Annotated in this window: 56 protein-coding genes and 2 pseudogenes (2 of these 58 running past the window's edge); 26 read left to right on the plus strand and 32 right to left on the minus strand. The window is 71.4% G+C overall.

Translation table 11 applies throughout. The features are described 5' to 3' along the window. From ACFVT2_RS14800 to ACFVT2_RS14825, 6 genes are all read right to left on the minus strand, one after another. Window positions 1-1,250: the 5' portion of a PLP-dependent aminotransferase family protein gene (locus tag ACFVT2_RS14800; protein WP_390016914.1), read on the minus strand. The gene continues 70 nt to the left of window position 1, outside the view; only the first 1,250 of its 1,320 coding nucleotides appear in the window; it begins with the start codon at window positions 1,248-1,250; its stop codon lies off the left edge, out of view. Beyond that, window positions 1,247-2,164, minus strand: a complete 918-nt coding sequence (locus ACFVT2_RS14805; RefSeq protein ID WP_390016917.1) for a phytanoyl-CoA dioxygenase family protein — start codon at window positions 2,162-2,164, stop codon at window positions 1,247-1,249. Before ACFVT2_RS14805 ends, ACFVT2_RS14800 begins: the two co-directional genes overlap by 4 nt. Next, the gene (locus ACFVT2_RS14810; RefSeq protein ID WP_390016919.1) at window positions 2,161-3,363 is read right to left on the minus strand and encodes an alpha-hydroxy acid oxidase; all 1,203 of its coding nucleotides are present in this window, start codon (window positions 3,361-3,363) and stop codon (window positions 2,161-2,163) included. The genes ACFVT2_RS14805 and ACFVT2_RS14810 overlap by 4 nt, the downstream gene beginning before the upstream one ends. Next, window positions 3,360-4,457, minus strand: a complete 1,098-nt coding sequence (gene hppD, locus ACFVT2_RS14815; protein WP_390016922.1) for a 4-hydroxyphenylpyruvate dioxygenase — start codon at window positions 4,455-4,457, stop codon at window positions 3,360-3,362. Before hppD ends, ACFVT2_RS14810 begins: the two co-directional genes overlap by 4 nt. 98 nt (window positions 4,458-4,555) lie before the next feature. Next, window positions 4,556-5,245, minus strand: a complete 690-nt coding sequence (gene dhaL / locus ACFVT2_RS14820; protein WP_390016925.1) for a dihydroxyacetone kinase subunit DhaL — start codon at window positions 5,243-5,245, stop codon at window positions 4,556-4,558. A gap of 320 nt (window positions 5,246-5,565) precedes the next feature. After that, entirely contained in the window at window positions 5,566-6,342 is a 777-nt protein-coding gene (locus tag ACFVT2_RS14825; RefSeq protein ID WP_390016928.1) for an IclR family transcriptional regulator, read from the minus strand. Between the two features lie 57 nt (window positions 6,343-6,399). Between ACFVT2_RS14825 and ACFVT2_RS14830 the strand changes: the two genes are divergently transcribed. From ACFVT2_RS14830 to ACFVT2_RS14855, 6 genes are all read left to right on the plus strand, one after another. Next, a complete protein-coding gene (locus ACFVT2_RS14830) occupies window positions 6,400-6,609 on the plus strand; it encodes a hypothetical protein (protein ID WP_390016931.1) in 210 nt (69 codons plus the stop codon). A gap of 208 nt (window positions 6,610-6,817) precedes the next feature. After that, window positions 6,818-8,059, plus strand: coding sequence for an amidohydrolase (locus ACFVT2_RS14835; protein WP_390016934.1), 1,242 nt, complete (start codon window positions 6,818-6,820; stop codon window positions 8,057-8,059). Continuing rightward, the gene (locus ACFVT2_RS14840) at window positions 8,056-8,178 is read left to right on the plus strand and encodes a hypothetical protein (protein ID WP_390016936.1); all 123 of its coding nucleotides are present in this window, start codon (window positions 8,056-8,058) and stop codon (window positions 8,176-8,178) included. Before ACFVT2_RS14835 ends, ACFVT2_RS14840 begins: the two co-directional genes overlap by 4 nt. A 131-nt stretch (window positions 8,179-8,309) precedes the next feature. Further along, window positions 8,310-8,741 (plus strand): helix-turn-helix domain-containing protein, encoded by a 432-nt coding sequence (locus tag ACFVT2_RS14845; RefSeq protein ID WP_390016939.1) that lies wholly within the window; start codon window positions 8,310-8,312, stop codon window positions 8,739-8,741. Continuing rightward, a complete protein-coding gene (locus tag ACFVT2_RS14850) occupies window positions 8,738-9,619 on the plus strand; it encodes an alpha/beta fold hydrolase (RefSeq protein WP_390016941.1) in 882 nt (293 codons plus the stop codon). Before ACFVT2_RS14845 ends, ACFVT2_RS14850 begins: the two co-directional genes overlap by 4 nt. A gap of 200 nt (window positions 9,620-9,819) precedes the next feature. Next, window positions 9,820-11,043, plus strand: a complete 1,224-nt coding sequence (locus tag ACFVT2_RS14855) for a cytochrome P450 (protein WP_390016943.1) — start codon at window positions 9,820-9,822, stop codon at window positions 11,041-11,043. A gap of 52 nt (window positions 11,044-11,095) precedes the next feature. Here ACFVT2_RS14855 and ACFVT2_RS14860 read toward each other — a convergent pair whose 3' ends face one another. Both ACFVT2_RS14860 and secD read right to left on the minus strand, forming a co-directional pair. After that, window positions 11,096-11,419, minus strand: coding sequence for a hypothetical protein (locus ACFVT2_RS14860; RefSeq protein WP_390016946.1), 324 nt, complete (start codon window positions 11,417-11,419; stop codon window positions 11,096-11,098). A gap of 48 nt (window positions 11,420-11,467) precedes the next feature. Then, window positions 11,468-13,810, minus strand: a complete 2,343-nt coding sequence (secD, locus tag ACFVT2_RS14865) for a protein translocase subunit SecD (protein WP_390016948.1) — start codon at window positions 13,808-13,810, stop codon at window positions 11,468-11,470. Between the two features lie 605 nt (window positions 13,811-14,415). On the opposite strand from secD, the gene ACFVT2_RS14870 reads away from it, so the two are divergent. Then, window positions 14,416-15,258, plus strand: coding sequence for an SAM-dependent methyltransferase (locus ACFVT2_RS14870; protein WP_390016950.1), 843 nt, complete (start codon window positions 14,416-14,418; stop codon window positions 15,256-15,258). A gap of 32 nt (window positions 15,259-15,290) precedes the next feature. Here ACFVT2_RS14870 and ACFVT2_RS14875 read toward each other — a convergent pair whose 3' ends face one another. Next, window positions 15,291-15,818, minus strand: coding sequence for an ATP-binding protein (locus tag ACFVT2_RS14875; protein ID WP_390016953.1), 528 nt, complete (start codon window positions 15,816-15,818; stop codon window positions 15,291-15,293). 198 nt (window positions 15,819-16,016) lie between these two features. On the opposite strand from ACFVT2_RS14875, the gene ACFVT2_RS14880 reads away from it, so the two are divergent. Then, window positions 16,017-16,253, plus strand: a complete 237-nt coding sequence (locus ACFVT2_RS14880) for a DUF397 domain-containing protein (protein ID WP_390016955.1) — start codon at window positions 16,017-16,019, stop codon at window positions 16,251-16,253. Between the two features lie 126 nt (window positions 16,254-16,379). Continuing rightward, the gene (locus ACFVT2_RS14885) at window positions 16,380-17,291 is read left to right on the plus strand and encodes a helix-turn-helix domain-containing protein (RefSeq protein ID WP_390016957.1); all 912 of its coding nucleotides are present in this window, start codon (window positions 16,380-16,382) and stop codon (window positions 17,289-17,291) included. 13 nt (window positions 17,292-17,304) lie between these two features. Here the strand turns inward: ACFVT2_RS14885 and ACFVT2_RS14890 are convergent, their stop codons facing one another. Then, window positions 17,305-17,829, minus strand: a complete 525-nt coding sequence (locus tag ACFVT2_RS14890) for a hypothetical protein (RefSeq protein ID WP_390016960.1) — start codon at window positions 17,827-17,829, stop codon at window positions 17,305-17,307. A gap of 86 nt (window positions 17,830-17,915) precedes the next feature. Here ACFVT2_RS14890 and htpG point away from each other — a divergent pair, with 86 nt between their 5' ends. Next, on the plus strand, window positions 17,916-19,817 hold the full coding sequence (htpG, locus tag ACFVT2_RS14895; protein ID WP_390016962.1) for a molecular chaperone HtpG: 1,902 nt from the start codon (window positions 17,916-17,918) through the stop codon (window positions 19,815-19,817). Between the two features lie 250 nt (window positions 19,818-20,067). On the opposite strand, the gene ACFVT2_RS14900 is transcribed toward htpG, so the two are convergent. Next, the gene (locus ACFVT2_RS14900) at window positions 20,068-20,625 is read right to left on the minus strand and encodes a DinB family protein (protein WP_390016965.1); all 558 of its coding nucleotides are present in this window, start codon (window positions 20,623-20,625) and stop codon (window positions 20,068-20,070) included. A 304-nt stretch (window positions 20,626-20,929) separates the two neighbouring features. Between ACFVT2_RS14900 and ACFVT2_RS14905 the strand changes: the two genes are divergently transcribed. From ACFVT2_RS14905 to ACFVT2_RS14915, 3 genes and pseudogenes are all read left to right on the plus strand, one after another. Continuing rightward, entirely contained in the window at window positions 20,930-21,721 is a 792-nt protein-coding gene (locus ACFVT2_RS14905; RefSeq protein WP_390016967.1) for an SDR family oxidoreductase, read from the plus strand. Window positions 21,722-21,881: 160 nt separating this feature from the next. Beyond that, window positions 21,882-22,805, plus strand: a complete 924-nt coding sequence (locus tag ACFVT2_RS14910) for an LLM class F420-dependent oxidoreductase (protein WP_390016970.1) — start codon at window positions 21,882-21,884, stop codon at window positions 22,803-22,805. Between the two features lie 145 nt (window positions 22,806-22,950). Beyond that, a pseudogene (locus ACFVT2_RS14915) lies at window positions 22,951-23,160 on the plus strand (ATP-binding cassette domain-containing protein); the annotation flags it as partial. A 337-nt stretch (window positions 23,161-23,497) separates the two neighbouring features. Here ACFVT2_RS14915 and ACFVT2_RS14920 read toward each other — a convergent pair. The 4 genes from ACFVT2_RS14920 to ACFVT2_RS14935 form a co-directional block, all read right to left on the minus strand. Then, entirely contained in the window at window positions 23,498-24,343 is an 846-nt protein-coding gene (locus tag ACFVT2_RS14920) for a DsbA family protein (RefSeq protein WP_390016972.1), read from the minus strand. A 140-nt stretch (window positions 24,344-24,483) separates the two neighbouring features. Beyond that, window positions 24,484-24,768 carry a DUF3817 domain-containing protein gene (locus ACFVT2_RS14925; RefSeq protein ID WP_390016975.1) on the minus strand — a complete coding sequence of 95 codons (285 nt, stop codon included), beginning with the start codon at window positions 24,766-24,768 and terminating at the stop codon, window positions 24,484-24,486. A 1-nt stretch (window position 24,769) separates the two neighbouring features. Continuing rightward, the gene (locus ACFVT2_RS14930; RefSeq protein WP_390016977.1) at window positions 24,770-25,252 is read right to left on the minus strand and encodes a DUF2269 family protein; all 483 of its coding nucleotides are present in this window, start codon (window positions 25,250-25,252) and stop codon (window positions 24,770-24,772) included. 13 nt (window positions 25,253-25,265) lie between these two features. Further along, window positions 25,266-25,937 (minus strand): DJ-1/PfpI family protein, encoded by a 672-nt coding sequence (locus ACFVT2_RS14935; protein ID WP_390016980.1) that lies wholly within the window; start codon window positions 25,935-25,937, stop codon window positions 25,266-25,268. A gap of 191 nt (window positions 25,938-26,128) precedes the next feature. Here ACFVT2_RS14935 and ACFVT2_RS14940 point away from each other — a divergent pair, with 191 nt between their 5' ends. Next, window positions 26,129-27,109: a GlxA family transcriptional regulator gene (locus tag ACFVT2_RS14940; protein ID WP_390016983.1), complete on the plus strand. Its 981-nt coding sequence runs from the start codon at window positions 26,129-26,131 to the stop codon at window positions 27,107-27,109. On the opposite strand, the gene ACFVT2_RS14945 is transcribed toward ACFVT2_RS14940, so the two are convergent. Beyond that, window positions 27,082-27,873 carry a GNAT family N-acetyltransferase gene (locus tag ACFVT2_RS14945; RefSeq protein ID WP_390016986.1) on the minus strand — a complete coding sequence of 264 codons (792 nt, stop codon included), beginning with the start codon at window positions 27,871-27,873 and terminating at the stop codon, window positions 27,082-27,084. The two genes, ACFVT2_RS14940 and ACFVT2_RS14945, sit on opposite strands and share 28 nt — an antisense overlap. Before the next feature lie 124 nt (window positions 27,874-27,997). Here ACFVT2_RS14945 and ACFVT2_RS14950 point away from each other — a divergent pair, with 124 nt between their 5' ends. Beyond that, entirely contained in the window at window positions 27,998-28,801 is an 804-nt protein-coding gene (locus ACFVT2_RS14950; protein WP_390016988.1) for an alpha/beta fold hydrolase, read from the plus strand. Window positions 28,802-28,921: 120 nt separating this feature from the next. Here ACFVT2_RS14950 and ACFVT2_RS14955 read toward each other — a convergent pair whose 3' ends face one another. Next, entirely contained in the window at window positions 28,922-29,365 is a 444-nt protein-coding gene (locus ACFVT2_RS14955) for an SRPBCC family protein (RefSeq protein WP_390016990.1), read from the minus strand. A gap of 6 nt (window positions 29,366-29,371) precedes the next feature. On the opposite strand from ACFVT2_RS14955, the gene ACFVT2_RS14960 reads away from it, so the two are divergent. Together ACFVT2_RS14960 and ACFVT2_RS14965 are read left to right on the plus strand one after the other, a co-directional pair. Continuing rightward, window positions 29,372-29,527, plus strand: coding sequence for a hypothetical protein (locus tag ACFVT2_RS14960; RefSeq protein ID WP_390016992.1), 156 nt, complete (start codon window positions 29,372-29,374; stop codon window positions 29,525-29,527). Further along, window positions 29,524-30,603 carry an enoyl-CoA hydratase/isomerase family protein gene (locus tag ACFVT2_RS14965; RefSeq protein WP_390016995.1) on the plus strand — a complete coding sequence of 360 codons (1,080 nt, stop codon included), beginning with the start codon at window positions 29,524-29,526 and terminating at the stop codon, window positions 30,601-30,603. The genes ACFVT2_RS14960 and ACFVT2_RS14965 overlap by 4 nt, the downstream gene beginning before the upstream one ends. A 190-nt stretch (window positions 30,604-30,793) precedes the next feature. On the opposite strand, the gene cynR is transcribed toward ACFVT2_RS14965, so the two are convergent. After that, window positions 30,794-31,699 (minus strand): transcriptional regulator CynR, encoded by a 906-nt coding sequence (gene cynR, locus ACFVT2_RS14970; protein WP_390016997.1) that lies wholly within the window; start codon window positions 31,697-31,699, stop codon window positions 30,794-30,796. A 139-nt stretch (window positions 31,700-31,838) separates the two neighbouring features. On the opposite strand from cynR, the gene ACFVT2_RS14975 reads away from it, so the two are divergent. The 3 genes from ACFVT2_RS14975 to ACFVT2_RS14985 are packed head-to-tail and all read left to right on the plus strand — an operon-like array spanning window position 31,839 to window position 33,557. Continuing rightward, window positions 31,839-32,456: a carbonic anhydrase gene (locus ACFVT2_RS14975; RefSeq protein ID WP_390017000.1), complete on the plus strand. Its 618-nt coding sequence runs from the start codon at window positions 31,839-31,841 to the stop codon at window positions 32,454-32,456. A 60-nt stretch (window positions 32,457-32,516) separates the two neighbouring features. Further along, window positions 32,517-33,011, plus strand: coding sequence for a cyanase (cynS, locus tag ACFVT2_RS14980; protein WP_390017002.1), 495 nt, complete (start codon window positions 32,517-32,519; stop codon window positions 33,009-33,011). A 48-nt stretch (window positions 33,012-33,059) separates the two neighbouring features. Continuing rightward, on the plus strand, window positions 33,060-33,557 hold the full coding sequence (locus ACFVT2_RS14985) for a nucleoside deaminase (RefSeq protein ID WP_390017005.1): 498 nt from the start codon (window positions 33,060-33,062) through the stop codon (window positions 33,555-33,557). A gap of 133 nt (window positions 33,558-33,690) precedes the next feature. Here ACFVT2_RS14985 and ACFVT2_RS14990 read toward each other — a convergent pair whose 3' ends face one another. Beyond that, on the minus strand, window positions 33,691-34,524 hold the full coding sequence (locus ACFVT2_RS14990) for an oxidoreductase (RefSeq protein ID WP_390017008.1): 834 nt from the start codon (window positions 34,522-34,524) through the stop codon (window positions 33,691-33,693). Window positions 34,525-34,724: 200 nt separating this feature from the next. Next, a complete protein-coding gene (locus tag ACFVT2_RS14995; protein WP_390017010.1) occupies window positions 34,725-35,891 on the minus strand; it encodes a glutamate--cysteine ligase in 1,167 nt (388 codons plus the stop codon). 279 nt (window positions 35,892-36,170) lie between these two features. Between ACFVT2_RS14995 and argF the strand changes: the two genes are divergently transcribed. Next, window positions 36,171-37,163, plus strand: coding sequence for an ornithine carbamoyltransferase (gene argF, locus ACFVT2_RS15000; RefSeq protein ID WP_390017013.1), 993 nt, complete (start codon window positions 36,171-36,173; stop codon window positions 37,161-37,163). 152 nt (window positions 37,164-37,315) lie between these two features. On the opposite strand, the gene ACFVT2_RS15005 is transcribed toward argF, so the two are convergent. Both ACFVT2_RS15005 and ACFVT2_RS15010 read right to left on the minus strand, forming a co-directional pair. Then, window positions 37,316-37,756: a tautomerase family protein gene (locus ACFVT2_RS15005; protein WP_390017016.1), complete on the minus strand. Its 441-nt coding sequence runs from the start codon at window positions 37,754-37,756 to the stop codon at window positions 37,316-37,318. Between the two features lie 155 nt (window positions 37,757-37,911). Beyond that, on the minus strand, window positions 37,912-39,411 hold the full coding sequence (locus tag ACFVT2_RS15010; protein WP_390017019.1) for a carboxylesterase/lipase family protein: 1,500 nt from the start codon (window positions 39,409-39,411) through the stop codon (window positions 37,912-37,914). 241 nt (window positions 39,412-39,652) lie between these two features. On the opposite strand from ACFVT2_RS15010, the gene ACFVT2_RS15015 reads away from it, so the two are divergent. After that, window positions 39,653-40,336: a DUF6183 family protein gene (locus tag ACFVT2_RS15015; RefSeq protein WP_390017021.1), complete on the plus strand. Its 684-nt coding sequence runs from the start codon at window positions 39,653-39,655 to the stop codon at window positions 40,334-40,336. A 162-nt stretch (window positions 40,337-40,498) separates the two neighbouring features. Here the strand turns inward: ACFVT2_RS15015 and ACFVT2_RS15020 are convergent, their stop codons facing one another. Further along, window positions 40,499-41,074: a CGNR zinc finger domain-containing protein gene (locus ACFVT2_RS15020; RefSeq protein ID WP_390017023.1), complete on the minus strand. Its 576-nt coding sequence runs from the start codon at window positions 41,072-41,074 to the stop codon at window positions 40,499-40,501. 82 nt (window positions 41,075-41,156) lie between these two features. Here ACFVT2_RS15020 and ACFVT2_RS15025 point away from each other — a divergent pair, with 82 nt between their 5' ends. Further along, the gene (locus ACFVT2_RS15025) at window positions 41,157-42,329 is read left to right on the plus strand and encodes an epoxide hydrolase family protein (RefSeq protein ID WP_390017025.1); all 1,173 of its coding nucleotides are present in this window, start codon (window positions 41,157-41,159) and stop codon (window positions 42,327-42,329) included. Window positions 42,330-42,717: 388 nt separating this feature from the next. Here ACFVT2_RS15025 and ACFVT2_RS15030 read toward each other — a convergent pair whose 3' ends face one another. From ACFVT2_RS15030 to ACFVT2_RS15040, 3 genes are all read right to left on the minus strand, one after another. Continuing rightward, on the minus strand, window positions 42,718-43,092 hold the full coding sequence (locus tag ACFVT2_RS15030; protein ID WP_390017027.1) for a toxin-antitoxin system YwqK family antitoxin: 375 nt from the start codon (window positions 43,090-43,092) through the stop codon (window positions 42,718-42,720). Window positions 43,093-43,451: 359 nt separating this feature from the next. Next, a complete protein-coding gene (locus ACFVT2_RS15035; RefSeq protein WP_390017029.1) occupies window positions 43,452-44,123 on the minus strand; it encodes a response regulator in 672 nt (223 codons plus the stop codon). 5 nt (window positions 44,124-44,128) lie between these two features. After that, window positions 44,129-45,433 carry a sensor histidine kinase gene (locus tag ACFVT2_RS15040; RefSeq protein WP_390017032.1) on the minus strand — a complete coding sequence of 435 codons (1,305 nt, stop codon included), beginning with the start codon at window positions 45,431-45,433 and terminating at the stop codon, window positions 44,129-44,131. A 193-nt stretch (window positions 45,434-45,626) separates the two neighbouring features. Between ACFVT2_RS15040 and ACFVT2_RS15045 the strand changes: the two genes are divergently transcribed. The 3 genes and pseudogenes from ACFVT2_RS15045 (at window position 45,627) to ACFVT2_RS15055 (ending at window position 47,354) form a co-directional block, all read left to right on the plus strand. Beyond that, on the plus strand, window positions 45,627-46,184 hold the full coding sequence (locus ACFVT2_RS15045; RefSeq protein ID WP_390017035.1) for a heme-binding protein: 558 nt from the start codon (window positions 45,627-45,629) through the stop codon (window positions 46,182-46,184). 123 nt (window positions 46,185-46,307) lie between these two features. Continuing rightward, window positions 46,308-46,527: pseudogene (locus tag ACFVT2_RS15050) on the plus strand (hypothetical protein); the annotation flags it as partial. Between the two features lie 83 nt (window positions 46,528-46,610). Next, window positions 46,611-47,354: an SDR family NAD(P)-dependent oxidoreductase gene (locus ACFVT2_RS15055; RefSeq protein WP_390017038.1), complete on the plus strand. Its 744-nt coding sequence runs from the start codon at window positions 46,611-46,613 to the stop codon at window positions 47,352-47,354. A 62-nt stretch (window positions 47,355-47,416) separates the two neighbouring features. On the opposite strand, the gene ACFVT2_RS15060 is transcribed toward ACFVT2_RS15055, so the two are convergent. The 6 genes from ACFVT2_RS15060 to ACFVT2_RS15085 form a co-directional block, all read right to left on the minus strand. Next, window positions 47,417-49,417, minus strand: coding sequence for a bifunctional serine/threonine-protein kinase/transporter substrate-binding domain-containing protein (locus ACFVT2_RS15060; protein ID WP_390017041.1), 2,001 nt, complete (start codon window positions 49,415-49,417; stop codon window positions 47,417-47,419). Between the two features lie 242 nt (window positions 49,418-49,659). Continuing rightward, on the minus strand, window positions 49,660-50,733 hold the full coding sequence (locus ACFVT2_RS15065; RefSeq protein ID WP_390017043.1) for a bile acid:sodium symporter family protein: 1,074 nt from the start codon (window positions 50,731-50,733) through the stop codon (window positions 49,660-49,662). A 115-nt stretch (window positions 50,734-50,848) separates the two neighbouring features. Further along, entirely contained in the window at window positions 50,849-51,712 is an 864-nt protein-coding gene (locus ACFVT2_RS15070; RefSeq protein WP_390017046.1) for an oxaloacetate decarboxylase, read from the minus strand. 597 nt (window positions 51,713-52,309) lie between these two features. Then, window positions 52,310-53,107: an ABC transporter ATP-binding protein gene (locus ACFVT2_RS15075; RefSeq protein WP_390017049.1), complete on the minus strand. Its 798-nt coding sequence runs from the start codon at window positions 53,105-53,107 to the stop codon at window positions 52,310-52,312. Continuing rightward, window positions 53,100-54,095 (minus strand): ABC transporter ATP-binding protein, encoded by a 996-nt coding sequence (locus tag ACFVT2_RS15080; protein WP_390017052.1) that lies wholly within the window; start codon window positions 54,093-54,095, stop codon window positions 53,100-53,102. The genes ACFVT2_RS15075 and ACFVT2_RS15080 overlap by 8 nt, the downstream gene beginning before the upstream one ends. Continuing rightward, window positions 54,095-54,633 carry the 3' portion of an ABC transporter permease gene (locus tag ACFVT2_RS15085; RefSeq protein ID WP_390017054.1) on the minus strand. Its footprint extends 319 nt past the window's final position, so 539 of the gene's 858 nt are visible here — the last part of the coding sequence; the start codon falls outside the window, past its right edge; the stop codon is at window positions 54,095-54,097. The genes ACFVT2_RS15080 and ACFVT2_RS15085 overlap by 1 nt, the downstream gene beginning before the upstream one ends.

A 54,633-nucleotide genomic window follows, 5' to 3' on the forward strand; every position in this document is an offset into this window, starting at 1 on the left:
TAGCTGAGGGAGAGGCGCATTTGGTGACGTCCGCCGTCACCATCGGGATAGAAGTAGCTCATCGGTGTCCAGATCACTCCGTGTTCGCGGGCGGACTCTTCCAACAAGGCATTGTCCGCCGGAACCGGGAGGGTCAGGGTCAGGAAGAAGCCACCCGCCGGCACGTTCCAGCTGATTCCGGCCGCCTCGCGCCGCTCGCGGGGGAGCAGCCGGTCGAGGCTGTCGAGCAGGGTCCTCAGGTTGGACCGGTAGAAGTCCGCGGCGGGCTTGTTGGCCTCCCGCAGGCGGAAGTCGTGGGTGAGCAGCATGCCGCCGATGACCGCCTGGCTGAGCGCCGGGGTGTTCACCGTCACCATGCCCTTGATCTTCGACAGTTCGTCGGCCAGCAGCGTACGACTGCCGTCCGGGGCCTGCACGTGCTGGTCGGCGATCACGTAGCCGACCCGGGCGCCGGGGAAGCAGGTCTTGGCGAACGAGCCGAGGTAGATCACCCGCCGCCGCTCGTCCAGCGCCTTGAGCGTGGGCAGCCCACTGCCGGTCGGGGTGAAGAACCCGTACGGATTGTCCTCCAGGACGAGCAGGTCCTCGGCCGCCGCCGTCTCCAGCAGTCGGTGTCGCCCGGCGAGGGGCAGACAGGTGCCGGTCGGGTTGGAGAAGTCCGGCACCACGTAGAACGCCCGCGGCCGCTTCCCGGCGGCGCGCAGCTCGGCGACCGTCCGCCGCAGGACGTCCGGATCGCACCCCTCCGGGCCCTCGGGGACGTGGACCGTCTCGATGTCCAGCAGCCGGGCCGCGCCGGTGATGCCGACGTAGCACGGCGAGGAGACCAGCAGGACGTCCGACGGGTCGGCGAACAGGGCGCGCAGGACGAGGAACATGCCCTCCTGCGCGCCCACCGTGACCACCAGGGATGCCGGGTCGGCGGTGATGCCCTCGTCGTTGTGCAGGGCGCGGGCGACCAGGTCGTGGATCTGCCCGTTGGTGCGCCCGTACTGGAACAGCAGGGTGCGGACCTGGTCAGGGGAGCAGCCCCGCTCCTCAGTGAGGTACCGCTGGTAGGCGGTGAGGTAGTCGCCGATCTGCTCGACCTCGAAGAGCCCTTCGTAGGGGCGGCCGGGGCCGAAGGAGATCGCCTCCGGGTAGCGGGAGGTGACCTCGTTGAGGAAGTTCATCACTTCCATCAGCGGATCGGCGAGCGAGCCGTGCAGTGTGTGGGCCGGCAGCACGGTGGTGGGGGGATCCTGGCTCACCTGGCGTCCTCCCACAGGACCGGGCAGAAGTCGGGGTCGGTGTAGTCGGGGTTACCGGCCGCGTCCCGGCGGACCAGGACGTCGTTGTTGTAGACCACCAGGTCGCCGGTGGACAGCTCGTAGGGGCGCCACTGGTTGGTGCGGTCCTGGAGGTGGAGGGAGATGGCGCGGCGGGGTCGGTCGCTGACGTTGTGGCCGCTGCCGTGGTAGGTGCGGCAGTGGTGGAAGCTGATGTGTCCCTTGGGGATGGTGATGGGCACCTTGCGGACCTCCGCGTCGTTGAAGGCGGCGTTCTCCGCAAGCATCTCCTCCAGTTCGGACCGGTCGCGCTCGGCGAAGTGACGGCTGGTGGAGTCGTCGCCGGCGAGCTCCTTCCAGCGGTGGCTGCCGTCCACCATCGTGATGGTTCCCATCTCCTCACCGCAGTCGTGGAAGGGCACGAAGGCGGTGAGCATCTCGTCGGAGGAGCAGGTCTGCCAGTAGTGCCGGTCGAAGTGCCAGGGCACGATGTTGCGGGTGTCCTCCGCCCGCGGCGGCTTGTGGATCAGGGTGCTGTTCCACAGGCGTATCTGGCCGGTCTGCGCGATCCGTGCGGCGACCGCCGCGATGATCGGCTTGGCCAGGATGGAGCGGATGGTGTCGTCCTCGTAGAAGATGTAGTCGTTGTGCCGGTGCACATCGCCCTTCTCCGGCTCCCAGTACGCCAGTCGCGGCGGCCGAGCCGGCAGGGTGCGGTCCCGGTGGCCGGCGTAGAAGCGGTCGGCCGCGGAGTCCAGCAGGTCGACCTCTTCGTCGGTGAGCAGCTTCTTCGACAGGTACCAGCCGTGCTCCTGGAAGAACTGCACCTCCTCTGCGGTGGGCAGGAGCTCCTGCTCGGCGGCGGTCAGCGGGAAACGGGCGTCGTCGGTCGTCATGCCGGGTCCTCTGCGTCGGTGGGGTGGGGATGTACTTCGGTGGGGTGGGGAGGTGCCGTGGTGGTGAGGTGGTGCGTTCGGTCTGCGGCGGGATGCAGCAGATCGCGGGTGAGGGCGTCGAGGCGGGGCCGGCCGGTGAGCGCCATCGCCTCCTCCAGCTCCGCGCGGAGGGTGGACAGCACCCGCTCCACCCCGCTCTCGCCGTCGACGGCCAGGCCCCACAGGACGGGCCGGCCGACCAGGACCGCGCGGGCCCCGAGCGCCAGTGCCTTGATCACGTCCGTCCCGCGCCGGACGCCGCCGTCGACGAGTACGTCGCACCGGTCGCCGGCGGCCGCGACCACCTCCGGGAGGGCGTCCAACGCCGGTATGACACCGTCCAGTTGGCGCCCCCCGTGCGTGGAGACGAGCAGCCCGGCCACGCCCAGTCCGGCCGCCCGGTCGGCGTCCTCCGCGGTGAGCACGCCCTTGAGCACCAGCGGCAGATCGGTCAGTGACCGGAGCCACGCCAGGTCGTCCCAGGTGAACGCGGCGTCGTGGTGCTGGGCGGCGTGGCCGGCGAGTGTGGAGCTGCCGGAGCGGCCCTGGTGCAGCCCGGCGGCGTGGTCCTGGTCGAGATTGGCCGGGCGGATGTGGGGTGGAAGGCGGAAGCCGTTGCGAAGGTCGCGTTCCCGGCGGGCCATCCGTGGGGTGTCGACGGTGATCACCAGGGCCTGGTAGCCGGCGGCCTCGGCCCGGCGCACGAGGGACGCGGTGACCTCCCTGCGGCGCAGTACGTACAGCTGGAGCCACAGCGGTCCGGTGGCGGCCTCGGCGATCTCCTCCAGTGGCGTGCTGGCGAAGGTGCTGGCGATGGTGAGCGCACCCACCGTGCCGGCCGCGCGGACGGTGGCGATCTCGCCGTCCGGGTGGACCAACTGGTGGTAGGCCATGGGCGCGATGCCCACGGGGAAGGCCACCGGCCGGCCGAGCAGGGTGGTGGCCGGCTCGCAGTGGGACACGTCGACCAGGGTGCGGGGACGCAGCCGGTAGCGCCCGTAGGCCGCGCGGTCCTCGCGCAGGGTCACCTCGTCGCCGCTGCCGCCGGCGATGTAGTCCCACACCGACCGGTCCAGCCGGGCGCGCGCCGCGGTCTCGTAGTCCCGCGGGTTCAGCAGCAGGTCGGGCCGGGTGTCGGGGGAGGCGGCCGGCGCGGTCACTCGCCGGCCCTCGCCGCGGCACCCGCCGGTACGGCGTTCCCGGCCCGCTCCCGTTCGACGGCCTCGTAGAGGGCCTTGATGTTGCCGCTGCCGAAGGTGCGGGCGTCGAGCCGCTGGATCAGCTCGAAGAACACCGTTCGGCGGGCGTACGGGGACCGGGTGAACACCTGCACCAGCTGGCCCCACTCGTCCCGGTCGGCCAGCAGTCCCAGCTCCTGGAGGACCGCCGGGTCGACGCCCACCTCGATGCCGCGCTCGGCCAGTGAGGCGTAGTACCCGGCCGGTGTGCTGAGCAACTCCACGCCGGAGCTGCGGAGTTCGCGGGCGGCGGTGACGATGTCGTCGGTGGCGTAGGCGATGTGCTGCACGCCGGGGCCGTCGAAGCCGTCGAGGAAGTCGTTGAGCTGCCCGCGGTCGCTGACCGGGTCGGGTTCCACCATGGTGAAGGTGATGCCCCGGGTCTCGTCCTGGACGACCTTGGAGGCCATCGCCTGGCCGCCGACGACGATGTACTCGTCGTAGGTGTGCTTCAGGCCCAGCGCCCGGCCGTAGAAGTCGACCATGGTGTCCAGGGAACCGGGTCGCAGGACGAACGCCAGATGGTCGACGGACCGCAGCAGCCCGCGGTCGGCCGCGCCGTCGTCTACGGGCAGGAACCGCCCCGGCAGAAAGGGACCTGATGGGTCGTCACGTTGGATGAAGGTGTGCACCAGGTCGTTGGTCGCGGCGATGGTGGCCCGGACGACCCGGCCGCCCGCGTCCTCGAACGTCTCGGGCTCGGCGACCGGATCGGCCCCCGCGGCCACCGCACGGGCGAAGTCGCCGGCCGCGTCGGTGGACCGCAGGGCCACGTCACGGACGCCGTCCCCGTGCCGGCGGACGAAGTGCGAGGCGGCGTGGTCGGCGTGCAGGGCGGAGGTCAGCACCAGGCGCACCCCGCCGTGGGCCAGCACGAGCGAGCGGGCGCCGGCCAGTCCGGTGAGCGGGCCGGCCTCGGCCACCACACGGAATCCGTAGGTGCCGCAGTAGTAGTGGGATGCCTGGTTGACGTCCCCGACGAAGAACTCGACATGGTCGACGGAATGGGCGGTCACGCTGATCCAATCTCTTGGGGGGGAGGGTGTGGGGGAGGGTGTGCGGGCGCACCGGGCCGCTCCGCTGGCGGAACGCCGGGGGGGGGGTGGCCACGCGGTCACGGCAAAGGGGCCGCCGGTGCCCCCGCCGCTTCGGCGAGGGCGCGGAAGACGTAACAGGTCGAGGTGGCGCCCGGATCCTGGTGGCCGATGCTGCGCAGCCCCAGGTACGCGGCCCGGCCCTTCCTGGCCTGGAGCGGGACGGTGGCGTGCATACCGTCCTCGGCGGCCCGGGCCGCGGCGCGGGCGGAAGCGCGGAAGCCGGCGCCGGACTCCGCGGCGGCCCGGAAGGCGCTGACCGCGGGGGAGTAGGCGTCGATCATGGTCTTGTCGCCGGGTACGGCCGCGCCGAGCCGCTGCAGGGTGGCCAACGAGGCGGTGAGGCCGGCCGCGAACCGCAGGGTGTTGACCTCCGGCGCGGTGCCGAGGGCCTCGCCCAGGGTGCGGAAGGCGCCCCCGTACAGGGGCCCGGAGGCGCCTCCGACCACGGAGAGGAGCGTCTTGCCCGCGGCGACCAGTGTGGCGCCGGGCGAGGTCGGCGGACGGGACGGGGCGTCGAGCGTGACGCGTACCGCGGCGAAGCCACGGGCCATGTTGGCCCCGTGATCCCCGTCCCCGATGGCCGAGTCGAGTCGGATGAGGTGGTCCTGGTGGTGGTGCATTGCCGTGCTGACGCGCCGCAGCCAGTCGAGGGCGACGGAATGGTCGGCCACGTCCCGGCCGGGCGCATCCGCACGGCCCAGTAACATCTCGGGCTCCCCCGTAGGCTCCCGCATGGCAGGCGCTCCTTCGATCCCCCGTGCCGCAGTGGTGGGCGGCTACCGGATTGCCAACACGTTTCCGAAAGGCGTTCGGCATTACCGAACATCGATAGGAAGCAAAACGCAGCGACCCCGACCGCGTCAAGGTTTTCCCACACAAGTGATCGCAGGCTTGACGGTTCGCAGGGCCAACGGTGGCCTGCGGCGGACACGTTGATGAACCGGCGGTGACGCGCCGGCGGAGCGGGATGGTGCGACGGGGACGGGGCCTTCGGGCGGTGTGGGGCGCGGAAGCGCGTCAGCCGGCGTCAACCACGGGCACGCAGACCCCCGTTGCGCGGTGCGCCGAGATCCCGGGACAGGCTGCGGGCGACCTCGCGCACCGCAATGGCGTGTTCCTGGCGGACATTTTCAGCCATCAGGCGCTCCACCGGGCCCACCAGGCCCAGTCCGCCGACCACATCGCCGGTGCGGTCGAAGACGGGCGCCGCGATCCCCGCGTCGCCGAGCGTCAATTCGTTCTCGTCCACCGCGTATCCGGTCTCGCGCGCCCGGTCCAGCTGGGCCTCCAGCTGCGCCGCATCGTCGAGGCTGAAGCCGGTGACCGGCGGCAATGCGCCCGCCAGTAGGGCGGTGCGACCCTCGGCCGGCAGGAAGGCCGCGATCGCCTTCCCCAGTGCGCAGGCGTGCCACGGCAGACTGGCCCCCGTCTCCAGGACCTGCACCGCCCCGCCCGGCCGGAACGCGTGGTGGACCACGAGGACCTGGCCGTCCGTCAGAATGCCGGCCCAGACGGCCGCGTCCGCCTGTGCGGCCAGCCGGTCGGCCCAGGTCACCGCGCGGGTCCGCAGCTCGTGCGAGTCCAGGTAGGCGTTGCCCAGCGTCACCAGGCCCGGCCCCAGCTGGTACTTGCCGGTCTCGCGGTCCTGTACGACCAGCCCCTCCGCCTCCAAGGTGCGCAGCAGTGCGTGGGCGGTCGGCTTGGCGACGCCGACCCGGTCGGCCAGTTCCGTTACGCCCAAGCGCGGTGTCGCCGTGGCGAGTTCCCGCAGTACGTGGATCGCCCTGTGCACCGCCTGGACCATGAACCACTCCTTGGTCGGTATTGCTGAACGGCGTTCCGAGCCGTAGGGTCCTCGTTCATGACACCGCTGGTTGGCATCGTACTTGTGCCGCACCGTGCGGAGATCGCGCTGGGGGTACGGTCGTTGGCCTCTGGGATGGCCGCTGGGATGGCCGGGGGCGGGGTCACCGGGGCCGTGGTCGCGGCCGCCGTCACCGCCGCGACCGGTACCGCACCGCCCGCCGTCGCCCGGGCCACGGAAGAGGCCCGGAACATCGGCAAGTTCTGACCGGGCGGCCGGCTGCCGGCGCCGCGCGGTCCCGGAAACCCCAGTCACCCCCCTTCGGGGCGCCGGCCGCTGCTCGTGCCACCGACAGTCATAGACGGCACCAATAGCCGCCATCGGCACTGCGTCATTGCCCCGCAGGCCGCCGTCGATCAAGGTGGAGACATCGCCGTCCACCACCCGTGCCCCGACAGAATTGCGGACCGTCACCATGACCTCACCGAGCGCCGAGCAGTCCCACCCCCACACCGTCGTCTTCCGCGACATCCGGCCCTTCGGGGGCCCGCCCGTCGACCTGGCCGTGATCGACGGCGTGATCGGCGGAGTGCTCGGTGCGGCCGACGGTGGCGCCGCCGGGCCGGGTCCCCGGTCGGCGGCCGAGGAGGTGGACTGCGGTGGCATGCTCGCGCTGCCCTCGCTCGTCGATGCGCACATCCACCCCGACAAGACCTCCTGGGGCGAGCCCTGGCAGACCCGCCGCCGCCCCGCCCACAGCATCGCCGATCACGTGCAACAGGACGTCGAGCTCTACCGGTCCCTGCCCACCCCGGTCGGTGTGCGGGCGCACCGGCTCATGGCCCACGCCGCGGCATCCGGCACCCGTGCCATGCGCGCGCACGCCGACGTGGCCCCCGCCTACGGACTCGAAGCCCTCGCCGGCGTCAACGAGGCGCGCGACGCCCTCGCCGGTGTCCTCGACGTCCAGATCGTCGGCTTCCCCCAGCACGGCCTGCGCCAGGCACCGGGGACCGATGCGCTGCTGGACGAGGCGGCCCGCAACGGCCTGCTCGACCTCGTCGGCGGCATCGACCCCGCGGGCTTCGACGACAACCCCGAGCACCTGGACACCGTCTTCGACCTCGCCGAACGCCATCGCCTCGGGGTGGACATCCACCTGCACGACCGCGGCGAGCGCGGCCTCACCCCGCTGCGCGAGATCATCGCGCGCACCCGCGCCCTGGACATGGGCGGCCACGTCACCGTCAGCCATGTCTTCTGCATCCCCGGACTGGGCCCGCGCGAGCTCGACGCACTGGCCGGTGAACTGGCCGCGGCGGGCGTGTCCTTGACCACGGTGGCCCCCGACTCCGTGTCGGTCCTGCCGCACCGACGGCTGCGCGCCCACGGGGTGCGGGTCGGCATCGGCTCCGACGGCGTGCGCGACGCCTGGAGCCCCTTCGGCAACGCGGACATGCTGCACCGCGCCCACCTCCTCGGGTACTGCACCGGCGCCCGCCTCGACGAGGAACTCGACGCGTGCTACCTGGCCGCCGCCCACGACGGGGCCGCGCTCGTCGGGCTGCCCACGGCCGACTTCGCGCCCGGTGCGCCCGCCGACTTCCTCCTCGTCGAGGGTGAGTGCCTGGCCCAGGCAGTGGTGGACGTGCCGCACCGACGGATGGTCGTCCGGGCCGGCCGGGTGGTCGCCCGCGACGGAGCCCTCTGCCAGTGAGTGGACGGATCGCCTGCGACGACGACGAGGCAGTCCTGAACGTGACAGACAGTCAGATCGGCGTCGACGACGAGGCGGCCCTGAGCGTGACAGACAGACAGATCGGCTGCCCTGACTGACCCCACCACCCTCCTTCGCCCTCCTTCGCCCTCCTTCGCCCTCCTTCACCCTCCTTCACCCTCCTTCACCTTCCTCATTTTCCCTAACCTTCCCTATTGGTGTTGCCGATAGGGAAGGTTAGGGTATTTTCATGAGTGATCGTTTGTACTCCGTGGAGCAGGTGGCCGAACGGCTGGGCCTGCATGCGCGCACCGTCCGCAACTACGTGCGCGACGGGCGCCTCCCCGCGGTCCGCATCGGCAAGCAGTACCGCATCGCGCACGAGGACCTGGAGACCTTCACCGGCCGCCCGGTGCCCGCGCCCGAGAGCGGAATGGCGGGGCGGCAGCGCCATACCGAGGTATCGAGCATCGTGGAGATCGAGGACATCGACCCTCGGACGGTCGACCGGCTGACCACGATCCTGATGACCTCGGCCGCCGCACGCGGGCCGGGGGAGCGACCTCTGCGGATCGAGACGGTCCACGACAGGGACCGGGCCCGGATGAAGGTCATCGTCCTGGGCGGACTGGCCGACACGGCCCGGCTGTTCGACTACATGGAGGGGGTACTCGCGTCGTGAGCACGAGCGAGGGAACAGACACCGGAACGAGCGCGGGGACGAGCGCGCTCTACAAATCCGAGGCCGGGGCGGCGGAGATCCTGCGGCGTTACCGGGAGGCACTGGACGCCTGGCCGGTGCCGGCCGAGCGGGTGCGGGTGCCGACCCGGCAGGGCGAGACCTTCGTCGTCGTCTCCGGCCCGAAGGACGCGCCGCCCCTGGTGCTGCTGCACGGCTCGGGTGCCAACGCGACGATGTGGCAGGGCGACATCGCGTCCTGGTCGCAGCACTTCCGCACTTACGCCGTGGACGTCATCGGTGAACCCGGCCTGAGCGCGCCCAGCCGGCCGCCGTTGGGTTCGGACGCCTTCCAGGAGTGGCTGGACGACGTGTGGGAAGGGCTCGGCATCTCCACTGCGGCCGTGGTGGCGACCTCCCTCGGCGGGTGGTTGGCATTGGACTACGCCAGTCGCCGGCCGGAGCGGGTGACGCGGCTGGCGCTGCTGTGCCCGGGCGGTGTGGGACGGCAGAAGATGGGCTGGCTGTTCAAGTTCCTGCTGCTGCGCGCCTTCGGACGCAAGGGTGTCCGCCGTTCGGTGCGCTCGGGGGCAGGGCTGGAAGATCCCGCGCTCCAGCCCGTTCTCGACACGGTGGTCCTCATCTTCACGCACTTCAAGGCGCGTACCGAACGGCTGCCCGTCTTCCCCGACGAGGTGCTGCGTCGACTGGGCATGCCGGTGTTGGTGATCGCAGGGGGCCGGGACGCCCTGTTCGACTCCGCCGAGACCGCTCGGCGGGTGCGCGCGTGCGTACCGCGGGCCACGGTGCACCTGCTGCCCGAGGTCGGCCACGCCATCCTCGGCCAGACCAGGACGATCGAGGAGTTCCTGCGCGCCTGAGGAGGCCGGACGCCGGAGCCCGCCGAGGGCGACGCCATCGGAACCGCGGCCGCCCCGAGGGCGGATGTGGTTCCGATGCGCCGCCCGGAGCGGGCATCCGGCGCCGGGTGGACCGGCGGTCGGTCATGCGCCCCCTGCGCCCCCGCGCACCCTGGGGGCTCTCTGGACGGTCCCCGGACCGGGCCTTAGCGTCACGCGTCGTGACTAGCATCCCGCAGGCTCCTGACATCCTGTCACCAGAGTTCGCGACCGACCCCTACCCGGCGTACCGCGTGCTGCGCGAGCACTACCCACTGCTGCACCATGAGGGCACCGGCAGCTATCTGATCTCCCGTTACGACGACGTGGAGCGGGCCTTCCGCGAGCCGGTGTTCACCAGCGACAACTACATCTGGCAACTCGAACCGGCACACGGCGGACGCACCCTCCCGCAGATGAGCGGCCGCGAACACGCCGTACACCGGGCCCTGGTGGCCCCCGCCTTCCGCGGCCGGGAACTGCGCGAAACGTTCCTGCCGATCATCGAACGGAACGCCCGCGAGCTGATCGACGCCTTCCGCGGCGCGCAAGAGGCGGATCTCGTCGGGCAGTTCGCCACCCGCCTCCCGATCAACGTGATCGTCGACATGCTCGGACTGGACCGGGCCGACCACGACCGCTTCCACCACTGGTACACCGCGGTCGTCGCCTTCATCGCCAACCTCGCCCAGGACCCCGGGATCGCGGCGGCCGGTCGCCGCGCGGGGGAGGAACTCGCCGCCTACCTGCACCCGATCATCCAGCAACGGCGTGCCGCGCCCGGCGACGACCTGCTCTCCCGGCTGTGCACCGCCGAGGTCGAGGGCGTCCGGATGAACGACCAGGACATCACCGCGTTCGTGAGCCTGCTGCTGTCCGCCGGCGGCGAGACCACGGACAAGGCCCTCGCCCTGATCGTCCGCAACCTGCTCGCCCACCCCGACCAACTCGCCGTGGTCCGCGCCGACCGCTCGCTGATACCCGCGGCCTTCGCCGAGACGCTGCGCCACACCCCACCGATCCAAATGATCATGCGGCAGCCTGCCGCGGACGTCACCCTCAGCGGCGGCACCGTGCCCGCCGGCGCCACCGTCACCTGCCTGATCGGCGCCGCCAACCGCGATGCCCGCCGCTACGCCCGGCCCGACGCGTTCGACGTGTTCCGTCCCGACCTCACCCCGGCCAACGCCTTCAGCGCCGCCGCACAGCATGTCGCCTTCGGCCTCGGCCGACACTTCTGCGTGGGCGCCCTGCTGGCCAAGGCCGAGGTCGAGACCGGCGTCAACCAACTCCTCGACGCCTTCCCCGACTTGGGGTTCGCGGACGACACCGCACCGGCCGACGCGGGCGTCTTCACTCGCGGGCCGCGGCAGCTACGGCTACGTCTCGGAAGCGCCCGGGGATGAGCGACTCCGCCTGACACCGGACGTCCACGCCTCCCGATACCGCGGGGAAGGATCACGCCCCCGCGAAGTGGCCGTCCGCCCACGGGCCCACCGGGATCACCCAGGTCACCCTGCCCCGCGCGTCCAGCAGCCGCCCCATCAACTTGGTCTGCCGCAGGAGGACCGAGCGGTCGCGCAGGACCAACTGCGACAGCCGCTCGCCGAGCTGGGTCTCCAGCCGCTGGACGTCCGCCACGGTGTGCAGCCACACCGTGAGGAGGAGGTTCTGCGGACCGGTCCCCGCGGAGCGCAGCCGGACCTCGGGGAGCGTGAGCGGCACCCGGACCGCCTCGGGCAACCGCTCCGCGGGCACGCTCGCCCACAAGGTGGCGGACACCGGGCGCCGCACGTCAGCCGTGTGGCGACCGGCGGGGCTGGTCGGCCGTCACACGCGGGCACCGTTGTCGCGGCGTTCCCGGGGTTCCCGGCGGCCGCCGGGCCGGCGGGTCGCACGGCGGTCCGGCCGCCGGGACGTCGTCCCACCGCGCCGCTCCAGGACGATCGCCAGCGGCGTCGCGGTGCACACCGACGAGTACGTGCCGACCGCGATGCCGATCAGCAGGGCCAGCGCGAAGTCGGTCAACGAATCGCCGCCGAGCGCGGCGAGCGCGGCGAGGATGAACACCGCTCCCATACCGGTGTTGACGGTGCGTGGCACGGTCTGTAGCACCGCGGTGTTGGCGAGCTCCGGGAACGGGGTCCCGCCCCCGGCGGCCCGCAGTTCGCGTACCCGGTCGAAGACCACCACCGAGTCGTTGACGGAGTACCCGATGACGGTGAGCAGGGCCGCGAGGAAGACGCCGTCGAGGGACTTGCCGAGCCAGGCGAACACCCCGACGAGCACGATGACGTCGTGCGCCATGGCGACCACGGCGGACAGCGCGAACGTCCACCGGAAGCGCATGGCGAGGTAGCCCAACTGCGCGGCGAGGGCGAGGCCGAGAGCCAGCAGCGCACCGCGGCGCAGTTCGCCACCCAGGCTCGGGCCGATCAGCTCGTCCCGCACCTTCTGCGCTCCGCCGCCGAGCTCGTCGACGACCCGGCCCGCCGTGGTCAGTTCCTCGGCGGAGAGCCGTTCGGTGCGCACCGTCAGGGTGCCCTCGCCGGAGGTGGTGACCTGGGCCCGGTCGAGGCCCGCGGTGCCGAGCGCGGCGCGGGCCTGCTCGGCGTCGACCGGCCGGGTGGTGGTGTACTCGATCATCCGGCCACCGGTGAACTCCACGCCGTAGTCCAGTCCGCGGACGGCGATGCCGAACGTGGCCAGGAGCAGGGCGACGCCGCTCAACGCCAACCAGCGGCGCCGGTGGCGCATCAGGTCCGGCCGACGACGGGAGAGCCAGGACCGGACCCGGCCGAGTCCGGTCAGACCGGTCAGGCGAGGGCGGCGCCGGACCGGCCGGAGCCCGACCGCGCACTCCGCCAGCACCCGGGTGACCAGCAGCGCACTGACCATCGAGGCGGCCACCCCGATGCACAGGGTGACGCCGAAGCCGCGCACCGGCCCGGACGCGAAGAAGAACAGCAGCACCGCCGCGAGCAGGGTGGTGACGTTGGAATCGGCGATGGCGCTGAACGCGTTGCGGAAGCCGGCCGCCAGGGCGCTGCGCAGGGTCCGCGGACGGGTGTCCGGCCCCGCCGCGTACTCCTCCCGGGCGCGCTCGAAGACCAGCACGTTGGCGTCCACGGCCATCCCGATCGCCAGGACGAAACCGGCGAGGCCGGGGAGGGTGAGGGTGGCGCCCAGGGCCAGCAGCGCCGCGTAGGAGATCAGCGCGTAGCAGGCCAGGGCCAGTGTGGCGAGCGCGCCGAGCAGGCGGTAGACGACGGTGAGGAACGCGGCGGTCAGCGCGATCCCGATGACCGCCGCCTGGGCACTGGAGGTGATCGCCAGGGTGCCCAGGGTCGGGCCGACGGCGCGCTGTTCGACGATCTCCACCGGCACCGGCAGCGCCCCACCGTTGATCAGCAGCGCCAGCTCGTGCGCCGTGCGCTGGTCGAAGCCGCCGGTGATCCGGGTGGTACCGCCGGTGATGCCGACCCCGCAGGTCACGGACGTCTCGACCCGCGGCGACGAGATGATCTCGCGGTCCAGGACGATCGCCGCGCGCCGGGCCGGATCGTGCGGTGCCGCGCAGGCCGCCTTGCCGGTCAGCTGGGCCCAGGCCCGCTCGCCGGTGCCGCGCAGGCTCAGCCCGACGGACCAGCCGCTGCCGTCCTGCGCATCGAACTCGGCCTTCGCGCGCTGCACTTCGGCGCCGGTCAGGGCCGCGGGGCCCAGCCGCAGCGGGGTGCCCGAGTCATCGGGGAGAACGCTGCTGCGGTCGCCGGGGGTGGCGGGGGTGGACGGGGATCCGGGGGCGGTGCCCAGGACCGGATGGAGGGAGAGTTGGGCGGTGCGTCCGAGGACTTCGGCAGCATCGTCGGGATCGTCGAGGCCGGGCAGATCCACGACGATGCGGTGTTCACCGGCCCGGGCGAGGTGCGGTTCGCTCACCCCGAGGGCGTCCACGCGGCGGCGGAGCACCTCCAGGGTGCGGTCGGTGGCGTCCCGGTCGGCCTTGGCAGTGGGGGAGTCGCGGGTCTCCAGGACGAGTTGGGTCCCACCGCGCAGGTCGAGACCGAGCCGTACGGGCTGGGTCAGTGCGAGGAACGTGGAGAGGGCGAGGATCGCGAGCGCGAACAGCGCCCGCACCCTTGTGGCGCGGGTCAAGGTGCCTCCAGCAGGCATGCGTGGGCCGCGGGTGCGGCCCCGACGGGTGGATATGCGGAGCGGCTGGAGGCACGGGCGGGGCCCGGTCCCGGCACCGGCCGGCGTAGCCGAGCGAGTCGGCGGCGACGGCGCCGGGCAGTGCGGAGCGGACCGTACGGCGCGGCGGGCCCCCGCCGAGGGACGGGGGCAGGGCGCCGGGTGCCGGTGCGGGAGTGGGGAGGTGACGGGTCGTCGGACAGGCGAGGTGGGGGAGGCCGCGGTCGACGGTGTCCTGGGGCGCAGTGTGGTGCACGCAGGCCGCGGCGGACGCGGACGCGGCAGCCGTCGCGGAGGGAGCGCCGACGAGCCCCGGCATGAGCAGCGCGACCCCGGCGAGGACGGCGAGCAGGACGGATCGGCGCCGATGCGCCACGTGAGCAGACACAGTACGCAAACCCTCCCTTACCGACACTGTGCCATGTCGGCCGCGCCTGCTGCCAGACAGGGCCCGGCTCCCCGCACGGCAGCACGGCAGCACGACACCGCGGCCCGTCGGCGCTTCGTGACCGCATGGGCCAACGCACTAAGGTAGAAACGGCAGTTGCGGGGGGCGTAAGGCAGCACGAGCGAGGGGTGACCAGGACATGGCGGTGCCGGAGGACTGGATGGGGGCCCGGCCCCAACAGCCGATCGACCTGCACACGGACCGGCCGCACGCCGCCCGCGTCTACGACGTACTGCTCGGCGGCAAGACCAACTACCCGGCCGACCGGGAGGCGGCCGAGCAGACGCTTGCGGCGCTGCCCAACGCCGGCGCGATCGCCCGCCAGAACCGGGCCTTCATGCAGCGTGCGGCCCACCATCTGGCGGCCGAGGCCGGCATCCGGCAGTTCCTGGACATCGGCACCGGCATCCCGACCTCCCCCAACCTCCACGAGATCGTCCAGGAGACGGTGCCGCAGGCCCGCGTCGTCTACGCCGACAACGACCCGATCGTGCTGGCGCATTCACGCGCCCTGCACACCAGCCACCCGCAGGGCCGGACCGCCTACGTCCAGGCAGACCTCTGCCACCCCCGGGAGATCCTCCAGAACCCGACCCTGCGGCAGACACTGGACCTCACCCGACCGGTGGCCCTCACCCTGATCGCCGTGCTGCACTGGCTCCCGACGGACTGCGACCCCTACGCCGTCGTCCGGGAGTTGATGGGCGAGTTCCCCGCGGGCAGCTTCCTGGCCCTGACGTACGTCACCGCCGACTTCAAGCCGCAGGCATTGAAGGAGGTCTCGGACAACTTCGAGGCCAAGGGCTCCCACGTGAACGCGCGGAGCAGGGACGAGGTACTGCGCTTCTTCGACGGCCTGGACCTGGTCGACCCCGGCCTCACGGTGGTGCACCGCTGGCGCCCGGACGCCGTGGAAGTGGGCGCCGCCGCCTGGCCCGACGCGGACATTCCGCTGTACGCCGGGCTCGGCCGCAAGAGCTGACCCACGTCATCGACCCGGCGCGGGGCGAGGCGTCAATCCGTGGCCGGCAGCGCCGCCCAGACGGCCTTGCCGGCCGCGGTCGGCGTGGTCCACCCCCATGACGAGCTGAGGCAGTCGATGATGTGCAGCCCGCGACCGCTCTGGGCCAGGTAGTCGGGCTCCCGCAGCACCGGTACGTCCGTGCTGTGGTCGCAGACCGTGCACAGGACGAGGTCCCGGCAGCGCAGCAGTCCCATCCAGAGCTGATGGGGCGCCGCCGCACGCGAAGGCCCGGTGGGCTTGGCGAGCCCGTACCGCAGGGCGTTGGAGAGCAACTCCGAGACGATCAGTGCGGCGTTGTCGACGAGGGGTTTGAGGTGCCAACCGCTGAGTGTGGCCCCGGTGAACCGCCGCGCCTCCGAAGCCGCCCTGCCGTCCGCCGAGAGGGCGCGGGCGGCCAGTCCGGCGGGCTGGATGGCGTGTTCGTCGAGCCGGATGTCGCGCGGCGCCTGCACGAGCCAGCGGCTGAGCGGCTGAGTGGGGAAGAGGGCGGCAGCCGGACCTGCCCGGTGGGTTGTCATCACGAACTCCGTGGCGCCTCTCGGACTTTCGTTACGAACGGGTGATCCGACACCACTATCCCCGGCGGCCGCTGGCGCTGCAAGTGCATCTGCAATTACATTCGAGTCGAACGTAATTGCATCGGTAAGTGCAGCCGCCCGTGCGGATGCATGTGATGCCTGGTCAGAGGCTTGTGTGTGGAGCAAGGGAGTTGCAGGATGCAGCAGTTCGACAACGGCGTGGCCGCGGACCTGATCGAGGGTGCGGTCTGGAGGAAGAGCCGGCGCAGCGCGCCCGGGGGCGACTGCATCGAGGTCGCCGCGCTGGCCGACGGCGGTTTCGCGGTCCGCAACTCCCGCGACCCGCACGGGCCGGCACTGATCTACACCCGTGCGGAAATGGCCGCGTTCGTCGGCGGCGCCAAGGACGGCGACTTCGACGCGATGCTGGGCTGAGCGGACGCGGTGCGGGCCCGTCGCGCGGCGGGACCGCCCCCGTCGCTGTCGATGGCGCATTTCTGTACCTGACGGCCGGTAAGTGCGACACTGGGGGTATCAACACTGTCGCTCACGGGAGTTGGGATGACCGCGATGAGGCGGCCGGAAGGCGAGCTGTCGATAGCGCGCTACCTGCAAGAACCGCAGGTGGGGCCCACCGCCGCGCGCATCGTGCTGGGAGCCCAGCTCCGAAAACTGCGCACCGGCGCCGGCATCTCACGCGAAGACGCGGGCAAGGCCATCCGTGGCTCTCACGCCAAGATCACCCGTCTCGAACGGGGACAAGTCGGCTTCAAGAGACCGGACCTGGCCGACCTTTTGACCCTCTATCAGGTACTCGACCCGGAACGTCGGGACGACTACTTCGAGCTGGCCGACCAGGCCAACTCCGCGGGCTGGTGGCACGAGTACAGCGACGTCCTTGAAGACTGGTTCGAACTCCACCTCGGCCTGGAGGAAGCCGCCGCGCTGATCCGGACCTACCAGGTGCAGTTCCTGCCCGGCCTGCTCCAGACCGAGGAATACGCCCACGCCGTCACCCGCATCGGCTACCCCAACGCGCCGCAGACCAAGGTGGACCGCCTGGTCGCCCTGCGGATGGAACGCCAGCGGCTGCTGACCCGGCCGGACGCCCCACGGCTGTGGGCGGTGGTCGACGAGGCGGTGCTGCGCCGGCCGTTCGGCGGCACCGAGGTGATGGCCGCCCAACTGCGGTACCTCCTCAAGGCGGTGCAGATGCCGAACGTGACGCTACAGATCGCACCCTTCAGCGTGGGGGCGAACGCGGCGGCCGGTGCACCGTTCAGCATCCTGCGGTTCGCCGAACGCGAGCTGCCCGACAAGGTCTACCTGGAGCAGCTGACCAGCGCCCTGTACCTGGACAAGCAGGAGTCGGTCGACCAGTACGCCGCGGTCATGGACCGCCTGTGCACCGAGGCAAACACCCCGAAGGACACCCCCGCCTTCCTCGCCTCGCTGATCGACCAGCTCGCCTGACCCGGCCACCGCGTCACGGCCCCAGGCAGTCGACGAAACGTATCCCCGCGCCCGCGCCCGCACCCGCGATGAAGTCCTCCGGGGCGTGGTTGCGCAGCAGGCGCATGTCGTAGCGGGCGCGGGGGCCCTCGCCGTCCTGCTCGTAGAGGTGCCGCCCGGACAGCTCGCACGAGTCGTAGCGGACCAACGCGCCCCGGGAGCCGCTGCGGTAGCGGTGCGGATGGCTGTCCTTCGCGAACGGGCGGAACGCCGGCGCGGTGTCGTCGCAGTCGTTGAAGTGCACCGTCCCGCCGTCCCAGGCACAGTCGATCACCACGGCGTCCGGGCCGCGCACCTCGAAGCGGATGTCCTCGGCGTGGAACCGCTGTACGGAGTCGTGGTGGTCGCCGCGCGGGAAGCGGAAGAAGGTGCTGGTACGCCCGTAGTCGGCGGAATCCGTGGGGCGGCGGTCGGTGACGATGTACGAGCCGCCGCGTGATCCTTTCGTTGCACGAAGCGGACCGGTTGCCGCAGACTCGTGACACCGCTGTGCACCCATCCGATCACCTGCTGGCGGACGCTCTTCATTACAGTGACGGCGTCAGTTACCGGCGATCCACGGACCAAGTGAGGTAAACGCCCACCATGCCGACCGAAACGTTTGAGTTCCAGGTAGAGGCCCGTCAGCTGCTCCAGTTGATGATCCACTCGATCTACTCGAACAAGGACGTCTTCCTCCGTGAACTCGTCTCCAACGCCTCCGACGCGCTGGACAAGCTGCGCCTGGCCGCGCTGCGCGACGACTCACTCGACGCTGACGTCTCCGACCTGCACATCGAGCTGGAGATCGACGAGGACGCCCGTACGCTCACGGTGCGGGACAACGGCATCGGGATGTCGTACGACGAGGTCGGGCAGCTCATCGGCACGATCGCCAACTCGGGCACGGCCGAGTTCCTTCGGGAGCTGCGGGAGGCGAAGGACGCCGCCGGCGCGGAGGGGCTGATCGGCCAGTTCGGCGTCGGCTTCTACTCCGGCTTCATGGTGGCGGACGAGGTCACCCTGCTGACGCGGCGCGCGGGCGAGACGAAGGGCACCCGCTGGACGTCCCGCGGCGAGGGCACCTACACCCTGGAGGAGACCGGCGACGTGCCGCAGGGCACCTCGATCACGCTGCACCTCAAGCCGGCCGACCCCAACAACCAGCTGCACGACTACACCTCGGTGTGGAAGATCAAGGAGATCGTCAAGCGCTACTCGGACTTCATCACCTGGCCCGTCAAGCTGGTCGGGCAGCCGGCGGGCGAGGACGACGGGCCGGCCGAACCCGAGACGCTGAACTCGATGAAGGCGCTGTGGGCGCGTTCCCGCGACGAGGTGTCCGAGGACGAGTACCACGAGCTGTACAAGCACATCAGCCACGACTGGCGCGAACCGCTGGAGACCATCCAGCTGCAGGCCGAGGGGACCTTCGAATACCAGGCCCTGCTGTTCGTCCCGTCGCACGCCCCGCACGACCTGTTCACGCAGGACTACAAGCGCGGGGTGCAGCTGTACGTGAAGCGCGTGTTCATCATGGACGACTGCGAGGAGCTGCTGCCGCCGTACCTCCGCTTCGTCAAGGGCGTGGTCGACGCGCAGGACCTCTCGCTCAACGTCTCCCGCGAGATCCTTCAGCAGGACCGGCACATCCGGATGATGCAGCGGCGGCTGACGAAGAAGGTGCTGTCGTCGATCAAGAGCATGATGGCCAACGACGCCGAGCATTACGCCACGTTCTGGCGGGAGTTCGGCGCCGTGCTGAAGGAAGGGCTGGTCACCGACTCCGACAACAGTGACGCCGTGCTCGCGGTGTCGTCGTTCGCGACCACGTACGGCGAGGACGAGACGGTCACGCTGGCGCAGTACGTGGAGCGGATGCGGGACGGGCAGGAGGACATCTACTACATCACCGGCCAGTCCCGGCAGAGCATCGACAACTCCCCCCACGTGGAGGCCCTCCGGGAGCGGGGCATCGAGGTACTCCTGCTCACGGACCCCGTCGACGAGGTGTGGGTCGACGCAGTGGGCGAGTTCGAGGGCAAGCGGCTGCAGTCGATCGTCAAGGGGGAGATCGACCTCGGTACGCAGGGGGACGAGAAGTCCGAGGGCGAGCGGGAGAAGCAGGCCGAGGAGTACGCGGGCCTGCTCGACTGGATGGGGGAGCAGCTGGACGAGGACGTCAAGCAGGTGCGCCTGTCGTCGCGCCTGACCGTGTCGCCGGCCTGCGTCGTCGCGGACGCGGACGATATGACACCGGCGTTGGAGAACATGTACCGGGCCATGGGGCAGGAAGTGCCGCGCACCAAGCGCATCCTCGAACTCAACCCCGACCACCAGCTGGTGAAGGGCCTGAACCAGGCGTACCGGGAACGCGAGGACCGCTCCGACCTCACCGAGACCGCCGAATTGCTGTACTCCTTGGCCGTCTTGGCGGAGGGCGGCCGGCCGGCCGACCCCGCACGCTTCGTGAAGGTGGTTGCGGACCGCCTGGAACGCACCCTGTGATCACCCCCCGCTCCGCGACAGGGGGATGAGGGCGTCCGCCAGTGGGCGACAGAAGGGGTGCGGGCCAACTCCCCGATCATGAAGTTCTTCACGCTTCGTGATCACTCGGGGTGTCCATGCATCCGATGACCTACTGGCGGACCCTCTTGCGCGGGTCTACCGACGTATGGGGATCGGCCCCCCCCGGGTCCTGTCGTCACGCTCCCCTCGTCCGCCTGCCGGGTGGACGACGGGAGCGTGACGGCAGGACCTAGCCCATGCTTTTGGCGCCGTCCAGGGACTCACGGATGATGTCGGCGTGGCCGGCGTGCTGAGCGGTCTCGGTGACGATGTGCATCAACACCCGGCGGGCCGACCACTGCGCGTCGGCCTCGAACCAAGGGGCCTTGGGCAGTGGCCACGTGCGGCCCAGGTCGGGCAGAGTAGCGACCACATCGTCGGTCCGGCGGGCCACTTCCGCGTACTCGGCCAATACGCCGGCCAGCGTCTCACCCGGCAGTAGCCGGAACTCGTCTGCCCGACGGGCCCAGTCGGACTCGGTCATCGCCGTGAAGTCCGGCAGCGCCGAGGGGCCGTTCAGGATGAAGTCCACCCAGTGCCGCTCGGCCGAGGCGACGTGCTTGATCAGGCCGCCCAGGCACAACTCGCTGGCGGTGGGCCGCAGTCCGGCCTGTTCGTCGGTGAGGTCACGGGTGGTGAAGCGCAGGAAGTGCCGGTGCTTGGCCAGGCTCTCAAGCCATTCGGCGCGCTCATCGGTGACGGCCGGATTCGCGGCCAGATCGCGGGTGGTCACGTCGTTGTCGGTCATGGTCTCCGCCTTTCGGTGTTCCCGTTCCGTCGGTCAGGACCACGCTAAAGACCATCTAGGTCAGATTCGGTCCTAGATGCCCTGGAACTCTTAGCTCCCCTAACTCGCCTAGCTCCCCAAGTTCCCGGAAGGCGGAGTCGAGCGAGGCGAGGACCAAGTCTCGGTATCCATACCGCCGTCGGTCGCCGTCCGGCCCCTCCGCCGGCGTGCGGCAGTTTGACTCTGACATCCGTGTGAGGGTCTAGCGTCCCGATCACCAGTGCGGGCACCAGCGCCCGCACCACACGAGAGGGACTCACCTGCCATGACCCACAACCCCCGTCCGCTCGACGAAAAGATCGCTCTGGTCACCGGTGGCAGCCGGGGGATCGGGCGCGCCATTGCCGAACGACTCGGCCGCGACGGAGCCGTGGTCGCCCTGACCTACGCCCGCGACGCGGCTGCGGCGGACGAGGTGGTCGCAACGATCCGCAAGGACGGTGGTCGCGCGGTCGCGCTGCATGCGCCGCTCGGCCACCGGGGCGACGCCGCCGACCTGTGGTCGGCCTTCGACGAGCAGATCACGGGATGCGCCCCCGGGACGGGGCCGCAGCCGGCGGTCGACATCATCGTCAACAACGTGGGCATCGCGATGGTGGCGGCCCTTCCCGCACTGACCGAGGACGACTTCGACAAGGTCTTCGCGGTCAACGTCCGCGCCCCGTTCTTCGTCGTACGGGAGGGGCTCAAGCGTCTGCGTGACGGCGGCCGGATCATCAACGTCTCCAGCGGCGCCGGTCGTCTGGCCATGCCCGAGGCCATCGCCTACGGCGCCACCAAGGGTGCGCTGGACAACTTCACCCTCAATCTGGCCAAGGAGCTGGGCCCCCGAGGCATCACCGCCAACGCGGTGGCGCCGGGGATCATCGACACCGACGTGAACGCCGAGTGGCTGCGCGGCAACCCGGTCGCAGAGGCAGACGCCGCGTCACGGGCCGCGTTGGGCCGGGTCGGCCAGCCGGACGACGTGGCCGATGTCGTCGCGTTCCTCGCCTCGCACGACGCACGGTGGGTCACCGGCAAGGTGATCGACGCCACCGGCGGCGTCAGGTTGTGAAAGCAGTCGAAAGTGCAGGAGCAAGCCGACGACCGGTATCGGGGTGAGCGTGGGCGGCGGGGCCCGTCCCTGACCACCCGGCCCCCATGACACGCACTCGACATCAAGTCGCCACACAAGACCGGGAATCAAGCGTCAACCCGGCCTGTTCTGAAGGGACATGACTGTTGGAGCTGCCCTCAATCCGATCGACCCCACGAATCAGATCGACGCGAGCGTGGAGCTCGCCAAGGAGGCCGCGGCCGCCGGACTGAGCTCCGCCTGGTTCGGCCAGACCTTCGGCGCGGACTCGCCCCAGCTCGCCGCGATCGTCGGCCGCGAAGTACCGGGACTACAGGTCGGTACGTCCGCCATCCCGGTCTTCGGGCGGCATCCGCTGCACGTCTCCAGTCAGGCCCAGACCGCGCAGGCGGCCACGCACGGCCGCTACCACCTCGGGCTCGCCCTGGGCACCAAACTCCTGACCGAGGCGGGCTTCGGCATCCCCTTCGAGCGGCCCATCGCCCGACTGCGTGAATTCCTCACCGCAATACGGCAGTTGAACGAAACCGGCAGTGCCGACTTCCACGGCGAACTGCTCACCGCAACCACACCGATCCCCGCCCGGGTGCCCGGTGCGGAGCCCGGCGTCCCGCTGCTGGTCGCCGCCATGGGACCGCAGGCACTGCGGGTCAGCGGCGAGCTGGCCGACGGGATCCTGCCCTACCTCGCCGGACCCCGCGCCCTCGCCGAACACATCGTCCCGGCCGTCACCGCGGCAGCCGAGGCCGCCGGGCGCCCCGCACCCCGGATCGTGGCACTCGTCCACGGCGTGGTCACCGACGAGGTCGACGCCGTGCGGGCCACGGTCACCGAGAATCTGGCGTTCTACGAGCAGATCCCCTCCTACGCGCGGGTGATCGGGCTGTCCGGCGGCCGGCGGGCCGCCGACGTCGCCGTGATCGGTGACGAGAAGAAGGTCGCCGCCGAGGTGCGGCGCTACCGCGACGCCGGGGCAACCGAGGTGGTGTTCGCCGGGACGGAGGTCGCCGGCGCCGCCGACCGACGCCGCACCTGGGCACTCCTGGGCGAGCTGGCGGGCTGACCAGGCACCCCGTCCGGAGAAATGCGGATGCGCCGGCCGGCGGCCGGCCGTTTCGGTGTGCGCATGTCTACGTCCCGAATTTCCTGGCCGAGGACCCGCTTCCCCACCAGAAGTGCGTCGTCGTGCTTTTTCGGAGCGTTAACCCATCATCGCCATTCGTGATGTCGAGCTGCGTGCCGGCGCCCGCCTGCTGCTGCCCGATGTGTCATTCGCCATCCCTCCCGGCGACCGGATCGGCCTGGCCGGCCGTAACGGAGTGGGCAAGACCACCCTGACGACCACCCTCGCCGGCCGGGCCAAGCCCGCCGCCGGGAGCGTCACCCGCACCGGCCCGGTCGTTCGCCTCGCCCAGGACTCGACTCCCGCTACGAGGTCCTGTCCGAGGTCGATTCCTATCCAGGCGCGATCGTAATGGTCACCCACGACGAGGGCGCCCTCGATGCCCTGCGCCCCGAAGGCGTGCAGCTTCTGCCGGACACGGACTCAGACGCGGACGAGGACCTGTGGAGCGAGGAATGTCGGGACCTGGTTGCCTGTCTGCTGACAGATCCGGACTCATCCGGACCTATATGGACCTATATGGACCTATATGGACCTATCTGGATCCATCGCGGTCAATTGGTGCGGATCGGGATCGATTCGGGCCCCGGGCCGCGCTGGCGGCCGGGGCCCGGGATCCCGCTTCCCTCACCTCACGGCGTGGGCGTGGCCGTGGGTGCGGGGCTGGCCGGGGCGGCGGCCGCCACCTGACGCGCCTCCTTGGCCACCAGGGCGGCCAGCTTGCTCGGCGTCAGCTGCTTCGCCGGGTCCGCGAGGGTCTGTCCGTTGATCTGGACGACGGGGACCGGCCCCAGGCCCGAGGCGGCGTAGTCCTCCTGCGACTTCTTCACCCACCCCTGGCGCTGGTTGCGGTCCAGGCACAGGTCGAACGTGTCGTGCTGGATCTTCCCGGCCTTCTTCGCGATCGCCTTGAGGAGCTTGGGGTCCTTGAGGCCGTCGGTCTGCGGAGCCGGCTGGCGCTTCCAGAGCTCGTCCATGAACTCGGGGAAGCGGCCCTGGTCCTGGGCGCAGGCGGCCGCGGCGGCGGCTTCCTTCGCACCGGTCCCCCCGTACGTCTGATCGCTCTGGGTGACCAGGCGGTACTCGATCTGGGCCTGGCCGGACGCGAGGAGCTGCGAGAACGTGGCGGCGTACTGCTGGGCGAAGTCGCGGGACCGGGGACTCCGCGGGTCCTCGTACACCGTCAGCGTGACCGGCACGGTCGGCTTGACCGGCAGGGCCAGTTTCGTGGCGTCCGAGGTGCCCACGGCGCCGGAGGGCGCCTCGAACGCGGTCGCCTCACTGGCCCGCGAGAACTGGCCGACCATGACGGCTGCCCCGCAGACCACGGCGAGGCCGACGGCGGTCACTGCGTAGGTGCGCCACTTGCCGCCGGAGGTCTTTCTCGTCTCGTCGCCGTTGTTCGTCTTCCCTGCGGAGGCCACCATGCGCACCCTTTCACCAGGCAGTTCGATGTGCTTGCCGACGGCGCCGGTCATCGAACCGCGCCGTCCTCAGCCGCTACCGCGGGGAGCGGGCACAGCTGCGGCACGCACAGTGTGGCAGCATCCGCCGGCTGCCCCGGGCGCGGGGCCCGCACGCCGCTCCAGTCGGGACGGCCGGAGGTGCCGCACCCCGGTCAGGAAGCTCGGACGGTGAGCGGACCGGTGTGCGTGAGTCTGTGCAGGGCGAGCAGGCCGCCGATGCCGGGGAGACACGCGAGGATAACCGACCGGCCGGTGCGTTGCGGATCGCGGGCGACCGCTCCGATGGTGAAGAGGTACGCGCAGCCGTGGAGGGGGCCGGCGAGCGAGGCGACGGCCGGCAGGTGGACCGTCGCGAGGTTGGTCAGCAGAACGATCAGCGAGACCAGCTCGACGGTGGCGGCGCTGCGCAGTGGGCGGCGGGGGTGCGGATCGGGCACGTCAGGCTCCTGTGGACGAACCGGGGCGGACGATCATGAGGATGGTCACGGCCGCCCAGAGGAGGTTGAACAGGCCGGTGAACATGGCCAGTTGAGGGATTCCGGCACGGTCCGGGGCGGCCGGTGCGTCCTCGTCGAGGGCGGCCAGCAGCGCGTCCTGCCGCGGCAGTACGAGGACGGCCAGGACGCCGGCGGCGGCCGCGGTCAGCGCGATGGAGGTGAGCAGCCAGCCGTCGCCGAGGACTCCCATGGCGGAGGCGGTGGCGAAGCCGAGGACCGGCACGGCCAGGCCGACCCCGGCGTACACCCGGCAGATGCGGTGCAGCAGCCGTACGGTGCCCACCGCCTCCGGCCGGTCGGCCGCCCCGTTGCCCCGCGCCCCGGCACGGCGGACGGCGGGCGGGAACATGCTGGCGGCCACGGTGACCGGGCCGACCGCGATGATGGCGGCCAGCACGTGCAGCGAGAGCAGGATCTTCGTCATCGGGCGGCCGCCGTCACAGGGCGAGGGCGGGAACGGCACCGGTGGCCGACCACACGACCCCGCGGCGCTCGTACACCAGGACCCGTTCGACGGCGTACGCCACCCGGGGGCCGATCTCCCGCTCGACGAGGTGCAGCGCGAGGTCCAGGCCCGAGGTGACCCCGCCGCTGGTGAGCAGGTCACCGTCGTCGACGACCCGGGCGTCGACGTGCTGGGCGCCGGTGCCGTCCAGGAGCTTCCGGCCGAGGGGGTGGGTGGTGACCGGGCGTCCCTGGGCGAGTCCGGCCATCGCCACGATCAGGGATCCGCCGCAGACCGTCGCCACCAGCGTCTCGGGCCGGGCCAGCGCGGCACCGACCAGACGCGGCAGAGCGGTGTCGAGGGCACGGCGCAGGATCGCCGGGATCGTCCTCGCCCGCTCCGCCTCGGTCAGCTCCGCCGGATCGCGCAGATCGCCCACCGCGCCGGGCAGGACGACGAGGTCGGCGCGCTCCGGGTCCAGCGCCGCGGTGGCCCGCAAGGACACGTCCGCCAGCCCGCTGGGGACCTCCCGCGGCCCCTCGGCACTGACCAGTTCGGTACGGACGGCGCCGGCGGTGAGTTCACCGGCGCAGTGCAGTACCTCGTAGGGCGCGACGACGTCCAACGGATCGAACCCGTCGAACAGAACGAACTGGGCGAGCATGGCGGTGCCTCTTCTCCGGTCGTGATCACCAGTGCCCGACCCACGCTAGGAAGATCGACCGAGCCCGCACAGCGGCTGGAATGACAACTGTCAACGGATTCCCGCCAGCGCTCCCACATGGGCATCCAGCAGCACGGGAGCCGTCCACCTCGCACTCTGGTGGCTGGCGGGAACCCGTCTATCGTGTGGCCATGCACACGGTGGCCATCCTCGCCCTCGACCACGTGGTGCCGTTCGATCTGGCGGCCCCCCTGGAGATCTTCGGCCGCACCCGGCTGCCCGACGGGCGCCGTCCCTACCGGACGCGGATCTGCGCCCCCACCCCACAGGTGCGGACCGACGGCTTCGCCCTGCACGTCGAACGGGGACTGGAAACACTGGCAGAGGCCGACACCGTCATCGTGCCCGGCTGCGCGGAGCGGGCCCCCGCACCGCCCCCGGAGGCACTGCGCGCACTCCGCGCCGCGGCGGCCGCCGGGACCCGGATCGCCTCGGTCTGCGTCGGCGCCTTCGTCCTGGCCGAAGCAGGGCTGCTGGACGGTCTGCGCGCCACCACCCACTGGGTGGCGGCGGCCGAACTCGCCCGCCGCTACCCGCGCATCGACGTCCAGCCCGACGTGCTCTACGTAGACAACGGCCAGATCCTCACCTCGGCCGGCGCCGCGGCGAGCATGGACCTGTGTCTGCACATGATCCGCCGCGACCTCGGCTCGGCGGTCGCCGCGGACGCGGCACGGATGTCCGTCATGCCACTGGAACGGGAGGGCGGCCAGGCGCAGTTCATCGTCCACGAACATCCGCCGGTGCCGCAGGGCTCCACGCTCCAGCCCGTACTGGACTGGATCGAGGACAACCTCGCCCACGAAATCACCCTCAAGGACATGGCGCACCGCGCCGGCATGAGCGAGCGGACCTTCAGCCGGCGCTTCCGCGAACAGACCGGTACCACCCCGGTGCAGTGGGTGCTCCGGGCCCGGGTCCGCCGGGCCCAGTACCTCCTGGAGAACACCGACCACCCGGTCGAACGCATCGCCCACCAGGCCGGCTTCGGCTCGCCGACCGCCTTCCGCGAACGGTTCCGCCGGGTGGTCGGCACCACCCCGCATGCCTACCGCACCGCCTTCCAGGGCCGGTCCGCCGCACGTCAGGGCCGGGGCGGCGACCAGACGTAGGGCGTGGTGGTGGTGACGGCGCGGAAGCCCAGCCGCCGCAGGACGGGGGCGCTGTCCGCGGAGGCGTCGACCTGGAGGAACCGCACGCCGCGGGCCGCGGCGAGTTGGGCGCGGGCGGCGACCAGCGCACGGTAGATGCCCCGGCCGCGCCAGGCGGGGACCGTCGAGCCACCCCACAGACCGGCGAACTCGGTGCCCTCGCGGAACACCAACCACGCCGCGCAGACCACCTCGTCGCCGGCCTCGGCCACCATGACGGCGATCCCGTCCGGGTCCGCCGCGACCCGGCTGACCAGGTCCTCGCCGAGCCAGCTCCAGTCCTGCCCCCAGACCGCCGACTCCATGGCGGCGATGCGGTGCATGTCGGCGTCCGCGGTCACCTGCCGCAGGACGACGCCGTCCGGCAGGACCGGAGCCGCGGCCCGCTCGTCCGCCCGGCCGATGAGCACCGTCTCCGGCTCCTCGGGGACGAAGCCCGCGGCACGCAGCCGGTCGGTGAGGTCCGCCGGCCGGTCGTGCCCGCGGGTCTTCCACTCCACCGCCTCGCCGCGGGCGGCGAAGTAGTCACGCTGGCGGGCGATCAGCCGGTCCAGTTCGGCACCGCGCACGCCGACGTCCGACGGGGTGCTCACGAAGCCGCGGAACTGGCCGACGACCCGCAGTACCGGACCGTCCTGTTCGTAGCGGACCCCGTGGGGAGGGGTCGGCGGTACGCCCCGCATCTGCTCGTCGTAGGCCGCGAGCAAGCCGTCGATGTCCGTCACGCCCACGACAGTACGGGCGGTGGCAACTGGTTTTCCGGGCCCGGTCGGTGGGGCGGGCCCGTTAGGCGCCGCGATTATCGTCGTCCACCACCCCTCGTCAGATCAGACTCGGAGAGGCACCACCATGACTTCGACCATGACCGTGGAGACCGTGACGGTGCGGGGCCGGCGACTGGCCTACGCGGATTCCGGGGGGCCGGGGTTGCCGGTGTTGGCGCTGCACGGGCACTTCGGCCGGGCCCGGGCGTTCGCCGGACTGGCCGCCGCCCTGGCACCGGAGTTCCGGGTGATCGCACTGGAGCAGCGCGGCCACGGGCTCAGCGCACACGACGACGACATGTCCCCGGACGCCTACGTGGCCGACGCCGCCGCCTTCGTGCGGGCGAGGGGGCTGGGGCCGCTGGTGCTGCTCGGCCATTCGATGGGCGGGGTCGTGGCCTTCCGGTTGGCCGCGCGCCATCCGGAACTGGCCCGGGCGCTGATCATCGAGGAGGCCGGCGCACTCAACCGTCGGCCCGAGGTGGCCCATCCGGTCCTGGACGTCCGGGACTGGCCGCGCCGCGCACCGACACTGGGCGAGCTGCGCCGCCAGGTGGAGGCCCGCGGGATCCCGGACGCGAGCTACTTCCTGGAGAGCGCCGTCGAACGCCCCGACGGCTGGGGATTCCTCTTCGACCACGAGGACATGGTGCGGTCACAGGAAGCACTGATCGGTGACTGGTGGCCCGACTGGCTGGCCACCAACTGTCCGACGCTGCTGCTGCACGGCCTGGACAGTTTCGTCCTGCCGACGTCGATGGCACGGGAGATGGCGGAGCGACGACCGGCCACCACCCTCCGGGAGTTCCCCGGGTGCGGCCACTGGCTGCACGACGACGATCCGGCCGGATTCGCCGCGGCCGTAAGGGAGTTCCTCACTGCGCTGTGAGGGGCGGTGGCGGTCGGTCCGCACGGTCGACCCCGGCGGTGCGGTGCGATGCACCGGCCGAGCGCTGACACACACGGGCTACGGGCCGACAGACACGGGCTATGAGCCGAAAGGTACGGGCTACGGGCCGAGCAGGCCGTCCAGGACGCGGCCGTACAACCACCGCGCCGACCGGGCCACCACCGGGCGGAAGACACTGGGAATCCCGCGCGGGCGCACCTCGCCGCGCCAGACGACGCGACAACCCCCGGCCCAGGGACCCACCTCGATCTCGGCCCAGCCGGACACGATCCGCCCCCGCTTCGCCAGCCGGCACCGGCCCGCCGCCACCGGGCCGGCGGCGTCCGGCGGTTCCCACCGCACGACGTGCATCACGTCGTCGAACCCGAGCGGGCCGAGGCCGGTACGGGCGACGAACGTGGTCCCCACCCGGGTGGGCGGTGGTGTCGTCACGGTGAGCGTGGTGAACGGCACGTACGCGGCGTGGGCTTCCCAGTCCGTCAGCCGTTGCCACGCGACGTCGGGGGAGAGGGGCGTTGTACGTTCGATCCGGAACTCGGCCACCGGCCCATGCTAAACAGCCGGCGCAGCGCCGGATCCCGCAACGCCGAGGGCACGGAGGACATCGTCCGAGAGACCCGTGCCCCGCTCCCGGAAGGAACCGACACCACCATGCGCACCATCACCACCGCCACCACCGCCAGCATCACGGAGGTGTCCCGGTGACCGCCGACGACACCGTACTGCTGCGGACCGAGGGCCGGGCCGCCTACCTCACCCTCAACCGCCCCCGGGTACTCAACGCCCTCACCCACGCCATGGTGCGCCGGATAGACCAGGCGCTCACCGCCTGGGAGTCCGACCCGGCCGTCGAGACCGTCGTGCTCACCGGCGCGGGGGAGCGCGGCCTGTGCGCGGGCGGCGACATCCGCGCCATCCACGACGACGTCCGCACCGGCGGCGGGTCCGCCTCGGCCGCCTTCTGGCGCGACGAGTACCGGCTCAACGCGCGGATCGCGCACTACCCCAAGCCGTACGTCGCCGTGATGGACGGCATCGTCATGGGCGGCGGGGTGGGGGTGTCCGGACACGGCAGCGTCCGCATCGTCACCGAACGGTCCCGGATCGCGATGCCCGAGACCGGTATCGGCTTCGTCCCGGACGTCGGTGGCACCCACCTCCTCGCCCAGGCACCCGGCGAACTCGGCACCCACCTGGCACTGACCGGCACTCAGGTCGGTGCCGGCGATGCCCTGTTGTGCGGCCTCGCCGACCGTTTCGTGCCCGCCGCGTCCCTGCCCCGGCTGCTCGCGGACCTCGCCCACGTCCCCGCGCACGAGGCTGTCGGCCGGTACGTCGAGCAGGCGCCGCTGGGCGAACTCGCCGCGCGGCGGTCGTGGATCGACACCTGCTACGCCGCCGACACCGTCGAGGAGATCCTCGAACGGCTGCCGGTCGACGACGAGCAGGCGGCCAAGGAAGCCGCGGAAACCCTGTTCACCAGGTCGCCGACCTCGCTCAAGGTCACCCTGGCCGCACTGCGCCGGGCCCGCCGACTGGGCTCCCTGGAACGCGTCCTGGACCAGGAGTACCGCGTCTCCTGCGCGGCCCTGTCCGCTCCCGACCTGGTCGAGGGCATCCGGGCCCAGGTGATCGACAAGAACCGCACCCCGCGGTGGTCCCCGGCCACCCTCGCCGAGGTGACAGACGCGGACGTCGCCCGCTTCTTCGCGCCGCTCGGCGACCGCGAACTCCGGCTCGCCACCGGCCCCGAGACCGGACCGGTGACCACCGGCGGCTGACCGGACGGGACCGCTGACGACGCCACCAACCGTCCGCCCCGGGCACCGCCCGGGGCACGAGGGCTACAGCGTGCGCGTCCTGAACGCACTGTTGGGGTCGGTCCGGCAATCCGCGAACGGCCCGCAGGGCAGAACCCGAACTCCTCGTCCAGCTTCCTGGCGGGCAGGAGGTGCTGCGACCGGCCGCGCGTCAGGCCGGCGCGTAACCACGACTGCGCACGAGCTCCCGGGCGAGACGGGTGAAGGCGCGCACCGCGGCGCTCCGGTAGGCGTCGGTGCGGCGGAGCAGGGTGACGGTCCGGGTGGGGAGGGCGGGAGAGAGGGGGAGGGGGGTCAGGTGGGGGTGGTCGTGCGTGATGGCGTCGGGGAGCACGGTCGCGAGTGACGTGCGCCGGACGATCTCGGTGAGCGCCTGGATGGAGTTGGCCTCCACCGCGATGCGCGGGCTGACCTGGTGCCGGGCGAAGTAGGCGTCGATGTGCGTACGGGTCGCGAAGTCGCCGCTGAGCAGGGCGAGTTGGCGGTCCGTGACCGCGGTCACCGGTAGTGACTCCGGCTGGCCGGCGCCGGGAGCGGGGGCGGCGGTCACCAGGCTCAGGGTCTCGGTGAACAGGGCGGCCGCCTCGATCCCGGCCAGGTGGGGGCCCGCGAACGCGATGCCGAGATCCAGCTCGTCGTCCAGCAGGGCCGTCTCGATGCGGTCCTGCGGCATCTCCCGGACCGCCAAGGTGACACCGGGGTGCCGCGCGTGGAGTTCGGCGGTGAGCGGACCGACGAGGTAGGCGGTGAACGTCGGGGTGAGTCCCAGGCGCAGATGGCCGCGGGAGAGGTCCTGCACGTCATGGACGGCCCGCTCGGCGGCGGCCAGGTCGCGCAGGGCGTGCCGGGCGTGCCGGGTGTACGCCTCGCCGGCGTCGGTGAGGCGCACCGTGCGGCCGGTGCGGTCCAGCAGCTGCACTCCCACGGTCCGCTCCAACTGCTTGATCTGTTGGGAGAGGGTCGGCTGGGAGATGTGCAGGTCCTCGGCGGCACGGGTGAAGCTGCCGTGCTCCGCCACGGCGAGCAGATAGCGCAGATGACGCAGTTCCAGGGCCATGTCACCAGTATAGAAGCACCCATAGATGTGATCTATAGGAGACATGGCCAGTAGCTCTTGGACTCTATAGCGCCAGGTCATGCATGGTGGATCTCGCCAGCCAATCCGGACCGGCCGGCACCGACCGAAGGGAGCGACCATGCCTGACCTCGCCGAGCGCGTCGCGCGTTTCCAACGCGACGTCCACCCGGCCAAGGCCGAACTGTTCGACCACCTGGCCAGCCACCACCAGCCGCACACGCTCTTCATCGGCTGCTCCGACGCCCGTGTCGTCCCGGAACTGATCACGTCGTGCGAGCCGGGCGAACTGTTCGTCGTCCGCACCGCCGGCAACCTCGTCCCCGCCTACGACCGCCGGTCCGGCGACGGGGTGACGGCCAGCATCGAGTACGCCGTCGCCGTACTCGGGGTCACGGACGTCGTGGTGTGCGGACACTCGGCGTGCGGGGCGATGACCGCCCTTGCGGAGGGCCATGACCTCTCCGGCACTCCCGCGACAGCCCACTGGTTGCACCACGCGGACGCCTCCCGGGCCCGCGCCACGGCCGCCGGGGACGCCGGGGGTGTCGCCGACCTGATACGGCAGAACGTCCGCGCGCAGCTGGCCAACCTGGTCACCCACCCCTCGGTCGCCCGCGCCCGCACCGAGAACGCGGTCCGCCTGCACGGCTGGGTCTACGACATCGCGACCGGCGCCGTGGAACGAACCGAAGCACCACGCGAGGCGCCCCCGGGCGACGCACCCCGCGCCGCCTGACCCTGATACCCCACCTTCTCTCCCCCCTCTCTTCCTCTCCTCCGAAAGGAAACCTCTCCCATGACGGACGCCACGACCCCCACCACGCCCCACGCCCAGCTTCACCCCGCCGCCCGCCAGGCCCTCGCAAATGCCGCGGTCGAGGCCAAGACGCGCAAGAACCTCACCTGGCAGCAGATCGCCGACGCCGCCGAACTGTCGGTCGCGTTCGTCACCGCCGCCGTCCTCGGCCAGCACGCCCTGCCGGCCCGGTCCGCCCAGGCCGTCGCCGAACTGCTGGGCCTCGACGAGGACGCGGTGATGCTGCTGCAGACCATCCCCACCCGCGGTTCGATCCCCGGTGGCATACCCACCGACCCGACCATCTACCGCTTCTACGAGATGCTCCAGGTCTACGGCACGACCCTCAAGGCCCTGGTCCACGAGCAGTTCGGTGACGGCATCATCTCCGCGATCAACTTCAAGCTGGACGTGAAGAAGGTCGCCGACCCCGAGGGCGGCGAACGCGCCGTCATCACCCTGGACGGCAAGTACCTCCCGACCAAGCCCTTCTGACCCCGGCCAGCGACCCACCCGCCCCCACCCGTAAGGAAGCCCCACCCCATGGACTTCGCCCAACGCACCGTCGACCTCGCCCGCCAGAACGTCATCGAGGGCGGCCGCCCCTTCGCCACCGTCATCGTCAAGGACGGCAAGATCCTGGCCGAAAGCCCCAACAAGGTCGCCCAGACCAACGACCCCACCGCGCACGCCGAAGTCCTCGCCATCCGCGAGGCGTGCACGAAGCTGGGCACCGAGCACCTGGTCGGCACCACCATCTACGTCCTCGCCCACCCCTGCCCGATGTGCCTGGGCGCGCTGTACTACTGCTCCCCGGACGAGGTCGTATTCCTCACCACACGCGACGCCTACGAGCCGCACTACGTGGACGACCGCAAGTACTTCGAACTCGCCACCTTCTACGACGAGTTCGCCAAGGACTGGGACCAGCGCCGGCTGCCGATGCGCTACGCACCGAGCGACGCGGCAGTGGACGTCTACCGCTTGTGGCAGGAGAACAACGGCGGCGAGCGCCAGGCAACCGCGGTGCCCGGCCAGTAGGGCCGTTCCGCCCCCCGGCTCCGCCCGCCCGGCGCCCGGCAGCAGGTGCGCTCCTCCGCGCACCGGAGCCGCCGGGCGTCGGGCCGTGCGCCGCAGCACTCCCCGCACAGGCCGACCGCACCGCACCGCACTGCTACGCGTCGAAGTCCGTGGACCGGATCAGCTTCTCCCACGTCGCGAACTCCGCACGGGAGTCGTCGAGATGGGCGGAGAGCGCATCGGCGGCGTCGTTGCCCAGCGGCAGCCGCAGCGGGGGGTGCTCGGCGTCGAGGGCGGTGAGGAGGGCGGCGGCGGCCCTGGCCGGATCGCCGGGCTGCTTGCCGTCACTCTCCGAGAGCGACGCCCGGACCGGGCCGACCGTCTCCTCGTAAGCAGGCAGGGCCGCGGACAGCTGGAGGGCGCCGGCGCCCGCGAACCCGGTCCGGAACGCACCCGGTTCGACGATCAGCACCTTGATCCCCAGCGGCGCCACCTCGGCCGCGAGGGCCTCCGACAGCCCCTCCAAGGCGAATTTCGACGCGCAGTAGGCGGAGACACCGGCGAACGCGAACCGGCCACCCATGCTTGTCATCTGCACGATCGCCCCCGACCGGCGGTGGCGCATGTGCGGCAGCACCGCCCGGGTCAGCGCAGCCGGCCCGAACAGGTGGAGGTCCATCACCTCGCGCAGCTCCTGGTCGGTGGTCTCCTCGACCGCCCCGACGATGCCCCGGCCGGCGTTGTTGACCAGCACGTCGATCCGGCCGTGCCGCTCGACGATCTCGTGTACCGCGGTCCCGACGGCGGCGACATCGCTGACGTCCAGGGGCTGCGCCTCCACCTGCCCCGGGTGCGCCGCGACGAGATCGTCCAGTGCCGAGGTGCGCCGGGCCGCGGCCACCACGAGGTCACCGGCGGCGACCGCGGCCTCCACGATCGCCCGCCCGAAACCGCTGCTCGCCCCGGTCACCAGCCATACCCTGCTCATCCCTGTGCTCCCTCGCTCGCCTGGGCTCTTGTGGAACAAGCCTGCCGCGCCGGCCCGTTATCCGTCCAAGAGTTGTGGTGATAGCCGATGGTTATCACCGCGCGCCGGCGGGACCGCACCAGCCGACACCGGGTGCCGCCGGGCTACGGGTGGGAAGGCGGCCGTGGCGGGGTGGGACGCGTTGGTCGGGGGCGGGAGCTTCAGTGGGCCGCGTGCAGGGCGTGCGCCGGTGCGGTGTGCCGGATCAGTTCGTCGACGACGTCCCGGGCGTCGCCCCGGCGCGCGAACGCGGCCCGCTGCCGTTGCGCACCACCCCCGCCACCCGCATGCGCCCCACCACCGTCGTCGCCCGCCCCACCGGCGAGCCGGGTCACGGCCGCGGTGACCGCGGCCAGTTCCCCGGCCTCCTCAAGGGCCGGCCGGGCGTACGCGAAGAGATCCCGCAGCAGATGACCGGCCGGGACGGGCCGGCCGCTGTGCAGGTCGAGGGCGTGGTCGGTACAGCCGTCGCGCGCCGCGCGCCAGTACGCCGCACGCAGCAGAGCCGGGCACAGGTCCGGGCCCGGGTCGCCACGCCGCACCCGCTCCAGGGCCTGGACGACCACGGCGCGGACCAGGACGGCGAGCACCGCCGTCTCCTCGACGCCCACGGGCACGTCCATGGCGCGGATCTCCACGGTGGGCAGGTGCGCGGACGGCCGGACGTCCCACAGCAGCGTGTGGTCGCCGACGACGGCGCCGGCGTCCTCCAGGGACGCGCACAGCTGCTTGTAGTGGTCGGCGGAGCGGAAGTACGGCGGCGGGCCGGCGACCGGCCACTGGCCTCCGGCGGCGGTGCGCCAGCTCGCGTACCCGGTGTCGCGGCCGTCCCGGAACGGGGAGTTCGCCGACAACGCGACCAGGACCGGCAACCACGGCCGCAGGTGGTTGCAGACGAGGACGGCGTGGTCGAGGTCGGGGACCTCGACGTGGGCGTGCAGGGCGCAGTGCGTGTGGGTCTCGTTGAGGGCCCGGTACGCGGCGAGTCCGGGACCGTACGCGGGGTCGTCGCGGAGCGGCGCCGGGCCGGCCGCGCTCAGCACGGGCGTCCCGGTGGCCGCCATGCGCAGCCCCTCCGCGGCGGCCGCCTCGGCCACCGCGGTCCGCATCCGGTCCAGGTGGCGGCGCAGATCGTCGAGGTCGGCGCAGGGCGGCGTCTTGGCCTCGATCTGGTACTCGGTCAGCTCGCCGGATACCTGGTCGGCCAGGGTCGCCACCGCGCGCCGCAGGACCCGGGATCCGGCCGGCACCACCTCACGGCTCTCGGGGTCGACGAGGAAGTACTCCTCCTCCACGCCCACGGTCGGGATCCGCTCGTCACTGCTCATTCCGGTGTCCTTCGTCGCCCGGTCCGGCCCCGACGCCACGGCCCGCGGGGCGCGTCCGGCCGGGCCGGCCAGGTCTGCCGGGAGGACCGGGCATCCGCGGGGCCGGACCGCCCCTGCCGCCGGAACCTCGTCGAGTTCCTGCGCCCCATCGTCGGGCCGCGGCGGAGGCCGTGCCACAGCGGTTCACCCGCCCGGGAGGCGTCGGGGTGCCCCGTCCGCCGCCGCCGTTCACACTGGTGGCGCAGTGTCCCGACCGTGCGAGCGAACCCGGAGACCCCGATGCCCCATCCGATATCCGTGTCCGACGACGGCCGTCCGGCGGTGACCGGCAAGGTCCCTGGCTATCTGCTCCGGGTCAGTGACCTGGACCCGGAGACCCTGGTCGAGCTACTGGACCTGGCGGCGGCGATGAAACAGGAACCGCTGGGCTGGGAGCGTGACCTGCGCGGCGGCGCCATCGGCTGCCTCTTCGAGAAGCCGTCCACCCGCACCCGCGTCTCGCTGGCCACCGCCGCGCACCGGCTGGGCATGACGGCCATCGTCCTGAACCGGGACGAGACGCAGCTCGGCCACGGCGAGACCGTCGCCGACACCGCCCGCGTCCTGTCGTCCTACCTCGACGCCGTCACGGTGCGCACCTTCGACCACGCCACGGTCGAGCAGATGGCCGAGGCCGCGACGATCCCGGTCGTCAACGCCCTGTCCAACACCCACCACCCGTGCCAGTCCCTGGCCGACCTCCTCGCGCTGCGGGAGCACTTCGGCAGCCTGGCCGGCCTGACCGCGGCCTTCCTCGGCGACGGCACGAGCAACACCTGCAACTCGTTCCTCGCGGCCTGTGCGGCGACCGGGATGCACCTCACCATCGCCAGTCCGCCCGACTACCCGACCGATCCGGACATCCTCGGCGAGGCCCGTGAAGTGATGGCCCAGACCGGTGGTTCGGTCGCGCTCACCACCGAGCCCATCGACGCCGTCCGCACCGCACAGGCCGTCTACGCCGAGGTGTGGGTGCCCATGGACAAGCCCCACGAACGCGATGAACGCGCCGCGCGCCTGGCCTCCTACCGGGTGGACGACGCCCTGCTGGCCCACGCCCCGCGCGAGGCGGTGGCCCTGCACTGCCTCCCCGCCGTCCGCGGCGAGGAGATCACCTCGGAGGTGCTCGACGGCCCCCGGTCCCTGGTCTGGAACCAAGCGGCCAACCGCCTCCCCACGGCCCAGGCGGTACTCCACACCCTCATCACCACCAACCGCCAGCGGATCGCCTGACCGTCGGGCCCGCAGCAGGGGAACGTCGCACGACGCGCGTCAAGCCGCCCGCCCTCCGCCACGGCTGCCATCTCGTAGCCGATGGCCAGGGGCGATGCGGCCCGGACCGTACGTCACGGGGCCCCGGCCGGCGGTGACACCGGCCGGAGCCCTCAGCGCGCCGCCTCGGACGTGCCGGAATCGGCCGCGTTGGAATCGGACGTGCCGGAGAGCGCGGCGTACTGTGCCACTCCGTTGCCGAGCGACCAGTCGATCGAGTCGTTCTCGGTCAGGAGGACGAACACGTTCCGCGGTTCGGTCCCCGCGTACTCCTGGGCCAGTTCGGCGATCCGCCGGTAGAGCGCCTGCTTCTGCTCGGGCGTGCGTCCGGCACGCAGGGTGATCGCGACGTACACGATGTCGTCGTCGCGCTGCACGCCGAAGTAATTGCCGTGGCGCAGCGTGCTGTTGACGCCGTCGTGGCTGACCAGGACCTGGAACCGGTCCTCCGGCGGGATGCCGATCGTCTCGATCAGGGCGTCGTGCACGGCTCGGCTGAGCGCGTCGAGCCGCTCGCCGTCGGCTCGCAGTGCGTCGATGCGAACGAAGGGCATGCCGGGGTCTCCTCGCGGGTCGGAGTCGAGGTCGGTGTCGGGGCCGGGTCCGGGGTCGGGGCCGCGGTGGCATCGGTGTCGGACGGACGGCGGATGCTTCGACCATGATCGTACATACTAGTAGGTACAATCGTGAAGCGTTGAGGGAGTCGGAGTCAACGCTCCGGCGCGAGAGTGAACGGGGCGAGGTACCGGCCCTCCCAGATGAGGCGGGAGGACCGCTCCGGGTAGGGCACGGTCGCCGATGTGGCGTCCAGGACGCGGGTGAGCCGCTGGTCGGGGCGGTAGGCGGCCCATCCGGGATCGCCGGTGGTGGCGAAACGGACCCATGCCCGCTGGAGTTCCCGCGACACCGCGACGGCCTCCGGGGCGGGCGGATCGCCGAGGAGTTGACTGCCGGTGGGGCTGTCCAGCGTGCCGAACGCCAACGGGACATCGAGACTGTGGCAGGCGCCCAGGGCCCCACCGAGCCCCGGGGCGGCCAGTGCCAGCTCGAACAGGAACGAGGTGCCGCCGGCTGTGGCGTTCGCCTCGGCCAGGTGCAGTGACGGCATCCGGAACAGGGCGTCGGAGTACACCGTTTCCCACAGTTCCGCGGCGGTGGCCCGCGGGTGGGCGGCGCGGTAGGCCGCCGCGCCGCCCGGAGCCGGAGCGAACAGGTCCAGGGCGGTTCGGGAGTCCTGCTCCGTGAGTTGGCCCAGCCGCCCGCTCAGGACGCTGAACAGCCGGAATTCCTCGCGGGTGTGGCCGACGAGCAGTTCGATCCCGTCGGCGCGGCCGTCGGCCAGCGCGGTCCAGGGTGTGGTGGCGAGGACCTGGCCGTCCACGACCGGGTACATGGCGACACCCATCTGGGAGAACCGTCCCCATCTGTCGCGGTAGCCGGGAAGCTCGGTGCCGAGGGCGGTGACCGCCTCGGCCAGGCGGGCGGGAGGGACGTCGGCGAGGGCCGCGGCGGTGGGTGTCGTGCCGAGCCGGTCCGCGAGCGCGCAGGTGAGCTGTTCCGCCAGGGCGCGGGTGCAGTAGGTGCCTGGTACGGAGTGGGCGATGGCGCGTCGGAACAGGCCGCGCACCGGCTTCATCGTCAGCAGTGCGGCGATCGACCCGGCCCCGGCGGACTGTCCGGCGACGGTGACGTGATCGGGGTTGCCGCCGAAAGCGGCGATGTTCCGCCGCACCCAGTGCAATGCCGCGATCTGGTCGAGGAACCCACGGTTGGGCGGGGCGCCGTCGATGAGCGCGAAACCCTCCGCGCCCACCCGGTAGTTGATGCTGACCACGACGAGGCCCGCCGCGGCGAGTGCCGCCGGGTCGTACATCGGGTCACTGGCGGCGCCCGCGATGTAGGCGCCCCCGTGGATCCACACCAGTACCGGGAGGCCCGCCGCGCCCGGATCCGGCGTACAGACGTTGAGCGTCAGCCAATTCGGGTCCGCCGTCGTGCTGTTCCGGGCCGGCCCGGACTGTGGTGCCGCGGGGCCGAACGTCGTCGCCTGGCGGGCTCCGGTCCAGCGCGGAGGGCGGGCGGGTGCGGCGAAGCGGAGCGTTCCCACGGGTGGTGGTGCGTAGGGAAGGCCGCGGAACTCCGCATTCCGCTGCCGCCAGCGTCCCAACACCACGCCTTCCGTGGTGCGGACCCTTGGTTGTTCAGGCATGCCGTGTCCTTCCTGTGGGGGCCTGCCTAGCGTTATCGGTCAGCTGTATTATGTCAACCGTATGGGAAAAGGGGGTGTGTTGTCGGCCCGTCGGTCCATCGGCCCGTTGACCCGGCAGCGGCACACCGCACTCAGCCGCGCCCTCGCCCGCCACGTCGGCCGCCATGTGCATCCGGACGTCGGGCAGTTCGGCGATGGGCGCCGTCCTCAAGGCCCTTCGCGATGCATAGGGTGACCCCCTGTGAACCACGTACAGGACCTTGTTGACGACGAACTCGGGAACATCGTCTGGGAAAAGACGGCGCGGCCCACGGCCCCGGGCGAGGCCGGATACCTGCGGGAGCTGGGGTCGCTGCTGACCGATCGGCACGCCGACGCGGTGGAGCGCGTCCGGGCGTACGAGCGCAGCCCGGCCCACGTCCTCCGTACCCTCGCGCTCAGTCCCGGCCGGGACAACGTGGCGCAGCTGCTCCACCTCCTCGACGAACAGCGCACCTCCACCGCGCACGCCGGCCTCCGGATGCCCGCCGTCGCCTCGCTCCTGGCCGAGGGTCAGCGGGTCGCGGACCTCGCCGCGGAGGTCTTCGACGGGCGCGGCCCCACCGACCGTTTCGAGATCGCGCAGCGTCCCCTCGATGCCGTCTGGCGCCTGCTCTTCGCCACCGCGTCGATGGGCGGCATGTACAGCGACGGCGCGCACGGCGCCTACGGCCGGCTCGCGGCATGGCGGTCATTGGCCGGTCTGGCGGGAGCGCCGCGGGGCAGCAGCGCGGCGGACGTCGAACGACGCGCCCTGGACGGCACGTGGTTCCAGTTCCTGGCCGATGCCGAGTGGTTCCACAACGAGATCTACGACTACGGCATCGCCTGCCTCTCCCCGGACCGACGCCGACTCGCGGTGCTCACCGCGACCGACACCGACTGACGCCCGCGGCGGGGGCGCACGGCGCGCCTCCCGAGGGCGAGGCGGCCGACTGTAGGGTTCGCGGATTCGTGAGCATTGGATCCTGCGGGAACGTCGGGGTGCACCCGACGCGACAGATGTGTCGCAGGCGTGGGGCCCACTTGGATGTACCGGGGTAAGCGATCACTCTGCTGATCTGGGGTTTTTGCGCTGGTTGGCATTGAAGCGCGCTTTCTTCTGACGATTCCCGCACGTGTTCATGTCACACCATTTGCGGGTGCGACTTTGGCTGGTGTCGAAGAAGGCGGCTTGGCAGGTTGGTGATGCGCACAAGGCCAATTTTCCGTCTCGTTCGCCTGCGATGATGCTGATCGCATCGGCGGCGATCACGCTGAGGGCATCTTCCACGCAGGAAGCCGAGCTGAGCCGCCATTGCCGCTTGCCCTCGGGCGTCAGGATCGCCGCGGCCCGACCCTGAGTGCTGAAGTCATTGATGACTTGGACAGCAGATGCAGGGAGGGCGTTCTGGCTCGCGGCCGCTGTCGCGGCGGCGTGAATCGACTCCCTCAGTTCCCGAGCGAGGTCGAGCTGGGCAGTGGTGCAGGAGTCCACGGCGAGGCCGTTCACTGCCAGCCAGTCGACGAGTCGCTGCGGCGTGGGAATGCGCTCCACAGGGTCACCATGACGCTCCGACAGAGTCCCCGTGAAGCTGGTCGCCAGCACGGTACCGAGGCGGAAGTCAGGGAATTCAGCACGCATGGAACCACCTTAGGGGGTTGCAGCGTGGCTCGGGGAACTGCTAGAACCGCCTTAGCCGGTTCCACGATGGCCAGGAGGTCTCATGCCCCGTCCAACCAGCGACGTGCAAGCATTTGAAGCCCACGCAACTGACGCTGACCTCGACGATCTGCGCGCGCGACTGGCCGCGGCGCGACTACCGGAGGCCGAGACGGTCCATCGCGCCGCGCCCGACCCTCGCCGATGGGAACAGGGCGTTCCTCTCGCCGACCTCGTCGATGTCGTGAACTACTGGCGCACCGGGTACAACTGGCGGTCGTTCGAAGAGCGCCTCAACCGGATCGGCCAGTTCCGCACGACCATTGACGATCTGGGAATCCACTTCCTGCACCGCCGATCCGCGCGAGCGGATGCCACTCCTCTGATCTTGACGCACGGCTGGCCAGGCAGCATTGCTGAGTTCATCGATGTAGTAGACGAGTTGGCAGATCCGACAGATGCGGACGCGCCGGCGTTCCACGTCGTGGTCCCGTCGCTACCGGGCTTTGGTTACAGCGACAAGCCGGCCACCACCGGGTGGGGAACCGAAAAGATCGCGGCCGCATGGGTGGAACTGATGGGAAGGCTCGGCTACAGCAAGTTCGTAGCCCACGGCGGCGACTGGGGAGGAAATATCACCACGGTTCTCGGTGGCAGGTTCCCGGCGCACGTTCTCGGCATCCACACAACGTTCGCGGAGGGGCCGCCCGGTTTGACGACGGACGGGCTGACGGCGGTCGAGCGCAAGTGGACCGAGGAAACCCGCGATTTCTGGCGCCACCGAGCGGCGTACGCGAAGCAGCAGGCGACCCGACCGCAGACCATCGGCTACTCGCTCGTCGACTCACCGGTCGGGCTTCTTGCCTGGATCCTTGACAAGTTCGCCGAGTGGACAGATACCGAAGACAGCCCGTTCGAGACGATTTCCAGAGACCGCATTCTTGACGACGTCACCCTGTATTGGCTGACGCGGACCGGCGCATCGTCGGCCCGTATTTACTACGAAAGCCACAACTCGCTGGACCCCGAACTTCGGGTCGACGTCCCGTCGGCAATCAGTATCTATCCCCGCGACATCGAGAAGTGTCCGCGTCCCTGGGCACAGCAGCGGTACCGACAGATCGTCCGATGGAGGTCGCCCGAAACCGGGGGACATTTCCCGTCGCTGGAGGTTCCCGAGTATTTCGTCAAAGACCTGCAAGAGGGCCTCGCGGCAGTGCTGGCCGCTAATCGGTGAACGCGGCTCGGCGACCCGGCACTCGATCACCGCCTGATCCGGCTCAAGCCGTTGCCCGACGGCTTCCAGGCCGAGTTCATCGAGACGGCGGAACGTGGTCAGACAGGGCGCGGCGAAGATAGCGTGGAGTATGTCGAGGTCTTTCGGATGGGCAGTGTAGGAACTTCCATCCTGGAAGACCTCGACGCCTACCCGCCAACACCCTCAACTGCGAAGAGCCCCAGTGCCAGCCGTCATCGTGGCCCCACATGACAACGTCATGGCCAAGCCAGTCCTTCGTGCCCAGGCAGGATGCCTCCGTGCGCGAGTGCGCCGGCCAAGAGATCCACTGAAGCCGTCAGGGTGATCTGACGGCCACCTCGGAGCTCACTTCGATGACTTCCGCCGGTCATGGGGATCCCGCACCGAATTTGCTACCAGTCGCGGTCGGGTGCCCGTCCTCGTCCCAGGTGCGGATATCAGCAGGGTCCCCCATGCTGTCGAAATGCTGCTCTCTTGCCAACTGGCCATTGTGGTGCCATTTACGCCATACTCCGGCGGGTACGCCGTAATCTGATTGCCCCTCGGACATCGGTCGGCCATCCGCCCACCATTCCCGATCCGGGCCGTGCGGAATGCCTTCGACATAGAACATCTGCGAAAGCAGGTGGTCGCCGATCGCTTCGACCACCTCTCCAGTGAATGGCACACCTCGGTACTCAAGCCGCAGATCTGCGTCCGTCGCAATGTCGTCGTGATCGATTCTCAAGTCGATTCTGATCATGTCAACCCCGCTGATTCCGTAGTCGTTTTACGCCCTGGACCAGGCAGTCTTGCTCAACCCGGGCGATCTGGTGTGCTGTGCGGCTTGGCGTTCGGCGAGAAGCGCGTCGAGGAGTTGGGACATCATGTCGATCGCGTGATCCTCGTCCTCGGGCGGCAGGTCCCACATGTTGCGCTACTCGTCCGGCAGGGCGATGTGGAGGACTCACCCGGACCGTGCGTGGTTGCAGTCCTGGCCGCGGTGGCCCGATAGCTACGGACCGTAACGGATGCGCATCGCTCCCCGGATTTGCGCATTCGCCGCGCATCCTCAGCCGACATCGCGCATCAACTAGCGGATCCTGGACCGACCGTGCCGGTTCAGGGAATCAGCCGCTGCTCCTTGGCCGCCGCGACCGCGCCCGCGCGGGTCTCGACGCCGAGCTTGGCGTAGATGCGGACCAGGTGCGTCTTGACGGTGGCCTCGCTGATGAACAGGGCGCGGGCGATCTCGCGGTTGCCGAGGCCACGGGCGAGCTGGCCGAGGATGTCCAACTGCCGCTCGGTGAGCGCGGCATGGGGCTTCCGTACGCGTTCCATCACGCGGTTGGCCGCCAGCGCCGAGAGCACGGCCCGCCCCTCCGCGGCCGCGGCGATCGCGGCGAACAACTCCTCGGGCCGTTCGGCCTTGAGGAGGTAGCCGGTCGCGCCGACCTGGACGGCACGGGTGACGTCGGCGTCGGTGTCGTAGGTGGTGAGGACCAGAACGCGGGTGCCGGGTACCTCGGCGACGATACGGCGGGTGGCCTCGACCCCGTCGATGCCGGCGCCGAGGCTGAGGTCCATGAGCACCACGTCGGGCCGCTGCCGGGCGGCGACGGCCAGTGCCTCCTCGCCGGTGGCCGCCTCGCCGACGACCTCGATGCCCGGGTCGGCGGAGAGCAGGGCGCGCAGACCGGCCCGGACCACGGCGTGGTCGTCGCACAGCAGCAGGCGCACCCGCCGGCCGGGCGCGGCGCCGGAGCCGTCGGGGGAGTGGGGTGTACGGGACATGCGGGTCACTCCTCGTCCGGGTCGGTGGCCGGACCGCTCGCCCGGAGCGGAACCGCCGCGGAGACGACAGTCCCCTCCCCGGGATGGGACTCGATGGTCAGTGTGCCGGCCAGCTGCCGCAACCGGACCTCCATGGCGCGCAGCCCGTGGCCGCGATGTGGCGCCGCCCCCGGTGCGTTCTCCTGGCCCGGGGTGAAGCCGCAGCCGTTGTCGGCGATGTCGAGGACCACGTCCTCGTCGAGGTAACTGAGGGTCAGGACGGTATCGCTGGCGTGTGCGTGCTCGCGGACGTTGGCGACGGCGCCCTGGGCCACCCGGAGCAGACCCGCCTCGACGGCCGGTGGCAGGGGAACGGGGTCGCCGTCGATCCGGAAGTGCACGGCCGGGCCCCCGGCCGGCGACTCCGTCGCGGCTCCCGCGGTGGCCGTGCCGGCGGCGGTCTCGCGCCGGGCCAGCGCGCGCAGGGCCTCGGGCAGTCCGCCCCCGCCGGAGAGGTCGGCGGGCGCCAGGTCATGGACGAACCGGCGCGCCTCGACGAGGTTGCGTTCCGCGATGGCGGAGGCGGTGGCCATGTGTTGGTGGGCCGCGTCGGGGTCCGCGTCCCAGAGCCGCTCGGCGGCCTGGAGCAGCATCCGCTGGCTCGACAGTGCCTGGGCGAGCGTGTCGTGGATCTCCATCGACAGCCGCTCGCGCTCGGCCAGCATGCCCGCCCGCCGCTGGCTGGAGGCCAGGACCCGGCGGGTCCGCACCAGGTCCTCGATCAGGGAGTGTTGCCGTGCCGACTGCCGCTGCATATGCGTGAACACCGTCGCGGCCAGGCCGGCGACCACCGGCGGCACGACGATCAGCAGGGGATCGGGACCGTTGATCCGCACCTGCGCGACCACCACCAGCACCGTCAGCACGGTGATCAACGCCAGTGCGGCCCGCGCCGGGAGCAGCTGCAACGCCGTGTAGACGATCGCCACCGCGCTCCAGGCGAAGCTCGGCGCCTGGAGCACCAGGGCCGCCCAGCCCAGGACGAAGACCCCGAGCCAGACCCGCCGCCACCGCGGCGCGATCGCACCGTCCGCGGCCGGCCGCGCCACGTACGCCACCGCCAGGAGTGTGGTGAGCGCGATCACCCACCACGTGCCGGGGGCACCGGGATGATGGGTCAGGAAACGGGCCATCGCGGCGATCAGCAGCAGGACGAACGAGGCCGAGATCACCGCCTCCATCCTGCGGCCGGCCGGACCGACGGCGGGGTCCGTCCGCGGTACGCCGTCCGCCGCCCGGGTCCGGCCACCGCTCACGTGCTTCACGTCCATCCTTGATTCGTAGCCTGGTTTCCGGCCCCCGCCCGTCAACCGATCGGTTGACACCGACGTCATCCATCATGCTCCGCGACGCCATCCGCTCCGAGGACCGCTGCCCGCCCGGAGCCGCCAAGGATGGAAGCACCGCAACCGCTGCGGACCACGGGGCCACCCGGCCCCCGGTCGACGAAGAGGAGCACATCCCATGCAGATGCCGTCCACCCGTACCCGGATCATCGCCGGCGCGGCCGTGCTGGCCGCCGTCGGGGTGACCGCCGTCGGCGCGGTCGCCGTCGCGGCCCCGGACGACGCCAGCCGCAGTGGTGCGGCCACGGCAGCCCAGGCGCAGACCCAGAACGTCGTCGCCACCGACCACCTGACCGTCGCCGCGGCGGCCAAGGCGGCCCAGGCCGCGCTTTCCGCAGCGGAGAAGGCCAACCAGCACGTGTCGGTGTCCGTGGTCGACCGCAACGGAAACACCATCGTCACGCTGCGCGGCGACGGCGCCGGCCCGCAGTCTTACAAGGCGGCGGAGGAGAAGGCGTTCACCTCGGTGTCCTGGAACGCGCCCACCTCGGCCCTGGTCAAGCGTCTGGAGCAGGCACCGACCCTGAAGGACATTCCGGGCACGCTGTTCCTCGCCGGCGGCGCCCCCGTCCAGGCCAAGGGCGCCCCGATCGCGGGCATCGGTGTCGCGGGCGCGCCCAGCGGTGACCTGGACGAGCAGTTCGCCCAGGCCGGCGTCGCCGCCCTCAACGGCTGACCCGAACCCGCCGACCGGCGGGCCGACGGTGTCGACGCAGCCTCCACGGCACCCCCGATATCCTGGGCTTTCCTCCTCAGCGCCCCCGACTTCGGGTGCATCCCACCAGAAGGGAAGCCGCCCGTGGAGTTCCGGCTGCTCGGCACCGTCTCCGTCGACACGCTCTCGGACCGCTGCTGCTCGGCCCCGCCAAACGCCGCAGTCTGCTCGCCGCACTGCTGCTCTCCGCCAACACCCGGTCTCCGTGACACGGTTGACGGACTGCCTGTGGGACGACGTGCCACCGCTGCACGCCCGCAACGTCATCCTGGGGCACGTCTCCCAGCTCCGCGTCCTCCTCGTCCTTCCGTGGAACGGTGTGGCGTGCAAGGGTGTCGAGCAAGATCGTCGCGGCCGTCGCGCCGCCCGCACCCTGGAGGACGCCCGATGAAGGGGAACCGGACCGTACTGGTGACGGGAGCCGCTCGCGGCATCGGCCGCGCGATCGCCACGGCCTTCGCCGCCGACGGCGACCGGGTCGCCCTGCACTACGCCTCCCGCCGGGAGGCCGCCGAGGACGCCCTGCACGCCCTGGAGGGCAGCGGCCACGTCCTGGTGCAGGGAGACATCAGCACCCCGGACGGTGCGGCCGCGGTGGTCGCCGCGGCCGTCGACGCGCTCGGCCCGCTCGACGTGCTGGTCAACAACGCGGCGGCGAACGTCGAGCACCCGCTGGACCGCACCTCCTTCGAGGACTGGCAGGACGCCTGGCGGCGCGTCGTCGACGTGAACCTGCTGGGCACGGCCCACGTCACCTACTGCGCGGCCCGCAACATGATCGACCACGGGATCAGGGGCCGGATCGTCAACATCGGTTCCCGCGGCGCCTTCAAGGGCGAGCCCGACCATCCCGCCTACGGGGCGACGAAGGCCGCCGTGCACGCACTGGGCCAGTCTCTCGCCGTCTCCCTCGCCCCCCACGGCATCGCGGTCGCCTCCGTCGCCCCCGGCTTCGTCGCCACCGAACGGGTCACCGACCGGATCACCGAGACCGTCGAGCAGCAGAGCCCGTTCGGACGGGTCGCCGCGCCCGAGGAGATCGCCGCCGCCGTTATGTACCTCGCCTCACCGGAGGCGGGCTGGTCCTCGGGCGCCGTGCTCGATGTCAACGGGGCGTCTTACCTGCGGTGAATCCGTCGGGCTGCTGCCCCTGACCGGGGCCGGGCGCCGCCGCTGCCCGGCCCCGTGTCGTCCTACCGGCCCCCGTTGACGACCGCGCGCTCCACCGCTCCGCCCTCGACGGACCACTTCTTGAGGATCTTCGCGTACTCGCCGCTCTTGATGAGGTGGTCGAGGGCCTGCCGCATGGCGTCGCGCAGGGCCGGGTTGGTCTTGGCGACCGCAATGCCGAGGGGCTGCGGGTCGATCGGTACGCCGATGAGTGCGAGGGCGCCGCCGCTTGCACCGGTCGCCACGGTGTAGGCCGCGACCGGGAAGTCGTCGAGGCAGGCCACGGACCGGTTCTGGGCGACGTCGTCGTAGACCTCGGCCGGTGAGTCGAAGGTGTGGACCTGCACCTGCGCGGGGACCTTCCGGTTCAGCTCGTCGAGGTAGCTCTGGGCCGCCGTGCCGCGCTGGACGGCGACCGGCTTGCCGGACAGGTCCTCGGGCTTCTTGACGCCCTCCGGGTTGCCCTTGCGGACGACGACCGTCAGCCCGGACCTGAAGTAGTCGATCAGGTCGACGCCGCCGACGGCCTTCCCGGCGCCCGCGCGTCCGTCCTGCCGGTCCTTGGTATCGGTCAGCGCCGACATGACCAGGTCGAAGCGGCTCGCGTTCAGTCCGGTGAGGAGGGTGTCGAAGGTGGCGTTCCGGAACTCGCAGCGCACCCCCAGCGCATGGCCGAGGGCGTCCGCGAGATCGACGTCGAGACCGGCGGGCGCGCCTGCCTTGAGGAACTCCATCGGCGGGTAGACGAGGTCCGAGCCGATGGTGACGATGCCCTTGTCGCGTATCGCCTGCGGCAACAGGGTGGACGGCTTCGTGCTGCTGCTGGGCCCGGCGCCGGCGGTCGTGCCGCCGCCGGGGCCGTTCCCACCGTCCGGCCACAGCGTCCAGGCGAGCGCCCCGCCGCCGGCCACGACCCCGACGGCGGACAGGGCGGCGAGCACCCGGCGCCGACTCGGTCCCGGGGACGCGGGCTGCCCGGGTGGGGGCGGTGGCGCGGTGGCGAGGTCGGAGTGGTACGGGCCCTGGGGCGGAGCGGTGGGCAGCGGGGGCGCCGGGCTGCTCGCCATCGTGCGGGTCTGCAGTCCGTCGAAGGCGACGTTGGCGGGTCCCTCGGTCGGGGGTTGCAGCACAGCCTCCCCGGACCTGGGGTCGCCGAGCCGTGTGGACAGTTGGCGTAGTTGCCTGGCGAGGGGCTCCGGCAGCCAGTCGTCGTACGGGCCGGGGGCGCCCATCCGCGCCACGAGGTCGGGCAGGGTGGGCCGCCGCACCGGATCCTTCGCCAGACAGGAACCGGCCAACTCCGTGAGGCCGTCCGGGAGTTCGCCGAACTGTGGCTCCTCGTGCACGGTGCGGTACATCAGGATCTGCGGTTCGGCGTTCCCGTACGGGCCGTCGCCGGTCACCGCGAAGACGATCACTCCGCCGAGCGCGAAGATGTCCGCCGCCCCCGTGATCCGGGCGCCCGTCATGGCGAGTTGTTCGGGGGCCATGAACCCCGGGGTGCCGAGGGCGGTGCCGGTCATCGTCAGGGCGGTGTCCGCGGCGGAGTGCGCGATGCCGAAGTCGATGACGCGCGGGCCGGTGGCGGTGAGCAGGATGTTGGAGGGCTTGAGGTCGCGGTGCACCAGGCCGTGCGCATGCACCGCCGTCAGCGCGTGCAGCAATCCGGTCGTCAGCAGCCGCACCGTCCGTGCGGGCAGCGGCCCGTGGTCGTGCACCGCGGCGCTCAGCGGCACACCCGGCACGTACTCGGTCGCCATCCACGGCACTTCGTCGTGCGGCGCGGCCTCGACCACCGGCGCCACGAACGGCCCGCCCACCCGCTGGGCCGCGGCCACCTCACGGGCGAAGCGGGTGCGGAAGCCGCGGTCGTCGGCGAGTTCGGAGCGCGCGGTCTTCACCGCCACCGTCCGCCCGTCGGTCGCGCGGCCGAGGTAGACCCGCCCCATGCCGCCGCCGCCGAGCAGCCCGATCACCCGGAACGGTCCGATCTGCCGTGGATCGTTCTTCGCCAGCGGTTCCACCCGTACCCCCACCCGTGCCTGCGGTTGAGTACCGCAGTATTCCGTACGCCCCACCCGCGCGCCGGCGCAGGCCGCGGGTGGGGCGTGCAACAGCCCCGATCGCTACGTGTGATGGGGGACGGGTTCGGGTCCGGGGTCGGGGTCGGGTCTGTGTCTGTGTCTGTGTTCGTGTCTGGGCCTAAGCCCATACCAATGTCTTTGTCTGCACCCGCACCTGCACCTGCGTCTGTGCGGGGCCGCGCCTATCTCGTTGTGCCGGGGATGCCACGCTCAGGCTGCCCGGCAGGGGCAGGGGTTGGAGGCTCGGTGGGCGGGGCGGTCGACGGGGCTGGCCAGCGACGGGCGAGGTAGGCGCAGAGCACGAGTTGGAGGGTGTGGTAGAGCATCAGGGGCAGGACCGTGATCCCGATCCGGTCCGGTGGGAACAGCACGGTGGCCATCGGCAACCCGCTGGCCAGGCTCTTGTTGGAACCGCAGAAGACGGCCGTGATCCGGTCGGCGCGCGAAAGTCCGATCAGGCGGGCGGTGCCGTGGGCGGCGGACAGGGCGAGGGCCAACAGCAGTGCGCAGACCCCGGCCAGGAGCAGCAGCCGGAGGGGCGGGATGCGGTGCCAGATCCCGGCGGTCATGCCGTGGCTGAACGCCGAGTAGACCACGAGCAGGATCGAACCGCGGTCGCAGAGGGTGGTCAGGGCCCGGTGCCGGCCCAACCAGTCGGCGATCCAACGCCGCAATGCCTGTCCGGCCAGGAAGGGCAACAGGAGTTGGACCGCGATGTCGGTGAGTTGGGACGGGGTGATGGGGACGTCGTCGGGCCCGGCACCGGTCTGCCGCAGCAAGGCGACCGCCAGCAGCGGGGTGAGCAGCACGCCGAGGACGGTGGAGAACGACGCCGCGCAGATGGCCGCAGCCACGTTGCCGCGCGCCATGGAGGTGAAGGCGATGGCGGACTGGACGGTGGAGGGCAGCACGGTCAGGAAGAGGACACCGGCGGCCAGTTCGGGGCTGAGCAGGCCGGGCGGCAGCAGCCCGACCGCCAGGCCCGCCGCCGGGAAGGCGACGAACGTGAGGGCGAGGACGGGGAGGTGCAGTCGCCAGTGCCGTACGCCGTCGAGGGCTGCCTGAGGGGAGAGTCGGGCACCGTAGAGGAAGAAGAGCAGTCCGACCGCCAGGCGGGCGGTGAACGAGACGCCGTCGGCGGCGGCCCCGTCGGCCGGGGCGAGTGCGGCCAGGCCGATGACGCCGAACAGCGCGACGATGTACCAGTCGACGCGGCGCAGCACCCGGCGCGCGGTGCCGGGGGAGTGGTGCGGCACGGATTCCTCCGGAGGGAGGGGGCGGGGGAGATGTGCGGGGGAGGGCAGGGGCCGCGCCGTGCGGCCGCCGCCGGGGTTGGCGGCGCGGCCCCTGCGCAGGTGGGGAAGCCGGGCGTCAGCGCGCGGCGTCGACCGGGACGCGGTCGTGGTGGCGGCTGATGTTCTGCTCCAGCAGTGCCAGGCACTCGGTGACGCCCACGGCGTCGGGGGTGTGCTCCGGCAGGCGGCCGTCAGCCCGTTTCAGGTCGCCCAGTGCACGGTCGATGGCGGTCTGGGCGGCGAAGAGGCAGGGTGTGCTGTAGATGGCGACGTCGACACCGAGTTGGTGCAGCTCGGTCAGTGAGAGTCGGGGCGACTTGCCGCCCGCGATCTGGTTGAACAGCAGCGGCTTGTCGTCGATGACGCGGCGCACCTTGTGGATCCAGTCGACGCTGCGCACGCCGTCCACCAGGATCACATCGGCGTCGGTCGCGGCCAGTGCCTTGGCGCGGCGCAGGATCTCCTCTTCCTCGGTGGCGTCGGTGCGGGCGACGACGACCAGGTCCCGGCGCGACCGGAGGACCAGGTCGAGTTTGGCGAGGTACTCCTCCAGCGGTAGGACCTGCTTGCCGTCGACGTGGCCGCAGCGCCGGGGACGTTGCTGGTCCTCCAGGATGACGCCGGAGGCGCCGATGGACTCCAACTGCTGGACGACGTGGCACGCGGTCTCCGGGTCGACGTAGCCGTCGTCGATGTCCACGAGCAGGTGCTGCTGGGGGAAGGCCAGCCGGAGCCGCTGCACGAAGGCGACGATGTCGGGCCAGGCGATGAACCCGATGTCCGGCAGGCCGTAGTGGGACGCCGCGAAGCCGAAGCCGGAGACGAACATCCCGTCGTAGTGGCGCGCCGCCAGGGACGCGGAGAACATGTCGAAGACGCCGATCAGCGGGGTGGTGCCGGCCGCCTGTATCGCGGCTCTTAATCGGTCGGGGTGGTTCACGGTACCCTCCGATGCGTGGTCGCGTGGACTGCGCGTCGTGGCCGACCGGTTGCCCGCCAGAGCTGGTGGTCGGTGCGACGCGTCACGGGCCAAGCAAACCGGGGGCACGCTTGAGTGGCGTGCCCCCGGTTTTGTCATGCGTGTGCTGGCCCGTGCGGAGTGCGGTTGTCGCCCTCCGCATCAGTAGGTTAGGAAAAGGATTGGTCATGTGACAACCATGAGTTGGTAATGACGGGTGGTGGGCGTCGCTTTTGAGCCGTTCGCGGGCGGCGGGTGCGGGCCTGTGCGGCGCGTGCAGCGGGTACGACGATGGCGGCACAGCCACTCCGCACACGACCTACCAACGCCTCGTCCAGGCACGGCCGGTGCACGACGACGGACATCCACCGCGCATGAACTGGCTTGATGGGAATCCCGGGAAGACCCACCACGGATGCTCGGCGCCCCGCGGCCCGCGCACGTGAGCGGAACGAACAAGGCGAACGGAACGCCCGGCACGCCATGGCCCGCCGGGCCAGCGCGCACCCCCGTCAGCAGACCGATTCCGTTGGGGCAACAGTCGACGCGGACCCGAGGCGGTAATGGGGGGCAGGGGGATTACTGGTTTCGCCGGGCCGTGGCGATGGCGTGGGGATCCCATCCCGGACGGGGGACGGAGTCCAGCAGCAGCTGGGTGTAGCGGTGTTGGGGTGCGCTGAGGACATCGGCGGTGCTGCCGGATTCGACGATCCGTCCTCGGCGCATGACGGCGACGTCGTCCGTGACGCAGCGCACCACCCCGAGGTCATGGGTGATGAACAGGTAGCTGATGCCGGTCTGTTCGCGGATGTCGGCGAGCAGGTTGAGGATCTGTGCCTGTACCGAGACGTCGAGTGCGGCGACGGCCTCGTCCAGGACGAGGACGGCAGGCTCCACCGCCAGGGCCCGGGCGATGGCGACCCGTTGCCGCTGGCCTCCCGAGAGCTGGCGGGGCAGTGCGCCCGCGGCGCGGGTGCCGAGGCCGACCTGGTCGAGCAGCTCGGCCAGACGGCGGGAAGGGTCGGCCCGGGGAAAGTGGAGCCGCAGGGTCTCCCGCAACGCCGCGTCCACGCTGACTCTGGGATCGAGGGAGAGGTAGGGGTCCTGGAAGACCATCTGCACTTCGCGGGCGCGCGCCAGCCGGGCGGCCCGTCCGTGGGCCCGGCCGTCGCGCGCCTGGCCGCGCACCACGACCCGGCCGGTGTCCGGGCGTTCCAGTCCCACGACGATCCGGGCGGTGGTCGTCTTGCCCGAGCCGGATGCCCCCACGATGCCGAGCGATCCGCCGGTGGGGAGGGTGAACGACACGTCGTCCACCGCGCGGACGGTGCCGTACGAGCGGGAGAGTCCGGTGACCTCCAGCGCGGGCTCAGTCATGGTCGGCGCTCCCTTCGAGCCGGTCGCTGTGGTGGCAGGCGACGGAGTGGGCGGATGTGCCCGGCACCGGGCGCTCGCCGGGTTCGTGCTCGGCGCAGCGGTCGGTCGCGAACGCGCAGCGCGGCGCGAACGGACAGCCGGTCAACTCCTCATGCAGACCGGGTGGTTGGCCCTCGATGGCGGCCAGCCGTCCGTGCGGTGCGTCGAGCCGCGGGGTGGCGGCCAGGAGTGCGGTCGAGTACGGGTGCCGCGGCCGGGCGAACAGGGCATCGGCTGGGCCGGACTCGACGATCCGGCCGGCGTACATGACGCACACCCGGTCGCTGATGGCCGCCGCCAGGCCCAGGTCGTGGGTGACGAAGAGCAGCCCGGTGCCGAAACGTGCGCGCAGGTCCGCGAGCAGGGCGACGACCTCGGCCTGGCTGGTGACGTCGAGGGCGGTGGTGGCCTCGTCGGCCAGGAGCAGGGCGGGTTCGCCCATCAACGCCGCCGCGATCATGACGCGTTGGAGCATGCCGCCGGAGACCTGGTGCGGGTGGCGGCGCAGTATCGCGGGAGTGAGCCCGACGGCTTCGAGCATCTCGCCGGCGCGTCGGTCCGCCTCGGCCGCCGGCATTTTGCTGTTCAGGCGCAGGCTCTCGGTGAGGAAGTCGCCGATGCGGCGCAGTGGGTTGATGGCCGCCCGGGGGTCCTGGAAGATCATTGCCGCGGTGCCGGTGCGCAGCGCACGAAGCTGCTGGGACGTCATGGTGAGGACGTCCGCGCCGGCGACCTCGATGCGGCCTTCGGCGGTGGCGCCGCGGGGCAGCAGGCGCAGGACGCTGCGTGAGGTGAGGGTCTTGCCGGAGCCGGACTCGCCGACCAGGGCGACGGTCTCACCGGCGGCGACGGTGAGGTCCACGCCGTCCAGCACCGGTCGGGCGGTACGGGGCAGCCGCAGTCGCAGACCTCGGATGTCGAGCACGGGAGGGGTGTCGGGGGCGTTCATCAGCGGTCCCTCCTGGCGACCCGGTCGGCCCAGCGTTCACCGACGACGTTGAAGGCGACGACCGTCAGCACGATCGCGGCGCAGGGCAGGATCGCGGACAGGGGATAGCCCTGTTGGACGGCGGTCTGGCCGTCGAAGACCATCCGGCCCCAGTCGGGGGTGAGTGCCGGGACGCCCAGGCCGAGGAAGGAGAGGCCGGCCAGGTCGATGAGGGCGTAGCCGAAGTTGACGGTGGACTGGGCGAGGACGACGGGGGCGACGTTCGGCAGGACGTGTCGCAGACACACCTGGATGCCCGAGTGCCCCTGCACCAAGTAGGCGTTGACATATGGGCGTTCGCGTTCCGCGAGGACCAGGGACCGGGTGAGCCTGCTGACGTACGGGAGGTAGGCGACGGCGAGGGCGATGACGGGCGCCATGAGTCCTTCGCCGTACACGGAGACGATCAGGATCGCGAGCAGCATTCCGGGGAAGGCGAAGACCAGTTCCGTACTGCGGGAGAGGACCGAGTCCAGCCAGCCGCCCCGCCAGGCCGCGG

The sequence above is a fragment of the Streptomyces sp. NPDC058000 genome (assembly GCF_042886435.1).
Taxonomy (GTDB): domain Bacteria; phylum Actinomycetota; class Actinomycetes; order Streptomycetales; family Streptomycetaceae; genus Streptomyces.

What these genes read in the sequence shown, in the direction of transcription:
- ACFVT2_RS15020 (WP_390017023.1), bottom strand. Translation starts at nt 41,074, where the DNA reads ATGCGTGCTGAATTCCCTGACTTCCGCCTCGGTACCGTGCTGGCGACC.
- ACFVT2_RS14880 (WP_390016955.1), top strand. Translation starts at nt 16,017, where the DNA reads ATGCAGCAGTTCGACAACGGCGTGGCCGCGGACCTGATCGAGGGTGCG.
- ACFVT2_RS15035 (WP_390017029.1), bottom strand. Translation starts at nt 44,123, where the DNA reads ATGTCCCGTACACCCCACTCCCCCGACGGCTCCGGCGCCGCGCCCGGC.
- ACFVT2_RS15055 (WP_390017038.1), top strand. Translation starts at nt 46,611, where the DNA reads ATGAAGGGGAACCGGACCGTACTGGTGACGGGAGCCGCTCGCGGCATC.
- ACFVT2_RS14825 (WP_390016928.1), bottom strand. Translation starts at nt 6,342, where the DNA reads ATGGTCCAGGCGGTGCACAGGGCGATCCACGTACTGCGGGAACTCGCC.
- ACFVT2_RS14995 (WP_390017010.1), bottom strand. Translation starts at nt 35,891, where the DNA reads ATGAGCAGTGACGAGCGGATCCCGACCGTGGGCGTGGAGGAGGAGTAC.
- ACFVT2_RS14900 (WP_390016965.1), bottom strand. Translation starts at nt 20,625, where the DNA reads ATGACCGACAACGACGTGACCACCCGCGATCTGGCCGCGAATCCGGCC.
- argF (WP_390017013.1), top strand. Translation starts at nt 36,171, where the DNA reads ATGCCCCATCCGATATCCGTGTCCGACGACGGCCGTCCGGCGGTGACC.
- ACFVT2_RS15040 (WP_390017032.1), bottom strand. Translation starts at nt 45,433, where the DNA reads ATGGACGTGAAGCACGTGAGCGGTGGCCGGACCCGGGCGGCGGACGGC.
- ACFVT2_RS14935 (WP_390016980.1), bottom strand. Translation starts at nt 25,937, where the DNA reads ATGCTCGCCCAGTTCGTTCTGTTCGACGGGTTCGATCCGTTGGACGTC.
- ACFVT2_RS14830 (WP_390016931.1), top strand. Translation starts at nt 6,400, where the DNA reads ATGACACCGCTGGTTGGCATCGTACTTGTGCCGCACCGTGCGGAGATC.
- ACFVT2_RS14875 (WP_390016953.1), bottom strand. Translation starts at nt 15,818, where the DNA reads ATGACAACCCACCGGGCAGGTCCGGCTGCCGCCCTCTTCCCCACTCAG.
- ACFVT2_RS15005 (WP_390017016.1), bottom strand. Translation starts at nt 37,756, where the DNA reads ATGCCCTTCGTTCGCATCGACGCACTGCGAGCCGACGGCGAGCGGCTC.
- ACFVT2_RS14905 (WP_390016967.1), top strand. Translation starts at nt 20,930, where the DNA reads ATGACCCACAACCCCCGTCCGCTCGACGAAAAGATCGCTCTGGTCACC.
- ACFVT2_RS15080 (WP_390017052.1), bottom strand. Translation starts at nt 54,095, where the DNA reads ATGAACGCCCCCGACACCCCTCCCGTGCTCGACATCCGAGGTCTGCGA.
- ACFVT2_RS14845 (WP_390016939.1), top strand. Translation starts at nt 8,310, where the DNA reads ATGAGTGATCGTTTGTACTCCGTGGAGCAGGTGGCCGAACGGCTGGGC.
- ACFVT2_RS14835 (WP_390016934.1), top strand. Translation starts at nt 6,818, where the DNA reads ATGACCTCACCGAGCGCCGAGCAGTCCCACCCCCACACCGTCGTCTTC.
- ACFVT2_RS15045 (WP_390017035.1), top strand. Translation starts at nt 45,627, where the DNA reads ATGCAGATGCCGTCCACCCGTACCCGGATCATCGCCGGCGCGGCCGTG.
- cynS (WP_390017002.1), top strand. Translation starts at nt 32,517, where the DNA reads ATGACGGACGCCACGACCCCCACCACGCCCCACGCCCAGCTTCACCCC.
- ACFVT2_RS14920 (WP_390016972.1), bottom strand. Translation starts at nt 24,343, where the DNA reads ATGACCGGCGCCGTCGGCAAGCACATCGAACTGCCTGGTGAAAGGGTG.
- ACFVT2_RS14805 (WP_390016917.1), bottom strand. Translation starts at nt 2,164, where the DNA reads ATGACGACCGACGACGCCCGTTTCCCGCTGACCGCCGCCGAGCAGGAG.
- ACFVT2_RS14960 (WP_390016992.1), top strand. Translation starts at nt 29,372, where the DNA reads ATGCTAAACAGCCGGCGCAGCGCCGGATCCCGCAACGCCGAGGGCACG.
- ACFVT2_RS14940 (WP_390016983.1), top strand. Translation starts at nt 26,129, where the DNA reads ATGCACACGGTGGCCATCCTCGCCCTCGACCACGTGGTGCCGTTCGAT.
- cynR (WP_390016997.1), bottom strand. Translation starts at nt 31,699, where the DNA reads ATGGCCCTGGAACTGCGTCATCTGCGCTATCTGCTCGCCGTGGCGGAG.
- dhaL (WP_390016925.1), bottom strand. Translation starts at nt 5,245, where the DNA reads ATGTTACTGGGCCGTGCGGATGCGCCCGGCCGGGACGTGGCCGACCAT.
- ACFVT2_RS14930 (WP_390016977.1), bottom strand. Translation starts at nt 25,252, where the DNA reads ATGACGAAGATCCTGCTCTCGCTGCACGTGCTGGCCGCCATCATCGCG.
- ACFVT2_RS15075 (WP_390017049.1), bottom strand. Translation starts at nt 53,107, where the DNA reads ATGACTGAGCCCGCGCTGGAGGTCACCGGACTCTCCCGCTCGTACGGC.
- ACFVT2_RS14870 (WP_390016950.1), top strand. Translation starts at nt 14,416, where the DNA reads ATGGCGGTGCCGGAGGACTGGATGGGGGCCCGGCCCCAACAGCCGATC.
- ACFVT2_RS14990 (WP_390017008.1), bottom strand. Translation starts at nt 34,524, where the DNA reads ATGAGCAGGGTATGGCTGGTGACCGGGGCGAGCAGCGGTTTCGGGCGG.
- ACFVT2_RS15030 (WP_390017027.1), bottom strand. Translation starts at nt 43,092, where the DNA reads ATGATCAGAATCGACTTGAGAATCGATCACGACGACATTGCGACGGAC.
- ACFVT2_RS14985 (WP_390017005.1), top strand. Translation starts at nt 33,060, where the DNA reads ATGGACTTCGCCCAACGCACCGTCGACCTCGCCCGCCAGAACGTCATC.
- ACFVT2_RS14950 (WP_390016988.1), top strand. Translation starts at nt 27,998, where the DNA reads ATGACTTCGACCATGACCGTGGAGACCGTGACGGTGCGGGGCCGGCGA.
- ACFVT2_RS14890 (WP_390016960.1), bottom strand. Translation starts at nt 17,829, where the DNA reads ATGGGTGCACAGCGGTGTCACGAGTCTGCGGCAACCGGTCCGCTTCGT.
- ACFVT2_RS14885 (WP_390016957.1), top strand. Translation starts at nt 16,380, where the DNA reads ATGACCGCGATGAGGCGGCCGGAAGGCGAGCTGTCGATAGCGCGCTAC.
- ACFVT2_RS14910 (WP_390016970.1), top strand. Translation starts at nt 21,882, where the DNA reads ATGACTGTTGGAGCTGCCCTCAATCCGATCGACCCCACGAATCAGATC.
- ACFVT2_RS15025 (WP_390017025.1), top strand. Translation starts at nt 41,157, where the DNA reads ATGCCCCGTCCAACCAGCGACGTGCAAGCATTTGAAGCCCACGCAACT.
- ACFVT2_RS14975 (WP_390017000.1), top strand. Translation starts at nt 31,839, where the DNA reads ATGCCTGACCTCGCCGAGCGCGTCGCGCGTTTCCAACGCGACGTCCAC.
- htpG (WP_390016962.1), top strand. Translation starts at nt 17,916, where the DNA reads ATGCCGACCGAAACGTTTGAGTTCCAGGTAGAGGCCCGTCAGCTGCTC.
- secD (WP_390016948.1), bottom strand. Translation starts at nt 13,810, where the DNA reads ATGCCTGCTGGAGGCACCTTGACCCGCGCCACAAGGGTGCGGGCGCTG.
- ACFVT2_RS15010 (WP_390017019.1), bottom strand. Translation starts at nt 39,411, where the DNA reads ATGCCTGAACAACCAAGGGTCCGCACCACGGAAGGCGTGGTGTTGGGA.